The organism is uncultured Nostoc sp. (genome assembly GCF_964247315.1).
Classification (GTDB): domain Bacteria; phylum Cyanobacteriota; class Cyanobacteriia; order Cyanobacteriales; family Nostocaceae; genus Nostoc.
This window is the reverse complement of record NZ_CAXTTT010000026.1, coordinates 1-57,671: the sequence shown is the minus strand read 5'-3', so window position 1 is coordinate 57,671 and position 57,671 is coordinate 1. Positions and strand designations below refer to the sequence as shown.

Here is a 57,671-nt window from a genome sequence, read left to right as displayed (position 1 = left end):
ATAAGAGAGAATATTAGCAAATTGGCGTTACTGAATTAAGTCCATAAAATATGTCACTGCTACCAATTAAAAATCAATAAGGTTAGCCCGGATTTCATCACTCTTACGAAAGAATAATCTATAATCCTTACAGCATAAGACTTTTATCCAAAACATTGATTTCACCAATTCTGTGAGACAATCAAAGTTCAAACTCCTGCTCTATATACAGTTGAAAAATTAGGTTTTATTTTTATTTGCCTAGAGTTAAAAAAGAGCGTTAAATAGAGAATTTTTTGTACTAAATTCAAATCCATCAGCGAATCTCATACTATTGGTAGATGTGGCAAAAAAAGAATCGATTAAAAATCAGATGGGTTAAGAAATCAGCAATTACCTTCATCAGTTGAAACCCCCAATTTAAAATTCAGGAGAGAAAAATGTCTAATATCAATAAGCATGGAGTAGATATGAAGAATGATGTACTTTTTCAAGAACTCAGCTGTGAAAAGGCTGCTACCATTCAAGGTGGTTCGGCATTAGAACTTTATCAGGATATCGATTTTCAGGGCCCAATCATTCTTACAGATAGTAGTTCTCCTTATGTAGGCTACCCTGAATAATGACCAAATATCCTCAATCGTTGTTAACGAGGGAATTTGGACGTTCTATGCAGATGCCAACTTTCAGGACACGACAATTACTCTCGGTCGTGGAACATATTCTGATGCTAGAACCCTTAATATTGGTAACGACACAATTTCATCTTTCTCACGTATAGCGTAAAGTGAGATTGACTGCAACTTTTATAGGCATTTTGTCTAGATAGCAAAACTGCCTCAAAGTATGATTTTTTGAAGCAGTCATGGCAGTATTCATTCTGGAAATTGCTTGCTTGTCACTGCTACTAATTAAAAATCACCAGACAAAGCTAAAAAAACTCTGATTTTAACAGTGCATAAACTTATTTTGAAGCACGTCGCAGTGGGGAAGTCGTTAGCCGTATTGCTGATGTTCATACCATCAATAATCTAGTTTCCCAAATTGTCCTTGGTTTACCCAGTCAATTTTTTGTGGCTCTGGTTTCTTTCGGTTTCATGCTCTTTTATAGTTGGGAACTAACTTTAGCTTCCCTCGCCGCCTTTGTCATCGTCACAGGAGTCAACCTGCTTTTTCTTCCCGCTTTGCGTCGGAAAACCCGCAGCCTCATCGTTAAAGGTACAGAAAATCAAGGCTTTTTAGTCGAAACCTTTCGCGGTGTTCAAGTCCTGAAAACCACCCAAGCGACTCCTCAAGCTTGGCAAGAGTATCAGACAAATTTTGGTCGCATTGCAAATTTAGGCTGGACTACGATGAAGTTGGGCCTTTACAGCAGCACAGTCACTAGTATTCTTTCCAAATTGACGAGTATTGGCATACTCTGGTTCGGTTCTAATTTGGTGATTGATCAGACATTATCCATTGGTCAACTGCTGGCGTACAGCGGTATGAGTGGCAGCTTTCTTGGCTTTTTATCGTCAGTAGTCGGGCTAATTGATCAATTTATCACTGCTCAAATTGTCGTTCAACGCTTGACAGAAGTGATAGATGCTACCCCAGAAGATGAAAACGACTTTAAAAAACCTTGGGCAGAAATTTCTAGCAATGCAGATATTACTTGTTCTCAAGTTAACTTTCACCATGCTGGTAGAACTGACCTATTAGAAAATTTTTCTTTAACTATTTCTGGTGGTCAAGTAATAGCCTTAATCGGTCAATCTGGCTGTGGGAAAAGCTCCCTTGGGAAATTGATTACTGGTTTATATGAAGTCCAATCTGGTAATATTCGTTATGGTTTATATAACCAAAAAGACTTATCTTTAGAATGTTTGCGACAGCAAGTCGTATTAGTTCCCCAAGAGCCTCATTTTTGGAGCCGTTCGATTGTTGAGAATTTTCGCTTCAGTTATCCAGACGTTAGTTTTGAGGAGATAGTAAAAGCTTGTAAAATTGCTGGTGCAGATGAATTTATTAGCAAATTACCCGATAAATACCAAACTGTTTTAGGTGAATTTGGTGCAAATATTTCTGGCGGACAAAGGCAGAGATTAGCTATAGCTAGAGCAATTGTTACTGACCCACCTATATTAATTTTAGATGAATCCACAGGTGCTCTTGACCCAGTAAGTGAAACTAAAGTTTTGGATAGATTATTTGCTCACCGTAAAGGCAAAACTACAATTATGATTAGCCACCGTCCTCAAGTTATCAAACGGGCTGATTGGATTGTGTTGCTTGAAGATGGACGCTTGAAAATTCAAGGGACTCCAGAAGAATTACGTCATATTCCTGGAGAGCATTTAAGCTTTCTTGATGAGATTTATCCGGATAAAAATGGTTTCAAATCTTCTTTAGTTATTCGGAATTAGTTAATAGTTATTAGATGTTTTATATTTACTCATTGTATAGTCTTTTTACAGGAAGCAATCCTTAGTAAAAAAACTATATTAAATTGTGAACTGAGTGAACTAAAGTGACGCAATTGTAATGAATTAGAGTTATTAAAGTTTTGTAATAAGTAAATTTTATTTGTGATTATATAGTAATATGAAAACATAACTTATGACAAGTAGACCGAAAAATTTTGTAAGTTCATGAAATAATGCGAGTTTTAACCGATGTTTCTGGGGCTGACCAGAGCGATCGCTAATAGCAGAAAAACCCATCCACAACCCTATTGCTCAAAAAGCAGATTCTGGGAGGATTTCAACAGATGGTGTTTTTTAGCTCAAATAATCGGCTGGTAAGTCTTTTAAAAAACTTTTCAGTCTACTGCTCAGGGCGGCCGCATCATGTCAACAAAAGGATTGTATTTTCAATAAGCTCCCAAATAGTCGCATTAATTGTTGCTTATTGACACAGGTTGAAGCGATCACTTTGAGCTTGGGAAACTAAACCAAACGATAAATGCTGATTTTTTCGTTGGTTCTTAACCTTGGTTGTGATCAAGAGTAATTTAGATGCGTTTGCCCTGGTCTACTGCTGGAGTTATGCAATGCCAAAAAAAGAAGTATTCACACTTAATTAGGAGAAAAAAATGAAAGAGAACTGCTTTGAAGCAATTTCTAGCATTAAGGAACTTAATGATGAAGATGCTGCTACCTGTAGTGGTGGTGTGGCCTATACTGGGAGCACCAACCCAGATGTAATTTTGTATAGAGATGTAGACTTCAACAACACTAATCTGCCGGTTAATGCATCAGTAGGTGATGGTATTGCCTACGTTGGTGATGATTTCAACGATGTAACCTCATCTATTGCCATTATTCGGGGTACATGGGCGTTCTATAGAGACGCCGACTTTACGACATATCAGACCACTCTCGGACCAGGACTATACTCTATTCCCCCAAGCGGTATTGCAAACGACAGTCTAAGTTCCCTCTTGCGTATATCATAGATTTAATATGATCTCCGGGTAATTAACCATAATACCCGGAACCCCTCCCCGCAAGCGGGGAGGTGTTGGGGAAGGAACTCCAGAAGAATTGCGTCATATTCCTAGAGAGCATTTAAGCTTTATTGATGATATTTATCCTAAGAAGAATGGTTTTAAATCTTCTTTGGCTATTCAGAATTAGTTAATGGTTATTGAGAATTTTCTATCTACTCAACACTGATGATTAGTAACTCTCAAAAAAATTTTTTACCTTTAGTTCAAGACGACGAGTTTCTCCCACCAATTAGCCGGTGGACTACATTTGGCGGACTATTTATCGTGTTTGCCTTGTCGTTAGCTGTTCCTGTGGCTGCGGTTGTTAAATATAAAGTTACGGTCAAAGGGCAAGCGGTTGTCCGTCCTGCGGGTGAATTGCCAATTGTGCAGGCGGCGACCGAAGGACAGGTAATGCAGATCTACGTCAAAGAAAATCAAATGCTGCAAAAAGGAGATAAAATTGCTACTATTGATGACTCTCGATTGCAAACCAAAAAAAACCAGCTGCAAACCAATATTCAACAAGCTAGGTTACAACTAATTCAAACCGTTCCGCAAATTGATGCAATCGACAGTCAAATTCGAGCTGAAAACGATCGCACTAATCGGACTATCGCCTCTGCGAAAGCTGAATTGCAGGGACGTGATCGCGATCATCAAGACAAAAAAATTACCAGTATCACTGAACTTCAAGAAGCAGAAGCCAATGTCAAAATGGCTCAAGAGGAATTATACGCAGGGCAAGCACAGTTACAATCAGCATTAGCTAATCTCCACGCAACTGAGGCGGCTTTAGGAGCAGCGACATCAAAGCAGAGCCGATATGACAGTGCCGCCAAACAAGGGGCATTATCCCGCGACCAATTGGAAGAAGTACAGTTGGCTGTGAAACAGCAACAACAAGCTGTACAGGCGCAAAAAGCAACTTATAAGGCCCAAGAAAAAACAAATGAACGGCTAAAACAAGCTGTTAATGGGGCTATTGCTAAACGCGATCGCACTCAAGTAGCCCTCAACCCAAGCAATGCAGAGGTAGCAATGGCGACTGAACGTATTGCTCAAGAAAAAGCTTCTGGGGAAGTAAATAAAGCATCCTTAGAAAGAGAACTTCAAGCACTTCTCAAACAGAAAATTGAAACGGAAAAACAATTAGAGCGTGATACTAGCGAATTCAAGCAAGCTGAAATTGACCTGAAGCAAACTACTATTACCGCTACAGCAGACGGGATTATTTCCAAGCTCAATTTGAGAAACCCTGGTCAAACTTTGCACGCTGGGGAGGAAGTTGTGCAAATTGTTCCTAGTCATGCACCTTTAGTTATCAAAGCAGCTGTCGGTTCTGAGGAAAAAGGTAAGATAAAAGTCGGTCAAAAGGTGCAAATGCGAGTTAGTGCTTGTCCTTATCCTGATTACGGTACTCTCAATGGCGTTGTCAAAGTGATTTCCCCTGATGCTGTTAGTTCGCAAAAAAACGATGCAGATACTGATACGAACTCTATCCCAAAAGCAACTGCTGTAGGTGCTTTTTACGAAGTCACAATTAAACCAGAGAAACTTACTTTAGGTCGTAGTATAAAGAAATGTCAAATTCAATTGGGTATGGATGGCAGAGTTGATATTATTACCCGCGAAGAAACTGTACTGCAATTTGTGCTCCGCAAAGCAAGATTAATGACGGATTTTTGAGATCGTCAATCGCCAAATTGACGTTATTTTTCAGTTATAAAGAAAAATTTTATTCAACTAAGGGTTGTGAAATTGTGAAAAATTCCTGACGGCGTTGAATCAACACTACAACAGCACCGCTTGCAACCACGGCAAAGGCAGAAGGAATAAATGGCAACCATAGCCCTTGTTTTAAAAGAGCGATCGCACAAACTCCATATAATATGACAACTGTCACAAAGATGGCGTATCTTTTATTTAACAGTGATCGCACCCACCAAATAATCAGACTCCCAACTACAGACCAACCGCATATCCAGAGAATATCGCTCCAGTAAGGCAAAACCCAAAGAATTGGACGTTGGTCTAAAACTGTACTCAAAACTTGGCTAACCATTTGTGCTTGTATAAATACCCCTGATATCTCTTGGTAATCTTGTTGTGCAGTACTGTAGGGAGTTGACCAAGTATCGCTGACTGTATTAGCTGTCACTCCAACGATAACTACCTTATCTTTAAATGATTTACGATCAAATTTATTGCTCAATACATCATCAAGGGAAACTCTCTGATAATCTGTATTACGGTAATTGACAAGTATTTGATTTCCGCCTAAATCAACTCCTTGTTGATAGGCACCACTGCGACTAGGTTTTAAGCGTTTAAATACTTTAGAGCCAAACTGTACATAATCTTCATTAAATTTAGGTTTAATATTTTCATAAGATAAGTAACGAGTAACTAATTGCAACGAGAACGAATAAGGCGTTGTACAAGTCGAAGAAGGCTCTTGTGCCATCATCAAAATTTGGCGACGGACGATACCATCTGGGTCTTGAATTGTATCAGTAAAACCCTGACGTACTACAGGTACGTCTTTCGGAGGTTTAACACCTTGGGGATCGTATTTACTATCGGTGCTTTTGCAGACAACAATAACGTTCTCTTTATTAAGTTCAGTCGGAAGTTGTATTAGATTTGATTTATTTGGGGGGTCAGCGAAGTCTCTATAAATATCCAGTCCAATAACTCGCGGTTGATACTTTTGTAATTTGTCGAGCAATTTAGCTAACGTACTATCCGAAATGGATTTCAGTCCTTTGGTCATGTCTTGTCGTGATTGAATATCTTTTTCAGTAATTTCTACAATTATCAACCTTGGATCTGGATCTTCCTTGGGTCCCAGCCGTAGCATTTGATCAAAAGTTTGTAGTTCGATTTTTTCAAAGACTCCCAAGTATCTCAAACCTAGCGTTGAAACAGCCACAAGAAAAGTACTAAGTAGTACATTCCAAAATTTAGATTTTGATATCGCAATTTTACCTTTTGTCGAAACTTTACCCACAAATTTAGTATTACCAAATTTGCCACGCAGTTCTTGCCACGTAGTAGGAACAGTTGTAGGATTTTGACAGATGACTGGCAACCAACTGGCACAAGGAAATTCATTTTCCAGTCCTTGAAGTCTTTCTCGTGCTTCTCGCACAGCCAAGTAAAATGGTTTGCTATCTGCAAAGGCAGTAAGAAAGTTTTTTAAAAATTCCTGTGCTATTAAATCTGGCACTCCTTCCCGCATTACAATCATTTGGGGAATGTTTAAATCCGCTAAATTTCGTCCTAAACCAATTCCGTCACAAGAGTTGAAAATTGCCAGTTTTAAACCGCGTCTAATTGCTGCCTTAAGTGCATGTTTTAATTGCGAAATTGCTAAACTTTCTGTTTGATTGATGCAAATTTCCCCTATCTCCCCGTCCGCAAGACTAGTACTATGCCCGGCAAAAAATAGAATATCCCAATCCTGATTCCATAGATATTCGTCAAGTATTTGCCGTGTTGGTTCTATAAGAAAGGTGGTTTTTGCATCTGTTAAACCTTGTAGCAAAGAGGCGTCTTTATCAATATCAATACCAACTCTATTGCCTAGAATTGCCAAAATTTTGACTTTACCTGTAGGAGATTTTTGTAATAGCTGAGGAGATTCATACTCATGATTGCTTAAAGCTAATTCTGCTTTCGGGTAATCTTCAAAAAAATTCCATAGATGCCAAGGTAAACGATGCAATAGAACTATATTTGTTTCAATAATGACTCTAATTTCATCATTACGACTGAGTAGAGTTCGTAACTGCCGTTCAATATTCTGAAATGACTCAAATTTCAACCAAGTATTGATATTTGCTTGTAGCTCTTGACACACTTCATCGAAGTCATTGACAGAAATATTGGTTATGTCTTGTGAATGTACTTTTATCCGTTGATTGCTACTACCCAGGCGTTGATGAACTGCTGCGTAGAGTAACTGCCATCTGCGGTAGAGTTCGCTTAGTTCTGGTGCTGGCGGTAGACTTCCTGTTAATTTCACGGGTACAAATTGGTTATGAGACCAAAGTTGAGCCATGACAACAGGAAATCCTTGATTTAAATCTCCTCCCAAGAAGCTGAAGACAACTAGCTTACTCATAAGTTAAGTGGACTTTGCCATTCGTGATTAACTAATGATTAATCAACAGGGAGCATTTTACTTATTATGCAAAAATACCAAAGGAAAGTGTAGTATAAGGACTACGCAAGACAAATTTGGGCTAAACCTATGACCCTCGAAGAAAAACAACGTTTACAAGCCGCCGCAAAAGAGATCGCATCAATCTTGTATAAAGCTAAGGAAATTTATCTTTTAAGGCAGGGGGAGTAGGGGAGGCACTAGTACCGCAAGGCGGAAGTCAAAAGTCAAAAGTCACGCATAATTGTATTTCGGGCTTTTACACCATTTGAAATGGTGAGGCAGTCCGGTCTTGGGGGTTCCCCCCATAAGGAACTGCCGAACCCAAAGGGGTATGTTTATTTACGCCGTGCTGTACTAGCGATCGCTCCTTTCTCATCCTATAGAGCAGTAAGAATCGAAACTTAGTGCTAAGTCAAGAAGCTACGCTGAATGCGATTATTTCGCAATTTATTGATAATAAGTTGCTCTTATTGATAAGATACATTCGCCTTGCAGTGGCATCTATTCAATATTCACTCCATACTACAATTACGTTGTGCCTATCTTAATGGTCAACTCGCTATTTGATATTTTTGTATAAGTAGGATGCTCCCAATCAACACCAATTTGACACTGCTGGCTCCTAATAACTAAATTATGAAATTTTCTGTTATTTGATAATTATTCAGATCGATCTGAACGCTGAAACATTCTCCTACTTCCCCATCAAATAGTTTCAATTGCACGTAGATATCTTGAACTCTTGCTTGTACTTGTTGAAGTATTTCCCCTCGATCTGAAAGTAAAACTAGCTTGATAGTAGCAGGTAGGTAAGGTTGATTACAAGCTGGATGTAGCTGTACGCGAATCCTAACTTGTTGGTTAGCCTCTGGTATTAAGGCAATTAATAAAACAACTTTTTGAGCCTCTATTTCCATTCCCAAGTCAATCAGCTTGGCGCGTTTGATAGCGGTAGTATTTAACCTAGAAGAAGTGCGGAAATTAAAAGCTATGCTACTAGAGTTTGACTCAAAAAAAGTCTCTATAGCTTGCCAAGAATCATCGTAAATCTGCTCCAGCCAACGACTAAGATTCACTTGTACTTGTGAAAATTGCGTCGGCGCAGCTCGTTGTAGATATCGCAGCCTTTCTTGGTACAAACGCTGCCGCCACTGCTGATTCTCTAGTAGCACTCCCCAGGTTGTAAATGGCACTGCAAGTCTAGGAAATGTTACAGAGGAATTACCTAACCGTTGTACAAAATTTTCTGCTTGAATATTCGATAATTCTGGTAGTGGAGCGATCGCAGCTTTCATCTCCTCTGTTCCACAAAATTGGTAGGTCATCCAAAAAGCATTAAGGTCTTTAATTAAGTGCCGTGCGTCTATACAATAAGTCCTATCTACTTGGTCATAGTCTGCTAGTGATTTAAGTGCACTATGGGTTATATAGCTCCAAATTCTTACCCACTCCCCATCTGGTGTGACTTGCACTGCTAAATAATAGTCTGCTGCCCAACTGGGAATGTCTACCCATTCTTGAGGAATTTCTAACTCGCTATCATCAATTGCCTCGCTAGGAATTAAAACGACTCGCTTTTCCTTTAACAAAATTGCTGTGCCATTGACAAATTCCCAAAAAGCAGGAATACCAGGGGAACTATGCCAGATACTTGCTTCTGGAATATATTCAGCTTTTACCCAATTTAAAAACCCATGAAGGCAAATTAGATTTATGTAAGCACGCCAGCGACTGCTAGGTGTGGCGTACATTTGGCTTTCTTGCCAAGAACTTGTCTGTAATGATGGTGATATTTCTAACAATAGTTCTTGCGGTTCCGTAAAACCAGAAGTCATTTTTACTACCTCATTTTTCATAACGTCAGCGAGATTCCCCATACTTAACTTTCAACCATTCTTCCAAATCACTACTCATATCATTAACTAGGTTGGAAGTCACAGAAATATTAAGCGTGTCTTGACTCCATTGGATCAATGCTTTCAGCATTGATTCTCTACATTTGATCAGCCGACGAGAAACAGTAGGCTGACTCATTTGTAAGCGTTCTACAATCTGTGGCTGAGTTAACCCCTGTTGGTAGTAAAGTTGAAGTATTTCCTGGGTTTTTGCCTCAAAAGTTTGTAATGTTTTTAACAAAACAGCTTCAATCTGAGATTGTTGATTTTGTTGGTTTTGGGCATCCTCTTGGGCTATCATCTGAGCGATTAATGATTCAGAGGATGGATCTGGCAAATCAAAAGTTTTTGTGTAGTCATCTTCTGGTATCACTAAATTTAGAGAACTAACAGGTGGATACAGATAACCACGCACGTACACAGCTGTCTGGGTTAACCACTGTTCAATTTTCTCTCTCGTGGATTCTGGAGTAGATTGAGTTAACTGATTTTGGCGTTCGCGGTTGTAGAGGTTGACAATAGCTTCCCAAAGTTGGGGTTCTGGTTCTGGTAGTGACTTTGTGCCACCTGGTTGGTTTTGAACATACAGTTCTTTGAAACAAGTCCAGGCTAGTCGATATTGGGCAATTAGAATCGGTGATAATCCAGCTTGAGCAAAAGCTTCTAATAACTGCTTTTTGCTTACTTTGCGTAACAATGCCCAATTTGTGCAGATATCAGCTTCTTTGCGTTGGCGTAAAATATCTTTTAGCCGACTGGGAACTGCCATAGTAGCATAGGCTTTTAAGCTAGAGCATTTTTCTGGGTTAAATTGTTTAAGAATTGTTTCAATTTCAGCATTCGCCATTTGAAAATAATCTGCTAGGCTATATTGACTATTTGTAAATTTGGCAATTGTTTTTTTAGCAGCCCAATAATTTGATTCCTGTAAATAAGCAGATAAATGTATTCTAACAAGGCTATTAGATTCCTCTCGCCAGCACTTGTGCCAATGTAACGCCCAAAAATTTTCTGAGTTAGGGACGAATGGTGAAGACTCCAAGTAATTTTGAATATTTCGATGTAGTTTGATATCAATCAACCATTTGCTGAATTTGTCTTCTTCCAACTCAATGAAGGTTGAGAACATCTCGATAATTTTTTGACGAGGACGCATAAGCAGTTAAAAATTTCAATTGATCCGAACTTAAGCAACTATCAAAGCCGCAGAAGCTTCTGTAGACAATTGCAGGATACTGGTTTTATAATTTGCAATTCAATAGCGCACATATTTTATTTTTTGATATTTTTTGAAGATAACTATACTCATATTCGATTGAATCTAGATAATTTAGTTATTTTAAAGTTAAAGTGGCGTAAAAAGCGATTTTAGCCGTTGCATACGTTTTTCAACACCGTCAATACCCACTATTGCAGCTTCACCACCAAAAACTATCCGCTACTTTGATCGCACTTTGCCCCAAAGCATTGCTCACATCGTACTGATTCCAGTTAATAGCAAATTTTTGGTCACTCCTGCACTATTACAGAAGGTAGCCACTGTACAGGAATTTGCCCAAAAGCATCAAGCCGTGGCTATTTTGAATGCAGGCTTTTTTGACCCAGCGAACCAAAAAACTACATCTTATGTTGTCATACAAGGAGAGTTGGTAGCTAACCCCAAGGAAAACGAGCGGCTGGTGAATAATCCCAACTTAAAATCTTATTTGGGTCAAATATTCAATCGCACAGAATTCCGTCGCTACTTATGTGGGCAAACTATCCGTTATTCCATTGCCCTACACAGCCAGTCACCACCAGCAGGTTGTCAGTTAGTCGATGCTATAGGTGCTGGCCCACGCCTATTACCAGAACTCACCTTAGAAAAAGAGGGCTTTGTAGACAATGCCAATAAACGAGATGCGCTTGGCAGCAACCAACCCAATGCCAGAACTGCCGTAGGTATCACCCGTGATGGCAGCGTCATTTTAGTTATGGTGGCTCAAAAACCCTTGGCTCCCGCGAACTCTGGAATATCTTTGCCAGCATTAGCTGATTTGATGAAAACTCTTGGTGCCGATCAAGCAATGAATCTGGATAGGGGAAGTTCGTCTTCGCTTTATTACAATGGGAAAACCTTTTACGGGAAGGTTGATTTGGAGGGAAATTTTATCAAGCGTCCTGTGAAGTCGGTTTTGCTGGTTCAGAAAAATTAGGGGCTATGGGAATTATACCTACCCACTGGTAGATTTTTGCAATATCACCAATCCCGGAATCCGAATTGAGTCACAATTATAATAGGCAATCATTGAAGGTACTGTTATGCTTCGTCTAACTCAATTTATTCGGAACTTGTTCCTTCGTTTTGAAGGCTTGTTTGGTGTTTTATTCCAAAGTATTTCTAATTTTTTCGGAAATTTATTTGGTTTTTTTGGCAAGCTTTTCGGATTCAGTGAGTCTGGTTATTTCTTGGAATCCGATCGGGTGCAAAACATAAAGCAAGCTTCAGCTAAACAGCCAATTGAAACGAATCGGGATAACACTGCTAAAATTCCTGCCACTAACCGCCGTCGTTCTAATGCCAAACTTGACGACTACTACCTCAACATGGCTCGTGATATGAAAAAGAACTGAAAAAAGCCATCAAGTGGAGGGTAAGTTTAGCAATAAGCTGTTCCACCTTTAACTTGCATAATTAAGGCGGGCAAAACTTTGGCATGAGGGCTACTTCAAAAACGCTCAGTACAGGTCAGCCGAATGCTGTCCACACTACAATATTTTAATTAAATTTAAATATGCAAATTATATCTGGAACAGTTTATCAATAACTAAATGGCGCTTTGCATTTTCACAAAAATCATCTAGCCACAATTAAGGAATTTGTATGTGCGTAGGCGAGTATTTACCGCAGGCATCGCACCTTTAATAAAAATTTTGTCCAGTTTGAGGCTGGACAATAGCTAGAAATATTTTTGAGATTGAATATTTACTTGGTTTTTAACTTACCAAATCAACTAAGGCGTTGCTTTGGAAGCGGACTATAGATGAAACTGAGCAACCGCGATAATTCTCAGAGGTGAATACTGATAGTGTGATATTAGCTTGACCTGGATCTAAAATGCGTTTTACCTTGCAGGTTTGCATTTTATTGTTGCAGTAAGCAATAATCCGATCGCCAGCCTTGACTTCCAACGCTTGAATTTTCAATTAATACCAACCTTGCCAAGAATTTGCTTTGTTAAAGGAAAAATATATTGCTATATCTCACTCGCTTAACAATAGCAATATTTTTTTAGTGTAGCACAAAAATCAAGGATATCAATGCTATCAATTTAATCTTGGTAATGTCAAGTTTATTCATACTGTAAATACTAGTGCAGGAGGTAAAAGGCAGAATTTTATTTGTTGCTCTCAACCCTATTTAATTCCAAGCCACCAAATCGTTCGCGCAGTTTACAGGTCGGGGTATTTATTGAAATCCAGATGAAGAGAAACCTCTGCTCCAAAGAAGTTGGAGCTAAATTTTTTTGATGGAAGATTTTTCTCTCAATGTTTTTGTTACAATCATTGAAATTTTTACCTAAAAATACCACTATGGCTTTATACGCTGAATTACATAGACATCTAGGCGGCTCGGTCGTACCACGAGTTTTATGGCGATATTTCGAGCGACATTCTACGGAGTTAATTTCCCGCTTTGCTGACTATTCAGATTTTGAAGATTTTTATACCCGCCCACGTAACACCCTAGATGAGTATCTAGAATTACACACTCTGGTAGAAAGCGTGCAAACTGTGGAGACTTTGCCTTACTTTATCTATCGCTTGGTGCGGGGTGCTTACATATTTGAAAATTTGGCTTATCTGGAACTGCGCTATACTCCTTATTTGCGGACACCTGAGCATCTGAGTCAATCCGAAAGAATTGACAAGATGGCAGAAATTGTGCGAGTAGTAGGACTTGCCAGCCACCAGCCAGAATATCCGATTGTTACTAGCCAAATTCTCTGTATGCACACGCGCCTACCATATCAGGTGAACAAGGCGATTGTTGATTTGGCGGCGCAAAATAAACAGTATGTCTGTGCAGTAGATGTAGCGGGAGGTGGTAGTAGTTACGCCGATCGCTTAGAAGAATGGATTAGCTTATATGATTATGCGCGATCGCTGGGCGTTAACACCACGGGACATCTATATGAAACCACCGCTAGTTGTTACCCAGAACTGTTACCATATTTGATGCGAATTGGTCACGGCATTCAAATTCCCCTACTATATCCAGAACTACTTAATGATGTGGCTAGACGCGGACAATGTTTGGAGGTTTGTCCGACAACTTATCTCAAAACTGGAACTTTGCAAGATATACGTCAACTCAAATTAGTTTTTGACCGTTGTCTTGATGCTGGGGTTGATATCGCTATCTGTACTGATAATGCCGGATTGCACAATGTGCGTCTACCTTTTGAGTATGAGAATCTCTTGACTTACAACATTATTAGTTTTGAACAACTACAAGCTTGTCAAGATGCAGCTTTCCGTCATGCTTTTGCTTGGCCTTACAGTCAACCTCCTGCATCACTGTTGAACGGTTTGCTCAAACCTGAACCAGCTAAAATTTTGTCCATGAGAGATACTAATTAACGATCGCCTAAAGATATTCATAAAGTTAGGTGATTGAATGTTAATTAATGTTGCAATTACTAATTTATTCTGATGCCATAGAAAAAGTTGTAATGCATAATAGATATCTTGCAAAATTAATGTTTTAGAAATAAAACCACAGATGCACACAGATAATTTATCGGTGTATATTTGTGGTTCCTTCTTTACTGAAAAAGGATTCTTGCTATAATATCAAGTTCGGATAATTATATAACAATATTACCAATAGAAATACTGAAACAATTTCACTTACCTCTCCCCCAACCGCTAGATGCGCCCGTTTAACAACTTAGCTATGACTTGGACATGAGAAGGAAAGTTCATTGTTATATGATTACCAGGAACTTCGTGGATTTCTAGCCCTTCCATCGCCAAATCATGCCAACCGAGTTCTGGATTTTGCGGGTTGAAGGAGTCGCGATCGCTTGCTCACAAGAAGATGACTTTACCTGGATAAGCTTTCGGGACGTAGTTTTGCATCGCTTTAATTATGGCAGGCTTTACAGTCAAATACATTTAACGACGCAAGGACAGTTAAGACAACATCAAATAAGCTTCATATAACAACTTAATTGCTTTGTACTAAATTATAAAGGTGGAATCATGACAAGTTATATCAGCAGGGGTAAAGAGGTAGATTGTGTTCAGCAAATTTTGGGCACTCACATGAGGTATTCAGAAATAAGCTTTTGGATTGCCCAGCAAAATGCACCGAACACCACAAATCTAGAGTCACAAATTGCAAACTTAGAATCACAAGTTACAAGTTTAGAGTCACAAGTCACAAGTTTAAAGTATCAAGTCTCTAACCTAGAACACGATGTTAGGCAAGCTGGAGCCATTGCAATATTTTGTGTTGGAGCGTTTTGTGCATTGTGGGCCCAGAATACCGGTCGTAATGCATGGTTATGGTTTTTCCTTGGAATCTTCTTCGCTCCAATTACTCTCATAGTGCTACTTGCCAAAAATTCAGATGACAGAAGGTCGCAGAGATAATTGACCAAAAAAGACTCATGATACAAGCCCCTAAATTTATTTATGGGGATTATTAATTTTGACTTTTGACTTTTGACTTCCCCGAAAGGGCTGACCTCCTCGTTTGATAAGCCGATATAGCCATAACGTCAAAATCACCAACGTCTACGCAATCTACAAAAACAGAGATTGAACAGTCAGATCCTTCTGGGTGATGGTGAAGTTACGCTGTTCTGCTGTCGCAATGAATGAAATGATCGCTTCACACGCTACAGCCACTGTTAACATTACTAGGTTTCGTGCCAACGGATAATCACAGACATCATCATTCACCTCAGAAGGAACGCGATAAACTTCATTCCAAATCACTTCTGCATAATCTGCTGATAGTCCAGCATGAAGACAAGGAATATTTAATTCTTCAGCATAATCTTTCACTGCTTGACGTGCCACGCTATTGTCAAAGACATCGGCAATTAACTGGCTGTCTTTGAGTAATTGAGTTGTATTTGCTGGTGTTAACTCTTTTGTCTTAGCATCAACTTTAGTACCAATTGCTCGATATAAATTATTCGCTAAAATCTTCGCCTTGAACGCTCCCACATCAGAACGGTAGTAAGGCTGAGTCGAAAGGTTACGCTCCTCAATGCGATCGCGATCTATCACTGTAAGTTTATCAAAACCAGACCGAGCTAAGTTTTCAGCTATGTTAGCTCCTAATGCTCCAGCCCCACAAATAGTTACAGGATAGTTTTTTAACTTTGTCATCACAGCATTGGTGCGGTAAAGCTGTTCGTGAAAAAAGATGTTCATTGTTCTCACTACTCTTGTTGTTCCATGACACCAACTAAGGATTGCAAGTCAAAATCGCGATCGCGTCCACTCAGACAAATACCAGAACTAACAACAGTCAAATCAGTTTTAGCGATCGCACTACTATGGCGAACACCATCAGCAGTTATCCAATCGACTGTCCAGTAATCGCTGCGATCGTGGAATTGATTTAATTCACCACCGCCCATTTGCAATGCCTTTCTCAATCGCTTTTCATCCTGTTGGGGTTGAGTAAATCCCTCAATGCGCCGAGTTGCTAATTCATACACTGTGCGGATTTCTGGAGTAATGCCCTTAAACTCTAATTCCTCAGCAGGAGTGAGTTGTTTGAGGGCAGATTGCAGAGTTTCAGAAATTGCCGGATCGGTACGGCGATCTACTTCCTCGAACCAGCAAGACTGCCCATTCCATCGGGCAATGATTTGTTCAAAGGCGATACCCTCAGTAACTAAGTGGACTGCGATCGGCTTAACCACCTTCAACCGTTGACGTATATCTGCTTCATTCACAGGGTATGCTAACCAGGTTTGTTTCCGTAGTTGGTGTGCTAACCGCAGCCGTATTTGGGGAAAGTGTTGCAGGTATTCTGCAACTTGGGGTAAGTCTGCTTCTTCTACAACCGTTGCTATTTTCTCATCCACAGGCTGAAAGATGCCCCAACCTTCAAATTTACTAGGCTTTGGACTGAAAGTGTAGATCATCCCGGCTACCCGTGTGCAAACTCGTCCACCTTTGACGCAGGGGGCAAGAAATTGGGTAGCAGACAACTGTGCTTCTGCGATCGCAATTTGGTTGATTAGCTTACGGATGTCAGTCATCATTATCTCTGTTTACGCATAATTACCCAAGATTATTGCCAGCAATTGAGTATATAAAAAACATAATTGTCGGTCAGTAAACCCAAAAAATAGAAAAATAATGACTACCCAAATACAACAAATATCAGAATCCCGAAAAAAGTTAGCATCTGCTTACCGTGCAGTTTACGCAATTGGAGTTTTGAGTATTTTTCTAAGCATAATATTCTTTGTTGCTGGTAGTCGATTGCCTGATTATCTAATATTGGGAATTGGTTTTTTATTTTTTGGTTTACTCTATCTAGTTCTAGGTTTCTTTGTCCAACGTAAATCAAAAATTGCACTAGGTATTGCAGTAGGATTGATGTCGCTAAATGCTTTAACTGCTATTTACAATTTGATTCAAACAGGTAAACCGTTTGGCTTGGCTATTCCCATGATATTTTTAGGCCAGACTATAGAAGGATTTAAAGCTATAGAAGTATTAAAGTCAAAGACTTGAAGTTAATTTTCATTTTGTTAATCGATAGCCTTCTACTTAGAAAGTAGTACAATTCCTGCGTGCAAGTTGGTGGAGCATTGCGTGTTCTCAGTTACTAGAGGGACTCCGCTAGTGAGTTGTTACACACTCTTTCAAGGAATGGCTACTTTTAAGCCTACCTCCCAGGTTCTTCGCACTCCCCGTTCACACACGCCCACTGTATTTGACAGTGTTACTTTTCCTCTCGTACTAGTATGTAGGCTCCAAGAGTTGGGGCACGCAAGATACTACTATAATATGTTACGTCTTCAGATTCTTGATGAAACTTTCTCTAGCAAGCCTCCCTCGCCTTCTGGTAATCATAGTTCATGGGATGAAATCCTAGCTACTGTTAGTTAACTTTACAAAATACGCAATGCTTACTATTTGTAATGGTAAACATTGCCATACTTCAGAACTTACTTATCATCTCGCACAGGCAACGGCATATCCAAAATCTCCATCAGCAAATCCAGACGAGAGGGGCGCGTCAGGAGTGGAACGATGTTCGGCAAACTGTAGTAGTCACCCGCGAAAGTGAACGTATCAACAGGTGCTTGCTGCTGCTTCAGTTGACTTTCCACCCAGTTGTAATGAGTACCCACACGGACAATCACCACATTGGGCATTATCGCCAATTCCCGGCAGTAGTTCTTGTAGACTTCACCGAAGTAAGGAGCAGCATTTTCGCCCTCATCCGTCACTAGAATAATCTGGTCAACTACCTGCTTCTTCTTCCGCATTGCTTCCAATGCACAACCGATGCTAGTACCACCGCCTGCCTTGATGTGCTGGAAGGCACGCTCCCAGTCGCTCAACTCCTTGCCTTTTGCTGTAACAGCGTAAGGAATGGTGTCAAAGGCGTAGACAAACAGTTCTGTCTTAGTGATACCAGAGATTAGGGCAGCGAGTTGCAAACCCGTCGCGATCGCATTTTCCATTGAACCAGACTTGTCTACCAATAAAGCAGTTGGACGAGCGATCGCACCACGCCGTTTCACCTGTTCGTTTGTCACCTTTTCCAGTTGGGCAACGGTGTCTGCGTCAAAATCTCCTGCGTCTGTGGCAATCTGTGCTTTAAATGCTGAGACACGCGTACTCTTAGACGCTGCTTCCAGCTTAGAATCAATCAGCTTCTTGACTTCTGGGTGATCCATTGCACCTCTAGTCTGGAGAGACTTGAGATTGTTGATCGCTTCTTGAGGAGTCATGCTGTTGATTAATGCCACCAATACAACTGGTGTAAGTTGGTTGATTGTACCAATTGCGATCGTATATGGAATTTTGAACTCGACAATCAGCCGTGCCTGTTCTGCGGCATTTTCTGCCTTAGCAAGCTGCTTCAGCACATTTGCTAAAGAACCCTCTGGAGGAGTATCGCCAAATAGAATCGCATTTGCCCGCTCATTTGGCTTGATGTGCAGCGAAGCGTATAAGTGCTTCATTGCTTTACGACCTCTCAGAGCAGCGCGATCAAACAGAGCCGGATTACTCTCCCGTACCTTTAGATAACGCCGTACCGCAGTGCGGGCGGAACGAGGCAGTTTATTCTGCTGCTGCTTCATGAAGTCCACCACACGAGCCACTTGATAGGGAGGAAATTCTTGCAGCATCATAAATCCAGCATCTCGGTGTTCAGTCAAATTGCTGGTTAACAAATGAGCAACAAACACCTCTTTATGGTCGCGGACATCACCATGACGCTGATACCAAACTGCCAGGTGTCCGTAGAAGATGGGATCGAGTTCAACAATCAACTGATGAATTTCTGCGACTTGCTCAAGCTTGCGGTGAGGAGTTGTGAGCAAACTGTTGAGCATTTCCAAACGCAGGTCACGTTCTGCGGTGTTCATTATGAACCTCCTCTAGTTGTGATGGATGAGGAGGCAGATGTTGCACGCGGGGCGATCAAGTCACCGCGCAAGTTGTAGAAGCATTGTGTATAAATTTTTCAGACTTATGTAAGCTTCTGCGATCGGGGCGCGGCAACAACTGCCAATTAGAAATTTGATGTAAAGTATCAAAATCGTTGGTACTACTCCCTAAAAGTAGTAGCTGCGTAGGCTGCCATCATATCTGCCGCTATTGCGACAGCACTTTTTGAAAGCAGCGACCAGAACCACAAAGACAAAGGTCATTGTTACCAAGCTTTTCTTGTAGTTCCTTGTTGCCATGAACAAAGCGATGCCTACGGCGGGCTACGCCTACGCCACGTTTAACAGCTTTTTCAGATGGGTAGCCACGACGACGTTTGCTTGATGGTTCAAAAACAGAAATCGTCGAAATCTTCAGGCTCGATGTTGAAATTATCAATCTTCTTCATCGTTTTCACCTCCATATTGAAATGAAATAAGATCACCTCGTGCAAGTCGAAAAAGCTGTTGATTCACACACGGGATTTGAACCCATAGTTGCTTGATCTCAAGTCAAGTGCCTTACCATTCGGCTAGTATGTAAGCTTTTTCAGTTAGGGCACGAAGTGAAAATTTTAGTTTTTAGAAAGTTGATTTAAAATAAATCGAATTTCTTTCTTGTTACACTGCTGTTTCCTAACAGCGTAAATCATTCGACCTCTATACATTGCCGCAGAACGATGAATTATCCCTTTGACAACATCGGTCACATAATGAGTTGGTGGGGGTGGAAAATCTTCAAAGGTAATTAAATACCAAATCTCGTTTAGCTTTTGGTATTGATGATAATTATCAATGATGACAATATCAGTTTGCTTCTGCTTTGACTTCTGCTTTCGAGGTACTTTCTCGGCTGCACAAAGAATTCTAGTTTCAGGATGGATATAGAAGCGATCGCGATGGCTTACATCTAGCTGAATTCGATACCCTCGATAAGGCTTGCTATAAAAACCACCATCAATTATTTCTACATACCGTTCAACGTAGTCCCACACATGATCGATGACATGCTGTCCTGCCATTGTACTGGGATCTAGTCGTTGACACAGTTGACTGTAAACGTCATTCCAAGGCTGTCCGACTTGTGAGCGCAAAAACCGACGCAGAGGGCCGAGATGATCTGAAAGATACTTAGATTTATTTATTGGTTTAATCAGGTAGGGATTCAACAATCCATCTTGAATAGCATCCTGGGTGATTTTGTATAATTGCTTCTTAAAGCCAGTCACCTTTTTGAGGCTAATTCTCCTCCCACCGCGAGGACGCTCAATCACAATCTCGCTCAAACGATGTTCGCTCATATCTCACGTTGTTTAAATGCAGTTGTACTAATTGAGTTGTTATTAAACATGAGTTAGCTAACATCATTGAACTCACCTCTGTGTTGAGTAAAGGTTATAGATAAATCCGATTTAAATACAGGACTAACGCACTCAAAACCTGAAACTTCGATCCCCCCTAACCCCCCTTAAAAAGGGGGGATCTCAAAAGCCCCCTTTTTAAGGGGGTTGGGGGATCTCTTATGCGTAAGTCCTAAAATAATTAGAATTCCGCACAAGTTAGCAAAGCAGTTTTCACAATTGCCTATACCAATTTGGCTACGCTCCCATCAAAGGGAGCGACAGGAGTTGAACCTGCATTCCGTTGCCGGAGTGTGTGTAGGCTTTACAAGTTAGGGCGCAAAATTAAGTCTTAAATCATTCTGTGCAAGTTTAAGAAGCTTTTTACAGCTACGATCCCTCTTACCAAATATTGGCAGTGGGCACGCACGCTAAATCTGCGAGAGACTTAGAAATCATGCTTCGCTGATTCGATCGCTCGAACTTTACTACCTTAGGGCCGTTATGAATGTGTATGTATGCTTCTTTTGTTAGGGCACAGATGACTAGGAAATTTAACCATAGACAGCTTCCGGGCGAACAATCAGATCGCCACTAGGACGGCGATCGATTACGTAAGCAGAGAGGCGATCGCTATTCACATCTAAATACCGAGCAACGCGCTCCTTCACTGCCACATCATTCATCCCTGCTGCAATTCCCAATTGTGTTTTTGGCACATCAACAGAACGTCCTTCAAATCGAATATGAACCATTACAATCACCTCTTGTTTTAATTACGAATTGATATTAGTGGATCTGATCGGGATTGAACCGATACCCTCCCTGTGAGAGTTACACTCACACCTCATGCGAGTCGAAAAAGCTGTGGTAACACCGCAGGAATCGCACCTGCAACTTATCGTTTTAGAGACGATCGCTCTACTATTGAGCTAGTATGTAAGCTTTTTCTGTTAGGGCACAAGTGACATCTGGGAACTCTACCGTTAGAGCTACAGACCCAAGGAAAGCATAATTGCGATGTTCTAATTGAGGTTATTGCAACCTTCAATAGAAATCAAAGCAAATGGAGCCGTCGGGAATTGAACCCGAATCCTGCAACCGTCCGTTTGTTGGCTTCGGAGCTGTCGAACGCCAATCGCGGCCCCAAACAGTAGCATCTATGCAATTGTCAAGGTTCCAAGGGGTTTTAGTTTTGCCTTTTGAGGAGGCTTTTATTTTTATACTACAAATATACTACAAAATTTACATCATGTCAAGTGTCGAGATGGATCGGGCAATTGTCCTTGATAAGGAACTGTTGGGCTTACCAAGAGCCAAAGGCATGGCGTGATGACTACCTGGAACTACCAATCTAAAGTCACGGGGTAAAGGTGGTGGAATGCCGCTGTCTCTAAGTGGTGGTACGATGTGCGTAATCGACTGGTTGCTGATGTGTTTTATGATAATGGATAAGAATTCATCCAATTTACCAACGGCAAAGAAAGACTGGTAGAGACAGCTTGACGCTGGGAGTGGGAAGGAATATTGGAATACGCTGCTATCCTAACTCCTGCCTTTTTGTAATGCAAATCCAAGGGTCTATTTTTCTTATTTCAGTAAATTCACTGCAACAGTATTTCTCTAGAAAGGTACATAAAAGTATAAGTTCACTTTCAGGAAAATTACGATGAATTTTACAGAATCTCTCAAAAATGAACTAATTTATTCAGGTATAATTGACCAAAGTTTAAAGGTAGGAGATATTATTCCTAATTTCATTCTACCTAATGCTTTCAATCAACTAGTAGAATTACAAAAACTACTATTTAATGGGCCTGTAGTTATTTCGTTTTTTCGAGGTTATTGGTGTCCTTTCTGTAACTTGGAACTAGCAGGACTCCAGCAAGCATTACCTGCGATTAAAACATTAGGAGCATCAATAATTGCTATTTCACCTCAAAATAATCGTCATACCATATCAACTGTAGAAAAACACGAGCTAACTTATGAAGTATTGAGCGATCGCAGCAACATGATTGCTCGTCAATTTGGAATTGTGTTTCAAATCCCAGAGTATCTAAGACATATATTAGAAGAAAAGGGTCATGTATTACCTAGATACAATGGAGATGAGTCTTTTGAACTACCTATTCCAGCTACATTTGTAGTCGATCGAGACGGAAAAATAGTTTATGCTTTTGTTGATGCAGATTATACTAAACGGTTAGACCCAATTGAAATAGTGAGTATTCTCAGAAATATTCCTATAGTTAGCAAAAGCTAGTATATTAATTTTAGATTTGCACCATCTTTTTCAAGTCTTAGATAATACTCAGCTTTCTATCATACTCATATCAGAATAATCTGTCACTCTAATAATTAAAATAAATCAGATAGATACTTGAAAATATTTCCTTTTCAAGTATCTATCTGATTTGATGAGTTTCATTTAAAATGATCGTAAAAGAGTTGTCAAAGATATGCAAAACACCAATATACAAAAAGCGACATTTGGAGCAGGCTGTTTCTGGGGAGTTGAAGCAGCATTTCGTCAAGTAAAGGGAGTAACTTCTACAGCAGTTGGTTATAGTGGCGGACACTTTGAGAATCCAACCTACGAAGATGTCTGTAGAGGCAAAACTGGACACGCTGAGGCAGTGGAAGTGGAATACGATCCGGCAATAGTATCTTATGATGAACTGCTAAATGTGTTTTGGAATAAGCACAATCCCACAACATCAAACCACCAAGAGCCAGATGTTGGTTATCAGTATCGGTCAGTGATATTTTTCCACACTCCAGAGCAGGAATTATTAGCAAGAGCCTCCAAGGAGCAGCTTGAGCATAGTTCTCGCTATCACAAAAATCCAATTGTGACGGAAATTGTACCTGCATCGCAATTCTACAGAGCGGAAGAGTATCATCAGCAATATCTGGAAAAGCAAGGACGAGCATCTTATAGGATAGGCTAATCTTTCACTGGTTCAGGGGGATGTTAAAAGCCGAATGCTGTAAATCCCCTTACTTGCTATACATATCAGGGAACTTTGCTTGAAGTTTAGCCAGTTTCGGCAAGTCATTCACTACCACATAGCGATCGCTCGGATGATGTGCTATGTAATTCTGATGGTATGCCGCAGCCTGATAAAAACCTTTCAAAGGAGCTAATTCTGTCACAATCTGCTTGTCGAAGATTCGCGATTTGTTGAGTTGAGCGATATATTCGTGTGCGACTCGCTTCTGCTCATCGTTAGCAAAAAAGATGACCGAACGATATTGCTTACCTGAGTCGGGGCCTTGTCGATTCAGCTGTGTTGGGTCATGCGCTACCAAAAAGTAGACCTTCAGAAGCTGGTTATATGATATTTGTGATGGATCGTAAGTGATTTTCACTGATTCAGCATGATTAGTTAATCCAGCACTAACAATCGCGTAGTCTGCGGTTTTTGCATCATCCCCAGAAAAGCCAGAAACGACATCAGAAACACCTTTGAGATGCTCAAAAACTGCTTCCATTCCCCAATAGCACCCACCAGCGAAAACCGCTACTTGCTTTCCCTTCGGTGCAGCATTCGAGATATCAGTGGCGGGAGCAGGAAGTATCACACGAGATGCACCGTATAGGAGTACAAAAGTCAGCGAAATAATGGACAAGTTGCGTAATAACTGCCTAGAGAGAGTAAAGTTATAAATTGACATGACGTTGTGAACTCCTTTATTTAATAGACGAAGCTAGAGTTTATTCAGCTATTTTGTCATTAGATAGCACTCATAATTTTCAAACCCAAATCGACAATAAAAACTTTCGGCAGAAGTATTTTTCCGCTTATAGATATTCATGAGCTGTAACCTGACGTTGGCATAATAGTAAGCTGAACCAACCTTGGACATTTGACCAGATTTGTAATGGCTGGAGTGCATGATTTTCTAAAACAGAAATTAAAGTTGGTAAATGAAACTTGCGGGATATTTCGGTACGAATTGTTTCCCCAGACTTGAGAGAAACTTGATAATCCAAAGCTTCTAGTACTGCGGTTTGATTTGTGAGACTTCGTAGATGCATTTCAATTTGGTGAGCTACTAGGTTGTAGAAAGCCCAATGTTCAAATTGGTTAACTTCAAAATTACCTTGAAAGCGTCGATTGAGATGGTGCAAAATATTTAAATTAAAAGCTGCTGTTACAGATTGAGAATCATTATAAGCTGCCTCAATAATTTCTATTGGCTTTTGCAAATCCACGCCAAATAAAAAGAATTCTCCAGGTTTCAATGCTCGTTCAATTTGAGTGATACCAATTCTCTATGAAGTTGCACTTAATAAAGCGGAGGTGATGTAATCCCATCCACAAATCGAGGCGATCGCTTCGTTCGAGAAGGAATCAAGAACCTGTTTTAACTGCTGTCTTAACTGATCTAAAGTTGTGCAATGTTCCCAAGACAATTTGTACTTGATGTGTTCCCATAAGCGTTCTATAGGATTCAACTCAGGACTATTTGGTGGCTGGAAAATGGGAATAACATTATCAGGCCATCTTAAATCCAAGGACTTGTGAAAGCTACCATTGTCCATCTGAACCAAATTCAACACTTCAGAATAAGTTTTTGAAAAAAGGTTTAAAAAATCTTGAAAACACGTACTATCCAAGTGAGAGAACTCCCAGAAAAAACTATCTCCTGTTGCTGGCTCAACAAGACCATACAGATAAAAGTTTTTTCACATGCGACAACAATACCTTTAGGTTTAACCCCTTTAAGGGTGATTGTGCGACCTGTAATTGTTTTCAGCCCTAAACGACTTTCATCTTGGCACCAGTACCGTACTTGTTTACCTGTCCCCAAATAGCGTAGCAACACTTGAATTATTTCTGGCAGTTTTTTTTAAAGGCTTCTTGGACTTCCGGTTTTGCTTTGGCACTGCGCGGACGAGGTACTTTCAATTTGGCCTAAACGCTTGTAGCGTACAATTTTGTGTACAGTTTTGTACGCAGCCACAATCTGGCATTCCTGCGTAAGCCACTCCTGGATTTCGCTATAACTGTTGAATCCTTCTGGCTTGCAAAGACGTTCTGTAAGTTGATTCATTACTTTCACTGGTATTAAACCTGACTTTCCAGGAGGAGTTTTGACTTCTAGCAAGGCATCGATACCACCTTGCTTGTACCGTTGCAACCACCGATATACAGTTGATTCGTCTCGTCCTAGTCGCTGTGAAACTTCCTGTCTGGTTGCGATCGCGCCTACCTTAATCCAGTAGAGCATCTGTAGCCTTTCTTTAGTTGTTGCTGTTACTGTATGGCGCAATCGGTGTTGCAGTTCTTCGCTGCTCTCATACACTTCTACTCGAAACTGATTTCCCATATCTATGCACCCCTGCTTCTACCTCTATTAATTTAGTGCATCTTCATAGAGAATTGGTATGAGAAAGTCGCTACATTCTTGCTCATTCAAATTCCCTAGCGTACTTCCCAAAAAAATTAACATCCGATTCTCGAATTCAGCAGGTGGAAGCTGTGCTAGCGCTTGTTCATAAGTTCCTGCTAAACCACAAAGTTTTAATTTTGGGTACTGATGAAGCAAATCCAAAGCAGTAGTTTGAAGAATTCCGGCACTAACATCAATGGGGAAATATTGCAGTTCTTGTTGAAATTGACTGTACGCATCTAACAATAGGCGAGTTTTGCAAGAATTACCACTACCCAGTTCTATCAAGGTACACAAACCTGTTATTTGGGCGATTTTTAGGGCAGATGTTTCTAAAATTGCTTGCTCTGTGCGAGTTGGATAGTATTCTGGCAGTTCACAAATTTGCTCAAATATTTCTGAGCCTTGGTCATCGTATAAGTAACGGCATGGTAAGGTTTTAGGTTGATTGTTTAGTCCTTGAATAATATCTGTGTCTTCCTGAATTAATAGCTGAGATGAATCTAAATTAATCCAGCGAAAGCGAGAATCTTCTTTTTGTTGAATCCTCAATTTATTGCTCTCCTTCAGTTATTTTTGAATTGAGGTATAGAAAAGCTTGAAATGCAGACTTATAGGCCGCTCTCCTGTTATGAAAGCAGTGATTTGGGCGGATTTATGCTATGGCGATCGCTTAAATAAGGCCCCCATCTGCGCCAATGGGCTATGTGATTTTGGGCTTCTGCTAATCTGATTTCTTTTTGGGTTGGAGTTGTCATTATCTTACCGTCTGCATATCTGCACTTTAGTTGAGTTAATTTGCTATGTTGAGTATCACGTTTTTATCAAAGATGGGGCTGATATTTTGATTAAAATTTGCTAGGTGAATTGATAAATAAAAATTTAGGATAAACTCAGGAAAAATTTATATTAAGTTTTAGTTTTATTAGTAATCTCAAGTGTTTTGCTTTGATAAGAGTGTACTTGTAATGAATATTATCTATGAGATACTGTATACATAGATAAGTATCCCTTATCATAGTTACATATATCAAAGCCTCTAATTATTTTGTCCTGAGTAAAGTATGGTAAACTTTTCATCACACATCGATCAAGAAAAACAGAAATACGTAGAAATAACTGCTTCGTTTGCTGTTGATCCAGAAATTTCTGATCGGTTTGATTTAATGCTTGGCTTTCATCCCTATGAGAAACGTATTCTTGATGAGGATGAAGATAATATTCCCATAGAAGTACTACGTTGTCTGCGAAGAAGTGATTTACTGAACTTACAAAAACCCTGGAAACGTGCAAAAATGGCACTTTTGTGGCTTAAGCTTTTTCCAGAGATTGATTCTATGATTAAGCTTAAATATGATGATATGTTGCATAATCTATGGCAGAGATGTTTAGAAAATACTCAAATTTTGCAACTAGCTTATGCATTTTATCATTCTGACTTATACTCAGAAAATGGAACAGAAAATTGTCGAATAAATCGTTTGACTCGTGACACAGCAGCAAATATACAGCAAGAGATAACGGAATCATCCAATGCTGATTCAAGAACACTGGGAAAGCTCCTTTGGACTTTGCCTTTTAGTGCTGACTGCCCACTAGGGAAATTGGTTGAAGGAAAAGCTGGTTTATCAAAACAACTGAAAAAAAGAGTTGGTATCACGAAGCTTTCCCCTGGTTTATTATGCAATTATTTTTTACGTAGAAACATATTAATGGAAAACTTACTTGATCCCCATCAATTTGAAGACTTTACATCTGCAATTTTTGTTGAAGAAGGTTGGACTGTTGAGAGGATGAAAAAAACTCGTGATGGAGGTAAAGATATTATTGCAAAGCAAGAAATAGACGGTGTTCCCACAGTTGCTTATGTTCAAGTTAAAAGACAGCTTAATCCAGTTGGAGAGCCAAAGGTTAAGGAGTTTGTTGCAACTTTAGCAGGAGACAAAATTGATAAAGGCTTTTTCGTAACTACATCATATTTTACAGAACCAGCTAAGAGATGGTTGAAGGATAAAGGTGCTTCACTTGCTACAATAGAAACCATTGATAGACAAAGTTTAGAAACTAAAATGCAACGCATAGCCAATCGAGAGATTGCCGCGTATTTAATGCAGAGTTAAATGCAGTAGCGAAGTAGTATAACCGAACTAACTGTTAAACTAAATCTTTAAGTTACGAGTTATTCCCTATATCAACTCTCCGTCCCCAGCCAAGCACACAAAACCTCTGCCACTGTCCACGCTTAGGCAATACATCCTCGTGGGGTCATCGGGGCATCACCATCAAAAAGCTCACTGAGATTACTAAAACCGTCTGCTGTAAGATGATTAGCCATTAATGAAATTCATCTTTTAAGCTTTTCAATTTGCTGCTGAAAGTAGTCTCGCCAACCTGTAGGTAAAGCCTCAACTTGTACTACTCGGTGTAACAGTTCTAAGTCGTGTGTTTCCCGTGCATAAAGTCGGGTAATGTCAGCAACAGTGACATTATTTGAGTCTCGATTGATTAACGACAAAGTATCACCATTTCCTAGTTGACCCTCTTGCAGCACCGAAAAGTAGAACCCCGTTAGGCGGCTATCTAAAAACTGTTTAACTATATCAGTACGTCCAAACTTGATTCCCAGTTTATAACAAGGCATTCGAGGTTGAGTCACCATTACCTCTGCGCTACCAATCCGAAAGCGATCGCCAATATTAACCTCATCCTCTAACAGCCCGACTGTGGTAAAGTTTTCACCAAACATTCCCCAAGGAAAATCCATGTCAGGTAACTTGCGCCGCCAATAGTCGTAATGCTCGAATGGATAAACATAAACTGCTTTGTCTTTCCCTCCGTGGACGCTCAAATCAGCTTGTCTATCTCCGTCTAAGTTGAGCGATCGCATCATCACCCGTCCCTCAACTGGTTCTTTAAAAATTCCAGTTGTAACTGTTTTGCCCTTCCAAAATACTTCACAAGGAAGTCCTACATTGACTGAGATAACTTGCACAATTTAATATCTCCTCTAATAAAATTTTGTACCGATATTCAGTCTGATAGATAACAGGCTTGATATTAATTGATTATCAGAGGAATTTATTAAATATCCAACACCAATTTTGCCGTTCCAGGTTGAGAAATACAGATTAACACCGAACCCTTATCAGTTGTTGCAGTTGGTTCTTCTTGGTAAGCAACTGCACCTTCGCTGATTTTACACATACAAGTACCGCAAACACCTACACGACAACTAAAAGGTGGATTAATATCATTGGCTTCGGCAAATTCTAGGATAGTGCCATCATTAGGTTGCCATGTCAAAGTTTTGCCAGATTTGGCAAAGACAATTTCTGCAAATTTTTCATCTCCAGTTACGCTAGGAGTTTGTTTTTCAGACTGACTTTTCATCGGTTTACCAAAAAACTCAAAGAATACTCTACTGTCAGGTACTCCCGATTCCTTTAATCCTTGCATTATGGATTGCATAAAAGATGGAGAACCACACAGAAAATACTCAGCTTCTTGTCGTACTAACTCTTGAATAAAAGCAGCATCAACATAACCAACACTGTGGTATTTACCTCTATCTTCAGGTGTAGGACGACTATAGCGAAAATGCACATTCATATTAGGATTTTGTCGATTAATTTCCCTCACTTCATCCCGAAAAGCATGAAAATTTCCGTCTCTAGCACCATGTACAAACCAAATAGGACGAGTAGGATTGAGACGGATGCAAGCTTTCGCCATACTAATCATCGGCGTAATTCCCACACCATTGCTAATCAGTACTGCGGGGATCGACTTCTGCACATCTAAAACAAATTTACCGTTTGGTGGTTTTGCTAAAATTACTGAACCTTCTTGAATGCGATCGTGCATAAAATTAGATGCTATACCAGCCATGACATCTAATCCGTTCGGTGCAGGTTCCCGCTTAATTGAGAGACGATAGTATTCACAGTTTTCAGGATAATCTGAAAGTGAGTAAGTACGAATTACAGGCTTGTCCTGTCCAGGAATATCAAGTTTGATGGTTAAAAATTGACCTGGTTGAAAGTTAGGAATTTCCCCTTTATCTTCAGGTTGTAAATAGAAAGAGGTAATTTCTTCGCTCTCTTTCACCTTACGAACAACGATAAAGTTTCGCCAATCTTTCCAAACATGACTATCTGATGCTTTGAGGTCTGGAGTAGATTTGTTTCCACTTGCTTTGCTTGTATAAACTAAACCAAAGATTGCACCACTAGCTGTTCCAAACAGTGAGGAATAGACACCAAATTGGTAGGCAGATTTATCTTTGGCATTGGTCACTCCAATTACAACAGCAGCAGATAAGGTGATTACTGAACCAACTGTAGCTGCTGCGGCTATACTTCTGACTAATGGATTCTTAATTCTTCCCAGACTTTCTAGCATCATTGTTTCCTATCTAATACTTTTAGTGATGTTGGGCTATACCTGCGAAGATTCAGCAGGTGGAAGAATAATTTCAAGACCATAGGAGCCGCAGCCAAAACTTTTTCGATGTCTGCGGGACTAACATTAGGTGATGAAATCCTCTCTGAAACTGGCACACCTACTTCTATGAAAAACTAAAAATCGGATGTCTCAGTCTCGTTTTTTATTACTGAATCGGTGTTCTAGAAGAAAACAAAATTGGAACTTAAGTAACTGGGGTAGCTTTCACTTCACCAGTCTGGGCATTATGACTTACGGTTATTTGATACTTCGCGGACGCAGCCAACCATGACAAGAGAAGACAAGCCCAGTATTAATAAATGTCTTAATTTCATAATTTCAATTCCTCAATGCATCAATCAGCGATATAGGTCTTGACTTGAACTTTAAACTGATTGTTACTTAAATAATTAATCTAAAAATTATAGATATATAAGGATTGATATCTAAAAAACTAATATTTTCCTTAGAAACTTCTTACAGATTTCTCAGCAAAATTTAAATTTTGAGGTTAGAAATGATTTAATGTAAAAAAAGATACGGTAACTTCCCCTTAACTACCCTGATTTTTGCTTGCTATTTGTTGTGAAAATTTACATTTATTTAAGTAAATTTTCACACTTATTCTGCATAAATAGCACATTTATCTAGTAAAATTTCCCCATCAAAATTATTAGGATATCCAGAGTTAATACCTGGAAAATCCAATATTTAATATTTGATTTTTTTAATTTATTTTGCTAAACCATGCAACAAGTATCCATGAGCAAAGCCAATGATGAAGAAATGTTGTTGCAACAACCTTGGCAGCGCGAGCGGCAGATAATAGCACGTTTGTCCTCTTTGAATTATCGCACTGGTGAAATAGGTAGCTATTTACACAACATTGCCTGTGGAGTCAGCGAACTGATTAGAGTTGATTGGACGGTTGTTACCTTTTGCCAAGAAGGGTTTGAAACTATTCTAGCGAGTAGTCTGGAAATGTCCGAAGATACACCTCGTGTTTATGCACTGCATGGTAGATTGATTGCTACAGTTTTGCAAATTGGGCGCACATTAGCTGTTGAGGATGCTGTGGCTAATCCAGAATATGGTAAACCTGCGCCAGGTTATCGAGCATATTTAGGGATACCCTTGCAAACTACTGAAGGTCAAGTCTTCGGTACTGTTTGCTCTTTTCATCGGCAAGCAAGGGAATTTACAAAAGAAGAAATCCAAATTGTGGAATTGTTCGCCGAGCGTGCTGCTACTGCGATTGACCATTACCATCTTTACCAGCAACAGTGCCAATTTAATCATATCCTCGAGGCTAAGGTAGAAAAACGCACCGCAGAATTACGAGCAGCGCAAGCCAAGCTTTTAGAACAAGAACGGCTGGCAGCTATTGGTGAATTTGCGGCGATGATTGTGCATGAAATTCGCAATCCATTAACAACAATGATTATGGGATTGAAGTATTTTAAGAAAACCATTTTGACTGAAGCTGCTCAAGAGCGATTATTGCTGGCACTTAGTGAGGCTAGTCGGCTAGAAAATCTGCTGAGTGAAATTTTGCTTTATGCCAAACCCCAGGTGTTGCAACTGTGTGAATTGGATGTGAATGAATTTATTTGTGAATTACTCATGCCAATGTGCGAGATGCCAGAAGCACTCTCACGGCAAATCGAATTTATCCCGGCGCTACCTACAGTAAAAATCTTAGGAGATAAAGATAAGCTAAAACAAGTGTTTATTAATATTGTTCGCAATGCTTGTGAGGCAGTCTCAGCAGGTGATACAATTAAATGGGAAGTGGATAGTTCGTCTTTAGATAAAATCTGCATTAATATCTGCAATGGTGGTGAGCCAATTCCTTCAGAGGTTTTGTCAAAGCTAACGCAGCCGTTCTTTTCCACAAAACCAAGCGGTACCGGGTTGGGACTTGCCATTACCAAACGTATCGTCAATGCTCATGGTGGAGAATTATCCATTGAGTCTGACATCGTGACAGGTACTAAAGTGAGCGTTCAATTACCTGTGGTTGTTCTTGGGAGCCTTTAAACGGGTAGCATTTTTGACGGTTGGAGCAAATGAAGACAGAACCTAAAGAATTTACAATCTTGTTAAGTTGCGATCGCTTACTATGCAGTATAGACTTATTTCTTCCCATCTGCTCTCTCATGGGTTATTTGTAAAAAAGGTGACAGTTATTTCTTTAACTTACCTGCACGGACAAACTCAGCGTAGGCATCAGCTTCAATTGCCAAATCAACCGGACATGATATAAGTCATATATAACGTGCCCCCAGAAGCTATAAACTATTATTTATGGCATCTACTATTCAAGCTCTACCAACAGAAGTCGTATATCTCATTACAGCTGGAGAGGTAATTGACTCTTTAGCTTCTGTGGTGCGGGAATTGGTAGAAAATTCCCTAGACGCAGGTGCAACACGAATTGTGGTTTCTCTATGGCCGCAGCAATGGCGAATTCGTGTGGCAGATAATGGTTATGGAATGAACTTAGATGATTTGCAACAAGCGGCGACAGCCCACAGCACCAGTAAAATTCGCTCTACTACCGATTTGTGGAAAATTAACAGTTTGGGGTTTCGTGGTGAGGCGTTGCACAGTTTAACCACTCTGGCAGATTTAGAAATTTTGAGTCGTCCTCTGGACGGAAAATTAGGATGGCGGATAATTTATGGCGATTGCGGGAAAGTTATACAAGTTGAAGTAACTGCGATCGCACCTGGTACAGTAGTTACAGTTTCCCATCTTTTCGGTAATTGCTCATCTCGTCGTCAGGGATTACCCACAACAGCACAGCAAATGAAAGCTGTGCAAGCTACAATTTACCAAATCGCCCTCTGTCATCCCCACGTCACCTGGCAGATTTGGCAAAATGACCGTCAATGGTTCACCATTTGTCCTGCTGCCACAACTGGACAATTACTACCGCAAATTTTACCGCAAGTGCGACAAGGTGACTTGCAAGAAGTGAAACTCGAAATACCCAACCCACTAAACTCAGAAGACAGAACTCCTAACTCCTCACTCCTCACTCCCCACTCAGCACTCCCCACTCAGCACTCAGCACTCACTTTAGTGGTAGGATTACCCGATCGCTGTCATCGTCATCGTCCAGATTGGGTACGTGTAGCCATTAACGGCAGGATGGTGAAGACACCGGAACTAGAGCAAACGATATTATCAGCATTTCATAGAACATTACCACGCGATCGCTATCCAATTTGTTTCTTACATCTTGCTATTTCCCCCGAACAAATTAACTGGAATCGCAATCCAGCAAAAACAGAAATTTACCTCAACGAAATCATTTATTGGCAAGAGCAAATTTCCCAAGCAATTAACCAAGCACTCAGCATCTCTTCTAACAATCTCAAAGAAGCTGTTCACACAACACGAGTTAGTAAATTACTCAAAGCCGCAGAAGCCAAAGGCGGTTACAATTTCAATCCTCAAAATCACAACCCTTGTACAGACGCGATTAATCGCGTCTCTCCTAACTCCTTAAAAGCTGTCGCTCAAGTTAGCAACACTTATATTGTGGCGGAACATTCAGGTGGGATGTGGTTAGTAGAACAGCACATTGCCCACGAGCGAGTTTTATATGAGCAATTATGCGATGATTGGCAACTTTTACCCGTCGAACCGCCAATAATTCTTTATCAATTATCATCAGCGCAAGTAGCACAACTGCAACGCATCGGTTTAGAAATAGAACCCTTTGGCGAACAACTTTGGGCAGTTCGTAATATCCCCGCACCTTTGCAGCAGCGAGACGACTGTGCAGAAGCAATTTTAGAACTTAGTTGGGGAGGCGATTTACAAACAGCCCAAGTAGCCGTCGCCTGTCGCAGTGCCATTCGTAATGGTACACCGATGAATCAACAAGAAATGCAGACACTTTTAGATAATTGGCAACGCACTCGCAACCCCCGCACCTGTCCCCACGGACGCCCAATTTATCTATCTTTAGAAGAATCAGCTTTAGCTCGGTTTTTCCGGCGTAATTGGGTAATTGGTAAAAGTCATGGAATTTGAAAAATCCATGAATTATCCCGACATCAAACATGAATTTTTGGGATATGTACGGTATAATTCCGAATTAGATTGGTATGAATGCCAAGTTGTATTCTATGAAACACAACTTACTATTAGTATTTCAACAGATGATAATAATAAGGTCGAATCAGCATTGTACAGAGCTAATAGTGTTGTACGAGACTTGAAACATCATGCTAAAAGTGCAAAAGAATATGCTGTTGAACAATTGCTAAAGCTTAAGAATGAGACATGGCTTGATCAAGGTGAGACATTAACATCTGAGGAGTTCAAAAACCGAATGACGCTTGAAGGATTGGTCTTTTTTCCAGATGGTGAAGCAGAGTTATACTATAACGATGGAAACCTATTTTTTGGACACTGTATCCTTATTAAAATGGATAAACATGATTGCTTTGTAGATGCTAGTATCCCTGGTTAATTGAATAGGCAAGTTTTAGAGGATGTTTGAAAAGTCATGATTGATGTATCAAATATTTTTTACCCCACCCTAACCCTCCCCGATATATTGGGGAGGGAACCGGATTTTCTTATTTCCCCCCAATATATCGAGGGGATTAAGGGGGGTAATAATTCGATTAAAATCACAACATACCACTTTTCAAACAACCTCTTAGTAACTAATACTTTCAGATTTTATGCCATAAAAAACCCCACTAACTTATAGAAAGTGGAGTAATTAAAGTTACAAATTTAGGAGTCAATCATCAATAAAATTTCTATTTGCACTAGACAAGCGAAATCATTCTAAAGCTTTCTTGAGTTCGTCTTTAATATTTTCTACGGTGTGATCAACTTGAGCTTCAGCTTGCTTTGCTTGTCCTTCAGCTTTATCTTGTGGATTACCTGTAACTTCACCCACAACCTCTTGAATTTTTCCTTCAATATTTTTTGCAGTTGCTTCTATTCTCTTTTCGGCACTCATGGTTTTTATCTCCAGCTTGTAGTTGATTCAGGGAACTCCAAAAATAAGTTACTACTACTTGCAAAGTGGGTCGAAAAGCCCGACCATTTCACAGGACGGGTAAGACGCTCATCCTACAAGTAATAAAATATTTCAGTTATTTTATTACTTGGAAATCCCTAAGCTATTAATTAATCTAACAGTTGTGTATTGTTTTTTACTTCCATCAACCGAGAGAATATTTTGGTAAATTATATTAACTTAAGATAGATGTCGGTTGAAATTGTAGCATATAATGCCAAACATGACAATCTGATAAATAAAATTTATATATATTAAAAAATAAATTTTTCCCAAATAAATGAACTATAAGTGAAAGCAAAATTTAAATAAAAGGAAAATAAAGTAGTGCCAACAAAAAGTCAAAAAAATGTCTGGAAGAATGAGATTAATGACATCATTCGAGGTGCTTGTGGAGGTTTTTTGTTTGGTATACCCTTGCTGTACACAATGGAGGTTTGGTGGATTGGATCGCTGGCAAAACCACAACTAATCATGATGGCGATCGCATTAATGTTTATTGTGGTTTATTTGCTCAATTACACAGAAGGCTTTCGGAAACGCAGATATACAGGTCTTCCTCATCAAGCTGTAATGGATACCGTCAAAGCGATCGCGATCGGACTAACTTGTTCTACCTTTGTGCTATTACTATTGCGAGAATTGACACTAGAAACCTCCTTAAGAGAGTCTTTAGGTAAAATCATCTTTGAAAGTGTGCCCTTCGCTCTCGGTGTAGCATTAGCGAATCAGTTGTTGGGAGATACTGAAAACAGTAATGGAAAAGGACAAGGAAGCGATCGGGAAAATAGCACAACCAAGAACAAAGGGGATGAGTTACACGCCACCTTTGCTGATGTGGGTGGAACCCTGATTGGTGCAACCATAATTGCATTTAATATCGCTCCTACAGATGAAATTCCGATGCTTGCAGCCGCAACCTCTCCACCTTGGGAGTTGGCAATGATCGCCGCATCTTTGCTGATTTCTTATGGCATTGTATTTCAGGCAGGTTTTTCTAACCAGCAAAAACGTAAAGACCAAAAGGGAATTTTTCAACGACCATCGAGCGAAACTATTATATCCTACCTAATATCATTGCTAGCAGGCGCTTTTATGCTATGGTTCTTTCAAAAATTAACTTTTAGCGACCCCTGGACAATGTGGTTAGATCACACATTGATACTGGGTTTACCTGCAACTATTGGTGGTGCAGCCGGAAGGTTAGCAATATGACTAAAACAGAACAACAACCAAAGCGCTCAATAGCTGAGTGGATAACATTCAGCATTGCCTCATTCATCCTAGCAATCATTGTGAGTCTAGTAGGCTACACTTGGCTGAACGAAAAAAATCAACCTCCGATCCTTTCTGTTACTAAAAAACAAACAATTCGAGAAATTAATGGTCAGTTTTATGTTCCTTTTGAAGTTGTCAATAGTGGAGGAGACACAGCCGAGTCAGTTCAGATTATGGCTGAGTTAATGATTAACGGCAAAGTTACAGAAACAGGAGAGCAACAGATCGACTTTTTATCTAGTGGGGAAAGTGAAGAAGGTGCATTTATATTTAGCCATAACCCGTGCCAAGGTCAGTTAACTCTGCGTATTGGTAGCTATAAATTGCCATAAGCGACTGACAAATAAAAAAATACCCCACAATATTGGATAATCTATTTGTTGGAAGTATACCTTCCTTCACCCTCATGCCACTTGCTTTCATAGCGAGAACCCTAAGAGCGAACAAGTCGGGCATTGCCTGCTTAATACAGTGCGCTAAGAGTTGAGTTCGGGTGCGTGCGATCGCGCTGGTAGGGTATTCTGTACTTGACGTTGACGCAGCCTCTGTCTTTGAGACGCTGTTCGCGTTCGTAGAGAAGTTGAAATCTGCTGTATCAGTCCGATATTTTATTGCTTCCCCATATTTCCAACACAATAGCCCTCGCCTTTTTGAAAGCCTTGAATAAATTAAATAATTTTAGTAAATAAATTATTGTATTTTTCTCTCGCCAGAGATATAAAAGAGGATTAACTGTTTTGAGGCATATTTCATCAGAAATTTATAATTTTGATATTTGTAATATGTAAGTATTACAAATATCAAAATTATTTGATGTACAAAACTATCAAAGAATATTTTCTATTTATTATTAGTATTACTAATGATGATTTATTGGTGTGTACTAGTTATGACTATTAGACTTTTGCTTATGAATGCAATGACAATATCTCTGCTACTGGAGATAACCTAATTGATACTGGAAAGAATAATAACAAGTTGGCTAGTAATGGAGGCGATGACAAATTTCAGAGCGGTCAGCGTGATGACAGCAGTTGCTTTAACTCTCTTGATCGGAACAACGCATCGCCTCATCCTAAGTATTTAATTGTTGCATTTTGATGATATTAGTTTAAAAAATCAAGGAGTAAACATTGTGGAAGTTAAGAGCAATCAATTGTTTAAGTTATCTGTAAAATATTTTTCAGCAATCACAGCCATAATAACGGTTCTCCCATTACCAGTTAAAGCAGCTACATCTTTAGTAACTGAGCGCGCTGCTTTAGGAGGCAACGATGAAGTTAATTGGGATAGTTTAGGTAATGTATTTAATCCCTCATCTCCTGCATTTTCTGCTTTTTTACCTAACTCTTTTCTAGCAACATCGCAACGTGGTTTAGGGTTAGATATAAATATAACTCCAACTAAGAATCCTCACATTACTCCACCGTTTGTCTTTCAAACTTTACCTTCACCTGGCATTCAGAGTAACTTCGGTCTAGGTGATTTTATACTCTTTGGAGGTATAGACCCAACAGGTTTTATCCCTCTTCCTCCTGGTACTCCCGATCCTGGAACTCAGGGGAACGGCGGGCCTTTTTCGATTAGTTTTGCCCAGCCAGTTTTTGGCGCTGGAACTCAGATAGCTGTAGACACTAGTAAATTGAAAATTGAAAATTCGATCGCCGCTTTTGATAACGCCAATAACCTATTGGGTACTTTCTCAGTTCCCAATATTTCTTCTTTAGCATTAGATAATTCGGCAGTATTCTTGGGGATTCGTAGTGACACCCCAAACATCTCACGACTTGTTTTTAGCAGTTCTGCTCCACAATACGGCTTGGCTATTAATCAGGTAAGCATTCTTACTGTTCCCGAATCAACTTATACCTTAGCGATATTAGCTTTTGGTGTTTCAGGTGCTGTTTTGAAACGATGTAAACATACTTAACACTCCCACAGCATTGAAATAGTTTTTATTTAATAAGTTAGAGATTTCGGACATACTCAAACTTATCTAAGTATGTAACATAAGTTCCAGATAATTCTTGTTTTTAACCAAATTCAACTCAATGTTATACAAAGAATTAGAAAACATCATAGACGCTAAGATACAAAAAGCCATACGGAAGCACGAAATCATAGTTGCTTTCATTAGTAGTATTACTGGCTTGATTTTTATCATGGGTTTGTTCCATGCTATTTTGCTCAACCATACTGAAATTCAAACATTTTGCTTGTACTGATTCCTGTTTGTAATCAATAGCTTTTTACAATCAAGCATTTCCTGATGTTCTCTAGTTCTTGCTCTGCATTGGCACGCATCGCTGGGCCAACGTGGGCAAGGAGTTAGTTTTATGAAATTTGGGAGTTTTGCTCCTTTTGTGAGTGGAACTTTAGTAATGGTAGTAGCTTTGATTCTTATTTTGCGAGTAACTAAAAGTACATCTGAATCAAAAACAGAACGTGTCGCCTGAAAATCTAGGTCTGAATTAAGAATTACAAATTAATATGACAGGTCGCCGAGTATTATTTTTAGGCATCTTTGTAAGCATCCTCCTCACCTACGCAATTTGGATTGGTGGGAGCATTCCTGCAAACATCATCAAACTTCCTGACCAAGGATTAAACTGGTACTACTGGAAACTTCCCCAACCAACCTTTTGGAGTCGAGCAACGGCTTGGGGTATGTACCTTGGGCATCAGTTTAGCATCTGGGCGTGTATCTTGTGGGCGCAGCGATCGCAGTTGAAATACAAATCAGCGTTGCACCCGATAAATTACCTTATGCTTGCCATTAATGGTATATTCATCGCTTTACACTTCCTCCAGACTTATATTTGGTACGATGCTCTAGCTCAGGATACTTCAATTTGGGCTTCTCAAGGTGCGGTTGTATTCCTACTAGTCTTCGTACTGATTTTAGAAACACCTAGACGCGGTTTGTTTTTTGGCAATTCTGTTCCATTCCATCAACAGTTTTTGCAAATTATCAAACTGTACCACGGCTATTTTTTCTCCTTCGCCGCTATCTACACCTTTTGGTATCACCCAATGGAAGCGACTTTGGGGCACTTAATTGGTTTTCTCTATATGTTCTTGCTGCTGCTCCAATCATCGTTGATATTTAACCGCACTCATGTAAACCGTTGGTGGACATTTACTTTAGAAATTACGGTGCTTTTACATAGTGTGGTTGTGTCGTTGATGCTAGGACAAAGCAAGTGGCCCACATTTCTCTTTGGTTTTCTGGGTATTCTCGTGCTTACTCAACTTCATGGTTTACCTGTGGGTATCTTGACTAAACGTACTATCTACGGTGCTTTTTTAGTGAGTGTCCTGGCGGTTTATGCACTGACTGAACGCGGCTTGGGCAGAATTTACGAAGTAACCTATATTCCTCTGATTGAGTTTGGATTAGTTGGTGCAATTTACTTAATCTTCCTGCTCATCTTATGGACAATTTCTCATTTATCTGTCAAGACCTAATGTCATGTTAGCGTTATAACTCGTTGAACTCCAGCAGGCTTAATTGAAACATTAGGATAAAGTATTAAGCCTTGCTAATTCTAGGTTTTAAAGATTTTGGTGCTTATATAAATTGCCGCTTCAAATAGTCGGTGAATATCTGGTGTTTAAGAACTGTTAGTTGCGAACGCGATCAGATCAATGCCAATCTCACTCTTTGAACCGATCTTTCACAACTTTTTTGATAGCCTTGAACGTTGGGTCATCAAATGCAGCATCTTCTCTAGCGTCACCCCCATCGACATTATATTTGCCATACATTACGCCAGTTGGGAAATACAATCCTTCACCCGTAGCGATCCCTTTACGAAGGAACAATACGTATTTTTTGCCAGGTTCTAATGGGGTATATTCATCAAACACTCGAATGTAGGATTTCCAGTTTTCTGGAACTACAGCCGCTTGCTGTCCAAGACTAATTTCTTTGAGGGTTAAATCTCCCTTAAAAACTTTGCTCACCTTAAAAGGGACTTCTGAAACAGCCGTAGCAATAAATCCTTCCCGATCCCTGCCAATGATCGACCGTGCTTCAGCAACAGACTTGTCTGTTTTCCCAATAACAATGAGGTCTGATTTGGCGATTAAATCATCAAGTCCATCAATAGGAATGATTGAACCAGGAAGACGCTTAACTGGCAAACCTTTGATTGTTTCCACTTTTTGGGAAGAAACTTGATGAACTTGAGGTTTTGTCCCTGCAATTAGCTTAGGACGGGCTTGCAATGAAGCAGCGTTCGCTAACCCCGATAAGACAGAAATGAGGATAAGAGCAATTAAGGAATGTTTCTTCATGGTTGATTTAGAGACCCCATTTACCTTGCAAATTCGCTATGTCATAGCTTTGTGTCCCAAGAGCTTGCTGACCTTGGCGCATTACTGCGTTAACACCTGATGCTGTGACGTGTGCCATTGATAACGAGTGCCCTAAAACTGCCTATTTAGCATCATCGTGCATGATTTGGGGCGATCGCCCCTTACAGTATTTACAAGGCAAGGAACAATCACCCTTGATGCTTGAAATGCTGGGTTCGTTCCTTAACCCAGACTACCGAGAATCTGCGATCGCATTGCTGCTCACCTGGACATCACAACCCAAAGATGACCTCTCGCTACATCCCTATCGACAGATTGACGGCTAACGAGACACAAGATCGGCTACCGCACATGGCTGCAAGGTGGACGAACACACTGTACCAAAGCCACGCATCGGAGCATCGCCTGGTTAGAAGCTTTGGGGCAGCAGTATGGAGACTTTCTTGAGAACCGAGTGGTTTGCGTTTACAACTGAATGAATTCCAGGAGATCGGCATTGATCTGGTCTGCATTTGTCGTCGGCATACCGTGCGGGAAACCCTTGTAGGTTTTCAATACCGCGCCCTTGACCAACTTAGCGCTCAGTAGGGCGGAGTCGGCATAAGGAACTATCTGGTCATCATCGCCGTGCATTACCAAAGTTGGCACAGAGAGCTTCTTAAGATCCTCGGTAAAGTCGGTCTGGGAGAAAGCCACGATGCCATCATAATGCGCCTTGATACCGCCCATCATGCCCTGGCGCCACCAATTCTCAATCACGCCTTGCGACGCTTTCGCGCCCGGTCGGTTGTAACCGTAAAAGGGCCCACTCGGCACATCCCAATAAAATTGCGCCCGATTGGTGGCAACCTGCACCTGAAAGTCGTCAAATACCTCTTTAGGTAAACCGCCGGGATTCTCTGGGGTCTTCACCATCAGTGGTGGCACGGCGCTAATGAGAACGGCCTTCGCAACGCGGCTTTCGCCGTGGCGCGCAATGTAGCGTGTCACCTCACCGCCGCCAGTCGAGTGTCCAACGTGGATGGCATTCTTTAAGTCGAGATGCGCGGTAAGCGCAGCGAGGTCATCGGCGTAATGATCCATATCGTGTCCGTCTCCGCCTTGGCTCGAGCGTCCATGCCCTCGTCGGTCATGCGCGATGACGCGATAGCCGTGATTTAAGAAGAACATCATTTGGTTGTCCCAGTCGTCGGCCGATAGAGGCCAACCATGCGAGAAAACGATGGGCTGACCGCTGCCCCAATCCTTGTAGTAAATCTCTATGCCGTCTTTCACTGCGATCGTGTTCATGTGTTTTTCTCCAGTAGGCTGACTCACATTCTGCAAGTAAGTGAAAAGATTGATGATATTTTTGATAAATGACATCATCAGCATCAAAAATAAGAGTACAAGATATTGACTACTGCGGGATAGTGGCAGCAATAATTCACCAAATGTGTTTGGTAGAAGAAATCAACCAAATACTATAGCAGTCCTAAATCATTTGTGAAAATTCTATATCTCTTTCTTCTTTCTTCCCTTTGCGTCCAACTCTTAGAGACGCTGCGCGTTAGCGGAGCCTCTCCAAGAGTTGGCGTTCTTGGCGGTTCGTTTCTGATTTATATTTTTCAGGACTCCTGCAAGGATTGCTATAGGTGTAACGAACTGCAAACATAAACACTTCAAACCGCAAACAAGGCAATTTTGAAACCACATTATTTGTAAATAAGAGGGATCTCAAAACCACAAGAATTGCAAATTAAACCGCAAACAAGAGTTTTCAAACCACATTAACTGCAAGTAAAGCTTAACCCTTACAGTGACTGGATTAAGAGATTTATAGTGACAAAATGGAAACGTTTATTAAAAAACTAACAATTTTACTCACCACTACTAATATTTTTTTGCTGTTGATAACGCTGTTTAAACTGCTGTTGCTGTATTTTATGATCCACAATTGGGTCAGGATAACCAACAGCATGACGTTCTAAAGGTGGAATTTTACCACTAACTAAATATTCTGTATCTACAGACCGCAATTCTGACACCCATTGCCGAATATATTCTCCCTCTGGATCGAATTTTTGTGTTTGGCTAGCTGGGTTGAAAATCCGCACAGGTTTGGGGTCCATGCCGCTAGAAGCACTCCATTGCCAACCGCCATTATTAGCGGATAAATCACCATCAATCAGGTGTTGCATAAAATATTTTTCTCCCAATTGGGGATTAATTAGCAAATCTTTAGTGAGGAAACTGGCGACAATCATTCGACAACGGTTATGCATCCAGCCACTTTCGTTTAACTGACGCATTGCTGCATCTACAATGGGATAGCCAGTTCTCCCTTCACACCAAGTTTGGAAGTGTTCTTCGTTAGTTTGCCAAGGAAAATTCTTAAAGGCGTCGCGGAAAGCACCATCAGCTAATTCCGGGAAGTTGTACATTGCGTGTTGATAAAACTCCCGCCAAGCTAATTCCTGTTGCCATGTGCGGATATTTACTGCTGTTTCGTCACTGCGGCTATTTTCTAATGCTTCTATAGTGGCTTGCCAAACGGTGCGAATGCCAATTACGCCAAATTTTAAAGCTGCACTCAGTTGTGATGTTCCGTCAACTGCGGGAAAATTGCGCTGTTCTTGATATTCAGTAATGGCTTTATTAGTAAATTCTTCTAATCGTTCTTGTGCCGCCGCCTCTCCTGGTGAAATAATCAATTCTCCATCCCAAATAAATCCTAAATCTTTTGCTGAAGGTAGTGCGATCGCTCCTGCAAGTTTGGCAATTTCTTGTTCAGCTTCCGTTAATCCCTCAACATTTTGCAATGTTTCTACTGGTTGACTCTTTGGTTTGGTAATCCAGTTTTTCCAGAAGGGAGTGTAAACCGTGTAAGGACTGTTACTACCCGTGCGTAACTCCTCTGGGGAGTTGAGGATTTGATCCCAGTTTTGGTTAAGAAACTCAATACCTTTTTCTTTGAGGGCATTTATAATGGTGCGATCGCGTTCTTGTGAATAAGGCTCTACATCCCAATTCCAAAAAACAGCTTTGGCATTTATTGCTTCGGCTAAGGCTGGTATTGCTTGTACAGGATCGGCATGTAGTATTAATAACTGGCTACCAACTTGAGCATATCGCTCTTGAAGTTTCTGCAAACAGCCAATCATATAAGTTACTCTCACAGGAGCAACATCATCCCGTTCTAGAATATGCGGATCGAGGCAAAACACGCCCACTACCTTCGGACTCTGCTCTTTTGCCGCAGCCAGTCCCGTATTGTCAGAAATGCGTAAATCGCGCCGATGCCAAAACAGAATTAAGTCAGACATTCCATGCTGGATATAGTTCACCCGTACTAGCTTAGATGCTAGTGGTACCAATAAGCATCATTCTGACGATAAATTTATTCTTTTAATGGGTATTTAAGAGTTTAACTATAGCAGTTTGCAATTGCATGGTGTAGGGGCGCACAGCTGCGATCCTTACGAATTCAAATGAAAATTGCGATCGCAGAATGTCAATAGTCAAATAAACCCCGGTTTGTCAATCGGGAATAGTGGTTTTTTAGATCGAAATTGAGTATACTCTTCTTAACAGTTAATTAGTCTTTTTGTCATGGCTAACCTACTACTTGACGACAGTACGATTGAGAGCGATTTAGACGAAATAGCTCGTGAACTTGCGCCTCTTGGCATTAAACTCAAACACTACGACCCAGGAACATCGCTACTCTTCCCTAATCTGCTACACCAGGACGTTTTAACTGAGGCCGAGAAACGTTATTGCGTAGAACTCCATAACAGCGTCTTTGAATTTCTTCAGCAAGAAAATGGCGCTCTCTGGTGTGACTTACTAAATGTGCACCCAGGTTCGTTCAATCTTCACCACCTGATCGCAACCTACGGCCGTTACCATACTCATCCTGCGGCTGAACCCCTCTATGTGTTAGCAGGAGAAATGATTTATGGTTTCGTGCGACTTGATGGCAGTCAGGTACAGCTTTTAGTTCAGGCACAAGACTATCTCTACATCCCCGCTGGCGTTGAGCATTGGTGCAGCCCAACTGCATCGTTGAATTTCAAAGGAGTACGCTATTTTGCGATGCCTGCGGCGGGCTGCGCCAACGCAGAAGGTTGGGTTCCTAATTATACAGGGACTAAAGTGAGTGATTCGATCTAAAAGCCGCGTTAAAGCTCATTTATGCACGTCCTTTAGCCGACCTCACGAAATCGCGTTGCTCCCCCCTAAGCCTTGTGAAATGCGCTGTCTTTGAGTATATCCTGTAGTCTTTAAAGCAACAGTCTCAATTCGACTGTAAAGGGACTGGGGCAAAAGCCGAAGGAAATAGGCAGCTGCTAGGGTCAAAACTGTACGGCGTGGTTCTTTAGAGAGAATATGCCAGTTGGTTGCTAATGCTCGATTCACCAACTTCACAGCCATTGCACCATCTTGCAAGCTGACTGCTCTACGGGCTAAGTACCGCAACTGGTAAGCTCTAGCCAGTGTTTCCCATTGATTAACTATTTCTGGGGCGTATAAACGTGCCCTAGAGATTGCCAATTCCCAAGAATCTAACTGCTTGAGCAAGTTTGCTGATAGTCCCCCTGAATTTACCCTATATAAGGTCAAAGCTTCAGGAATACCCTCTATTTGCAGATCGCTCTTAACAGACATCCGAAACCAACATTCAACATCTGTTGAGTCACCATTAGTATGACGCGATCGCTCATCAAAATAAAAACTTTCAACTGTACCGTAAAGATTGTCTTGGAATTCAATAGCTTCAAAAACTTCTCTTTTAATTACTGCTACCGAACCATTGCTAATTGGATTGCGGCAAAGGATAATCGCTGGAGTTATTCCCTGCATTTGAGGCATTTGATAAATACCTAAAGGGTTCCCATTATCATCAATAAAAGCAGAACGGCTAAAGCTTACCCCGACATTAGGCGAATTATCTAAATGCTTAACGTGTTTTTCTAATTTTTCTGGCAACCATAAGTCATCAGCATCTAAAAGAGTTAAATATTCTCCCTGTGCATGGCGAATACCAGTGTTTCTTGCCCCAGGTAGACCCCGATTACTTTGACGAATAATTTTAATTCTAGAGTCTGTAAATTGCTGACAAATTTCTATACTCTTATCAGGAGTACCATCATCAATAATTAAAATCTCGAAGTTTTCGTAAGTTTGTTCAAGAGCCGATTGCAGCGTAGCAGCTATATATTTTTCTGCTTTGTAAACCGGAATAATAATAGAAACTTTCTTCATTGTTGACTATTCCTATTGATTTTATTTAATTAATATCTAATTAAATTTGCTATGCACTAGGCAATAAATATAATTATGCTTTAGACATAGAAAGTTCTTAATTATTTCTAGATATCTTCTTGAAGAATACGACGTTTTTGGTTAGCCCCTACTATATTATTTGAAACCAGAGCTTCAAATTTATTGTAAACATTTTGAGGTAAAAGTAAAAGTAAATAAGCTGCTACCAGCGTCAAAATTGTACTTTTTGAATTTTCAATAAGAATATGCCAGTCAGCTATTAACGCTCGATTAATTAATTTTACAGCCATTGAACCTTCTCGTAGTCGTACAGCATTACGAGCTAAATACTGCAACTGGTAGGCTCTAGCTAGTGTTTCTCCTTGAGTAAATATCTCTGGAGCGTAGGAGCGTGTCTTTTCAATTAGCTTTTCCCAAAAATCTAACTGCTTGAGCATATTTGCTGAAAGCCCTTTTGAATTAACCCGATACAAGGTCAAGGGTTCTGGAATGCCCTCTATTTGCCAATTGCTTTTAATGGAAATACGAATCCAAAATTCGTTATCTTCTGATTGGAGTAAATGTTCATCAAAATAACAATCTTCATTAGTACCATAAAGATTATCTTGGAATTTAATCGCTTCAATAACTTCTCTGCGAATTACCGCAGCCGAGCCATTACCAATCGGATTGCAACTAAGTAAATAAGATGGCGTGATTTCTTTAAGCTTGGGCATCTGATACGTACCTAAAGCTTCTCCAGCTTCATCAATAAAAGCAGAACGACTGAAGCTAACACCGACTGCTGGTGAATTTTCTAAGTGAGCAATCTGTTTTTCTAATTTTTCTGGCAACCAAAGGTCATCTCCATCTAAAAAAGCTAAATATTCTCCTTGAGCATAGCGAATACCAGTATTCCTAGCTCCAGATACCCCTCGATTTGCCTGGTGAATAATTTTAATTCTGGGGTCAGTGAATTGCTGACAAATATTTATACTCCTGTCCAAAGAAGCATCATCGATAATTAGAAGCTCGAAATTTGTATAGGATTGCTCAAGAACAGATTGTACAGTAGCAGCTATATATTTCTCAACTCCATAAACCGGAATAATTACAGAAACTTTTTTCATTTTCTAGACTGACTTTAGTTTCAGTTTTGATTTCAGGTTTTACTAATATTACAGTAATCTTTGATATAGCAATAGGAATACTACCTGATGGATACGATCGCACCTTCTAGTGATAGCATCTAAAAAAGTGAGATATTTATCCACCTGGCTATCCGTCTAGTCAGAGGACGAACCCCACCTCCTAACTTTTCACCGGATAATGTAAAATTTCGTCTGGTATTAGTTACTTAAGGCAAAATACTGTATTAAAAAATACATTTTTCTGCGTGTGGATAGTCTGATTGAAATTTTTAGCAACTGATCTATCCACCATTATCCACAAGAAGACTGAGTAACTATCCCATTGAGTTACAAGTGGTAAGTACTACAACTTACCTCAACTGATTCTTTGTTCATGAATATTTAATTTTTGAACGTGAATAACGCGAATTTTGCTAATAATCTGGAACAAGCATCCAGAAATATTATCTACAAGTATTTTTTTCAACAACAATTTAATTAATAGCTTTTGAGTCTCCTTTTGCAAAATAATTTTTGGATATAGCTGAATTGCCTTACCCAATTTTTTACTTGCTTTTTCAACTCCTTCATCACCTGTAATTCTTGTGAGGCAGAGGCGACAAGAATATCGATAAACATAAGCTAAACTATGATTTTTCAACATTTGAATTTCTGGCGATCCCGATTGAAAAACTCGCTCCAATACTTGTAACTGACAGTCTTCCATAAATTCAATTTTAGATGACATTGAATTGGAAGATTGACGATAGAAAATCTGCGGTTTAGTAACTACGACAAACGACCATTTTGCAGCTAAACGCAGCCAATAATCCCAATCTGCTGCTCCTGATACTAAAGGTTCAAACTCCCCTACAGATTCAATCGCTTGCTTACGGATTAAGGGATTTGAACCACTAGCAATAAAGTTCCAGGTTAATAAATTAGCCAAAACATTACCTTGGAAAAAGATAGACCGTTCGATATGGCAATTTCCAGTTTGTTCATCCATAAAATAAGTCCAGCTATAAGCAACACCTGCCTCTGGATTTTTCTGCAAAGCTTCTAACTGAAGTTCTAGCTTATCAGCTGTCCATAAATCGTCAGCATCAAGAAAGGCTATAAAATCTCCTTTGGCATGAGAGATACCACGGTTACGAGCTACTGATAAACCTCCATTCTCATAGGAAAAGACTTTTATACGACTATCTTTTAACTCATCCAGTAGCTTAAGAGTTCCGTCTGTTGAACCATCATTGATAACAATTATCTCAAAATCAGAAAAAGTTTGTTGTTGTACTGAGACAATTGTATCGACAATTGTGCGCTCAGAATTATAAGCGGGAATAATGACAGATATAGTTGGCATGTGATTTTAATAAGTTGCTCAATTTTACTAGCGAATTAGTATCAAAAAAGGTTGTTTTATACAGCCTCTATTGCAGCCTTGGAACCGCAACAGACCTAGCCAAAGAAAAAGGTCGAGTCAAGTACTTAGCAATTCGAGGAGAAAAAACTTGCATTACCAGCCATTTCATTAAATAACGCTGAGTTAGTCTTTCTAGCAAAATCTGGGGATATAAAGAAACCGTTTTCCACAATTTACGACCAGCTTGGTTGACCTGTTCTCTATTAGTCACATGAGCCAGCTCCATGCCAGTTAAATATTGATAGATATTTGCTAGGCTTCTATTTTTAAGATTTTGTAACTCTGGTGGTGCTGCTTGAAAGCCTCTCTCCAAGACAATAAGCAAATATTTCTCCATCTTCTCAACTTTAGTTGACATAGATTTTGAAGAGTGACGATAGAGAATTTGAGGTTTAGGAACTACTGCAAAATTCCAGTGCTGTGCTACACGAAACCAATAATCCCAATCCTCTACAGAAGAAAGTGTTGGATCGAATTCTCCAGCAGATTCAATTGCTTGTTTACGAATTAAAGGATTGGAACCATTGGAAATAAAGTTACTGAGTAATAATTTGTCATACACATTACCTTCATAGACTACATTATGACCGGGGTGAAAAATCTCTGCTGTTTCACTCATGTTCAGAGTCCAGCTATAAGCAAGTCCTGCCTCTGGATGTTTTTGCAATGCTGCTAGTTGTAGCTCTAATTTATCAGGTATCCATAAGTCATCGGCATCAAGAAATGCCATAAACTCTCCAGTGGCATGAAAAATACCACGATTACGAGCGACTGATAGACCAGCATTACTGTATGAAAAAATCTTGATCCGAGAGTCTTCAACAGTCTTCACTAGTTCTAAAGTCCCATCGGTTGAGCCATCATTAATAACAATTAGCTCAAAATCAAAAAAGGTTTGTTGAAGAACAGATTTTATCGTTTCTAATATAGTGCGTTCAGCATTGTAAGCGGGAATAATAACGGATATAGTTGTCATAGAGCTTATGGAAAGTAGAAGGATTTTTGTAAGTCCTAGTGTAGGCAGAGCAGAAACCAGTTAGTTTGGGAATAGTTCCAAGAGTTCTTGAGCCGCTACCTGAATTTGTGAAGGTTCTTTTACAAATCTGCAAAAGGGAATTGAGTAAGTCCAAGCTTGATAAAATGCTTCATTTTTATGGTAAGCATTAGGTATAAAGATATGAGGAATACCCATAAGAATGCAGAGAATATGTCCATGCAAGCGGTTTGTAATAATTAGACGATGCTGCTTGAATTGATACATCCCATGATGCATATAACTTAAAGATTTAAGATGCATTGAGGAGTTATATAAGCTATTGAATCCAAAGGAATAATGATGGAAGTATTTCCAGAGATATCGGTATATCCACTCCCCAGGAATCACTGTACCTTTTTGCAAGCCTTCCCGAATTCGCTCCATACGTTCAGTTGTGTCATATTTGAAAGAAGTCCAATCTTCTACAACTAAATTAGGGAGATCAATAGAAGTCTGAGAATTACTTGGATTCAACTCTTTGTCATTTCTATAGTGATACAAAATAGAGTTGCTGCGGTTAGACTTCGATAATAGATCAGGTAAGTTAACCATTTGAAAAGCCATATCAGGTGCTTTAATTACCTGACAGTTGTAGAAATATTTTAGAGCAAGTTCATAGCTGTAGTCGTCACGGACAAACAAAGTTAAATTAGGATGTGAATTGAATACATTTGCTGCCTCTATTAAATTGGTTGGTTCAACAAAATAAATACTTTGTGGTAGGATAATTATTGGTTGATCCCGGTATTTGGAAATAATCTGTTCGCGAAATTTTTGATGAGCAGTCCAAAGATCGCCTAAATTCCCTCCTCCTTGCAGGAAAATAGGAGATTTTCCAATTCTTTCTTCCATTACTGTGCTAGAAAAGTTATTAGGACTTGCAGTGTATTTAATTTTTGTTTTTTGCACATTGATTAAATAAAGTATAGTACCTAACCCGATAAGGTGATCGCCAATATTAGGATAGTCAGGATAGTCTAGTAATGCACACTCTTGAAATGTCTCTAATTTCCCTAGTGATTTATGCAGAAGTTCTTTCAGTTGTTCCGGTTGGGTGGTAGCCATTAATTTTAGTTCCTCGTTGTTATTCGTTATTTCTCAATGAATGAGTGTAGTTATAAAAAGGTATTTTTATAAAAAGCTAAATTTTTACTTAGCTTTAATTTTTATTTTGCAATTGATAAAGATTGAGTTCTAGATAAAACATATTTACTAGCCCAAATGCTGTAAAGAGGTAATGCTAATATATGAGTCATAAACACCGCAACAGCTACCCAAAAAATCCCCCATTTCACAGCTACTAGTAATGAAATTGTAAAAATTACAGTAAAAATTAGGTTCCAGTAAAGATTAATATGACTTTTATCTACAGAGTTAAGTAACATAGAAGCGCCATCAGCAAATGGGCGTGGTAGGGCTGACAAGCAGATAACTATCAATACTGGAATTGCTGTTATCCACTTTTGCCCAAAAATAATTGGTACATAAAATGGAGCTAGGCTTGACTGGAGCAAAACCAATGGAAATACAATTAAGGCAAATGTTTTGAGGCTACTAAAATAACGTTCTTGAAACTGTTTAACGTTTCCCCGAGCAGCACAAAGATGGGGATATAAAGACCAAGTCATTGTATTTATGACATTCATGCTGATTCCTAAACCAGCATTGAAAGCGAAATAGTAAATTCCTAGCGCCTGGACTCCTAAAAAACGTCCAATGATTAGGTAATCAAGATTAGCTCTTAGCTTATTTAGTAACTCAACGCCAAGAATATTTCTAGCATAACTAACAACTTCCTGCCACTTGTTAAAACTAAAAGACATGGTAGGCCGCCAAGGATGATTCATCAGATTGATAACAATCCATACTGGAGTTGTAATCACAATAGGTACAACAACAGCCCACATTCCCATCCCTAATAGAGCTAAACCTATAGTGAGAACATTGATTAGGAACGATTGAGTGGCATTGCATAATGCTGTAATTTTTAGGCGATTTTCTCGCTGGATTAAGGCAGACTGAACTGCAAAGATTGGCAGCATTAAGTAGACTAATGCCATAATGCAGATAGGTAAGATAACTTGGTTATTACTATAAAACCAAGCAACTGGTAAAGCTGCAATACACTGAAGAAGAAACATTACTCCACATAGTATCCAATTAAGGCAGTAAGATGTCTGACAAATAATTTTCAGATCCTTTTCTGATGCCTGAACAATCTTAGATCCAATTCCAGCTCTTAAGGTAAAAACAGTTGCAAATTCATTGGTAGTCAAAACGATTGCGATCAATCCATAATCGTAGGGATTTAACAGGTGAGATAAAGTGACTGTTGTTCCCAATCGGAACACACGATTCATTAACTCTGCTCCCCCCATCCAACCAACATTACGCACATATTGGCTAGAGAATTTTTGCCTTAGCTTTTTGATTAACATGAGGCCATCCTTAAGAAACAATTATATATTTTTTATCAATTTAAAACTTAAATATAAGCAGCTTCAGACTTCTTATGAAGAAAAGAGTTAGGAGGCTGAACTTCTTCTTTAAATGCAATTCCCATGATGATTAAACCGGGATAGTATAGGTAAGCTAAAGCCTCTTGGCTATCATTAAATGTAAAAAGTAATAGAGTGATAAGAAAATACAATGCTACTCTGGCAATTGTACTTTTCTGTGCTTTAATAAGCAAAACTATAAAACTCAATAAAATTGGTACTAAAAAAGCGATGAAGCCAACTATCCCTTTCACAAACAAGAGACCAAACCAAGTATGGTGAGAGCCGATAGGCATTTCTGCTAATGCTTTAGGCCCTGGTGCTTCTCGAAAACCATGACCCCATATAGGAGCTTCTTTCCATTTCTCCAAGGCAATCATACCTAAGGCTTCATGCACTCGTGAAGAGTCCGGTCTAGCATTATAAAATGCTTCTGTAGCATCTTTAACAGTACCAAGAAGTACCGTGCTAAAAATACCTGCTAAAAAGCTAACAAACCCGATCGCAATTTGCGTCGTAGGTTTAGTAATTTTTGTAAGCAACAAAACTAATATGAAAACTATTGGTAAAGCGATAAAAGATAAGCGAGAAACAGATACTATACTCATCGCTAAAGAGCCGACTATACCAATCCAGCGCCACTTGTTGTTACGTTCTTCAAGAGCAAGGAAGAAGTAGATGTTTCCAATAAGACCTAGCGCAGGTGCCCAAGGTGCAAATAGAAATAGACGGATATCATTCGTACCGTAATCACTACCATATAGATTTACATTGTAAAAAAGCTCGCCATTCTGTATTAATCTTTCAATTGGAGAAGAATATAGGTGTGCAGGCAAATGTAATATCCAAGCTAGATAAAAGAAGGGAATTAAAATCAAACTTTGAAGGCATAAGATACAGACGGCTCTATAGATTAGTTGTGGTCGAATATTGAGACAGCCGCTTAATGGAAATAGTGCTAGTAAAGCCCAATCTGTAAACCAATTAATTAATGACCGAAGAGTTTGATTTGTCCCGACGTCATAACTTATGCAGCCTACAATTGTAGCGATCGCTATAACCAGAATAGAAACAATCCAAACCCAATGTATCCAATAAATTTTAATTATTTTGTCAATACTAGTGTACGCTGTTTGGTTCCAAAGCCGCTTACATAGGTAAAAAAACAGTATCCAGGCTAATACAAAATTTATCGGATATAAAATACCAATAAAATAAAATCCATAGGTACTAATTATCCAATACCAAACAAGACTTTCTTCCAAGTTTTGAGGTTTCATTGTTCCATTCTCTTCCTCTCTGTAATCAGAGTCTTATCAGATATTAAATTTTTACGTTCGCGCCACCAAAGTAACACCAGTCCAAGGGATACGAAAAGGGAGCCGAAAGTTGAACCTAGTAAAACCAATTTCTCTTTTGGTGAAGTCGGGTTCTCAGGTAATGTAGGCTGTATAACAAGTTGAATCAGTGGATAAGAGCCAAAGATATTCGACTTGCCAATATCCAGTCTGGTCAAATTGGAGGAAAAGACCGCTCCAGCAATTTGCGTATTTCGCTTGAGTGAATCTAAGGTGCTTTCCAACTGTGTTAAATTTTTGAGCCTACTCTCAAGCTGGTTAATCTGTTGTTCTATTGCTTGAGCTTGAGCGGTGAATCCCTTTTGGTCTGCCTGAACTATCACTAGTTCTTGAGAAAGAGCATCTCGAGGAATGCTGTTACCAGAGTTATAGCTACTAAGGCTTAACTGCTTTAGATCTGCCAAAGTAACTTTTCGCCCTAAAATAGACTCACCTCGAGTTAGCAGGGCCTGTTCAGCAGCGTCTCTTTTCGCTTTCTCTGTAATTAATGTCGGATGGCTAGGCATAAATTTGGATTCTAAAACAACTAAAGAAGCGCTAGCATCACTATAATTTTTTAAGTTCTGTTGAAATATCTGGTCTGTTTGAAGGGTAAAAGCATTTGTAGCTTGTCCGGCAGATAGTTTTAAATTATTCGATAATTGTGCCAGTCGACTACTAGCCTGTTGCTGTTGACCAATTATTTCGGCTCGTTGTCTACGTAGCTGTTCAATGTTGGTTGTCAGATCCTTAATTTGATCTTCAGAGTTCAAACCCGAACGTGCTTTGTAATCGGCAAGGCGCTGATGAGCATCTGCTAATTTTTTTTGCGAAGAAATCAGGGAAGTTTGATAACCTATATCTCTTTGAACAGCTTCTTGATTTCGTAGTAAGTTGAGTCTTGCTTGCAAGACTTTGTAAAAAGCTAAAGATTTATTTTGAGCTTCCTGGGGACTCGCGCCTTCAAAGTCAACGCTCATCATGGAAGTATTAATTATTAGCTTGAGCCGAGGTTTGCCAAACTCTTCCAAAGACATATTAAGTTGAGCTGCTGCCGCTGTTAATATAGGGTCGCTTTCAGCAATAAATTTATAAATTTCTCTTGGATCTTGAGAAGAAAGAGCAGCGTATGGAGACACATTTTCATAATTAGCATAGCCAATGTCCGGTAAATTAATATTGGCATTTGACCATGCTCCTGGCAGATTAACAGCTGAAGAACTAGTGTAGGTCGGTGGTGTAAGCTTTAGATAAAGGAAAGTTGCAGCCCAAAATGCTATGTTGGTCGCTAGACCTAGAAGTAAGTAACGCTGCCAACATCGTTTTCTCACTACTAATTTTCTCAAACTGCTAGGGTAGCCCGCAGAGATTTCTGTATGATTGGCCATTAAAAATCCTCTAAAGTCGGGAACTTGGCTGCGGAATTACAAAGTCTAGGTGGGTTTTTGCGATTCGCCTAAGTACATTTTCAGGATTTTACTACATCGTTGCTTAAAATTTTATTTATAATTCTTAATAAAGTTTCCTTCTTAAACAGCAATAACAAAACTGCCTGATGGTCAATATTGCATCAATGCAGACAGCATCCTCTAGGGTTCAAAAAAATTATCCACCCAGATATCCACCTAGCTGTACCTAATTTACTTTAAAATAATTTACTTCCTGTAAAGTATTTTAAAGTAAATATTTGCAAAGATCATGAAAATAGCAATGAGCGATCGCCGTTTCTGGAGGCTGCTAGGGAAAACAATTTGTATTGCTATAGTTACGCTAGCTATTGTCGTCAAATTTACACCCATCAAGTCTAGTTGGAGTACTACCTCAAGCTATCACTGGACTAATGTTTCTATCGGAGGAGGTGGTTATGTTACAGGCATTTATTTGCATCCACGAGAGCGAAATCTAGCCTACATCAGAACTGATATGGGTGGCTTTTATCGTTGGAATTCAAAAGACTACAAATGGATTCCGCTAACAGATATATTTAGCTTACAACACAGCAATTACTATGGGGGAGAAGCCTTAGCACTTGACCCAAATAACCCAGATATTGTATACATAGCAGCAGGTAAATACACTACTAGTCGGGGTGGATTAGGAACAATTTTTAAATCGAGCGATCGCGGTCGAACCTGGAATAAGCTGAAAATAGACTTGCCAATGGGCGGGAATGAAAATAAACGTTGGCTAGGAGAGAGGCTAGCCGTTAATCCCTTTAATTCCAATGTGATTTTATTTGGCTCGCGGTTGAATGGACTATGGAAGTCTTCAGATGGTGGCACAACATGGGGCAAGGTTAGCTCCTTTCCCGAAAAGTCGGAAGCAAATATTGGAATTGCAGGTATTATATTTAACAAAAATGTGTCTGGACTAGTCTATGCCAATGCCTATGGAAATGGCATATATAAATCCACTGATGCGGGTGTTACCTGGAGCAAAATACCAGGAAGCCCATCAAAAGTGAATCGAATGGCTCTCGCAAATGACAAAGTTCTGTATGTAACGCATACGTCAGGTGTCAGCAAATATGCAAACAGTATTTGGAGCAATATCACACCAAGTAACGCGAAAACTAAATTTAATGCCATTGCTGTAGATCCAGAAAATCCCAATCACCTTTTAATTGTTTATGACCAGTATGTTTCCACAACAAACGATCGTGTAATATTTCAATCTACTGATGGTGGAGCTACATGGCAACAGAAAAAGCATACTTTGAAACCTCAAGTGCCTTGGTGGCCTAAGTGGTATTTTGCCTCTGCAACTTCAGCTATTGAGTTTGACCCAAAAACTGCTGGACGGTTATGGTTAACAGACTGGTATGGAACATGGCGGACAGATAACATCAACGCAGAGTCATCTGTTTGGTCGAACTATGAAAAAGGACACGAGCAGCTAGTTAGCTTTGCACTAGTCTCGCCTCGAAGTGGCTCTAAATTGTTGAGCGGTGTTGCTGATACGGATGGGTTTGACCACAACAATGGGTTAGATGTCTACCCATCTACGCAGTTTGGCGGCAAAAATAGTCCTCGGTTCCAGGATACCTATGGCCTTGCTTATAGCGAAAGAAATCCTTCACAAATGGTACGTGTCGGTGGTAATCGATGGAACAATACTTATACGGGAGCAACTTCAAGAGATGGGGGAGTGACATGGAAAAAATTTTCCTCGTTTCCGAAGAACACAATCCCGTTGCGTGTAGCCATGTCAGCAACAAATTCAAATCTATTTGTCGCAATTATTAATCAAGGACAGCCTATTCGCACAACCAATGGCGGATGTTCTTGGAGCAAAGTATCAGGATTACCCAAAGGCCCTAAAGGCCCGTGGTACTGGGGTCAACCATTAGTAGCTGACAAATTAGATGGCAACACTTTTTACTACTACAGTGGTGGCAAGTTATACCGCAGTAGGAACGGAGGCGCATCCTTTAGGATTGTAAACTCATTATTGCCTTCAGAAAGTTGGTCTATGCTCAAAACAGTTCCGGGGGTTAATGGCGAAGTCTGGCTCAGTCTTAACTCTCACGGACTTTATCGCTCAAAAAATGGCGGTGCGAAATTTGCCCAGATTCCGAAAGTGAAAAAAGCTTATTTATTCGCCTTTGGTAAGGGACGGAAGGGAAGCAAAATGCCTGCACTGTATTTGTATGGGGAAATTGCTGGTATGGGCAAAGGAGTTTTTCGCTCTCTCGATAAAGGAAAAACATGGATAAATATCGCCTTTTTACACCAACCTATCGGCAATGAGCCTAATGTGATGGAGGCTAGCTGGCAGAAATTCGGACTAGTCTTTATTGGCACTAACGGTAGAGGAATATACTATGGTAAATTGTAAAAAAAATTACTTTTGTTTACTTTTTTCATGCAACTGACATCAGTTGCAAGAAAACCACAAAGCTAAAAGACTATAGCGGTTCCTGATTGAGTGCAATACAGTATGGGATAATGGAGTATATTA

Annotated in this window: 54 protein-coding genes, 1 tRNA gene and 1 pseudogene; 25 read left to right on the top strand and 31 right to left on the bottom strand. The window is 39.8% G+C overall.

All coding sequences use genetic code 11. The features are described 5' to 3' along the window. Positions 1-419: 419 nt before the first annotated feature. From ACFE93_RS10500 to ACFE93_RS10480, 5 genes and pseudogenes are all read left to right on the top strand, one after another. Positions 420-602 carry a hypothetical protein gene (locus ACFE93_RS10500; RefSeq protein WP_375473235.1) on the top strand — a complete coding sequence of 61 codons (183 nt, stop codon included), beginning with the start codon at positions 420-422 and terminating at the stop codon, positions 600-602. Further along, positions 595-765, top strand: a complete 171-nt coding sequence (locus tag ACFE93_RS10495; RefSeq protein WP_375473244.1) for a beta/gamma crystallin-related protein — start codon at positions 595-597, stop codon at positions 763-765. Before ACFE93_RS10500 ends, ACFE93_RS10495 begins: the two co-directional genes overlap by 8 nt. A 176-nt stretch (positions 766-941) precedes the next feature. Then, positions 942-2,387 (top strand): annotated as a pseudogene (locus ACFE93_RS10490) (peptidase domain-containing ABC transporter); the annotation flags it as partial. Between the two features lie 668 nt (positions 2,388-3,055). Further along, positions 3,056-3,418 carry a beta/gamma crystallin-related protein gene (locus ACFE93_RS10485; protein ID WP_375473234.1) on the top strand — a complete coding sequence of 121 codons (363 nt, stop codon included), beginning with the start codon at positions 3,056-3,058 and terminating at the stop codon, positions 3,416-3,418. A 219-nt stretch (positions 3,419-3,637) separates the two neighbouring features. Next, positions 3,638-5,140: an HlyD family efflux transporter periplasmic adaptor subunit gene (locus tag ACFE93_RS10480; protein WP_375473233.1), complete on the top strand. Its 1,503-nt coding sequence runs from the start codon at positions 3,638-3,640 to the stop codon at positions 5,138-5,140. Between the two features lie 49 nt (positions 5,141-5,189). On the opposite strand, the gene ACFE93_RS10475 is transcribed toward ACFE93_RS10480, so the two are convergent. The 3 genes from ACFE93_RS10475 to ACFE93_RS10465 form a co-directional block, all read right to left on the bottom strand. Further along, entirely contained in the window at positions 5,190-7,580 is a 2,391-nt protein-coding gene (locus ACFE93_RS10475) for a CHASE2 domain-containing protein (RefSeq protein WP_375473232.1), read from the bottom strand. A gap of 671 nt (positions 7,581-8,251) precedes the next feature. Continuing rightward, a complete protein-coding gene (locus ACFE93_RS10470) occupies positions 8,252-9,457 on the bottom strand; it encodes a DUF1822 family protein (protein WP_375473231.1) in 1,206 nt (401 codons plus the stop codon). 25 nt (positions 9,458-9,482) lie between these two features. Next, positions 9,483-10,673: a sigma-70 family RNA polymerase sigma factor gene (locus ACFE93_RS10465; protein WP_375473230.1), complete on the bottom strand. Its 1,191-nt coding sequence runs from the start codon at positions 10,671-10,673 to the stop codon at positions 9,483-9,485. A gap of 349 nt (positions 10,674-11,022) precedes the next feature. Here ACFE93_RS10465 and ACFE93_RS10460 point away from each other — a divergent pair, with 349 nt between their 5' ends. After that, positions 11,023-11,712, top strand: coding sequence for a phosphodiester glycosidase family protein (locus ACFE93_RS10460; protein ID WP_375473229.1), 690 nt, complete (start codon positions 11,023-11,025; stop codon positions 11,710-11,712). A 106-nt stretch (positions 11,713-11,818) separates the two neighbouring features. Beyond that, a complete protein-coding gene (locus ACFE93_RS10455; protein WP_375473228.1) occupies positions 11,819-12,130 on the top strand; it encodes a threonine dehydratase in 312 nt (103 codons plus the stop codon). A gap of 363 nt (positions 12,131-12,493) precedes the next feature. Here the strand turns inward: ACFE93_RS10455 and ACFE93_RS10450 are convergent, their stop codons facing one another. Beyond that, positions 12,494-12,703, bottom strand: a complete 210-nt coding sequence (locus ACFE93_RS10450; protein ID WP_094352741.1) for a hypothetical protein — start codon at positions 12,701-12,703, stop codon at positions 12,494-12,496. Between the two features lie 387 nt (positions 12,704-13,090). Between ACFE93_RS10450 and ACFE93_RS10445 the strand changes: the two genes are divergently transcribed. From ACFE93_RS10445 to ACFE93_RS10435, 3 genes are all read left to right on the top strand, one after another. Further along, complete coding sequence (locus ACFE93_RS10445) at positions 13,091-14,140, top strand: adenosine deaminase (protein ID WP_375473227.1); 1,050 nt, start codon at positions 13,091-13,093, stop codon at positions 14,138-14,140. Positions 14,141-14,539: 399 nt separating this feature from the next. Beyond that, positions 14,540-14,725, top strand: a complete 186-nt coding sequence (locus ACFE93_RS10440; RefSeq protein ID WP_375473226.1) for a hypothetical protein — start codon at positions 14,540-14,542, stop codon at positions 14,723-14,725. Positions 14,726-14,764: 39 nt separating this feature from the next. Next, positions 14,765-15,157, top strand: coding sequence for a hypothetical protein (locus ACFE93_RS10435; RefSeq protein ID WP_375473225.1), 393 nt, complete (start codon positions 14,765-14,767; stop codon positions 15,155-15,157). Positions 15,158-15,310: 153 nt separating this feature from the next. Here ACFE93_RS10435 and ACFE93_RS10430 read toward each other — a convergent pair whose 3' ends face one another. Next, positions 15,311-15,949 carry a ThiF family adenylyltransferase gene (locus ACFE93_RS10430; protein ID WP_375473224.1) on the bottom strand — a complete coding sequence of 213 codons (639 nt, stop codon included), beginning with the start codon at positions 15,947-15,949 and terminating at the stop codon, positions 15,311-15,313. Between the two features lie 8 nt (positions 15,950-15,957). Continuing rightward, complete coding sequence (locus ACFE93_RS10425) at positions 15,958-16,788, bottom strand: hypothetical protein (protein WP_375473243.1); 831 nt, start codon at positions 16,786-16,788, stop codon at positions 15,958-15,960. Positions 16,789-16,888: 100 nt separating this feature from the next. Between ACFE93_RS10425 and ACFE93_RS10420 the strand changes: the two genes are divergently transcribed. Further along, positions 16,889-17,269, top strand: coding sequence for a hypothetical protein (locus tag ACFE93_RS10420; protein WP_375473223.1), 381 nt, complete (start codon positions 16,889-16,891; stop codon positions 17,267-17,269). Positions 17,270-17,706: 437 nt separating this feature from the next. On the opposite strand, the gene ACFE93_RS10415 is transcribed toward ACFE93_RS10420, so the two are convergent. The 5 genes from ACFE93_RS10415 to ACFE93_RS10395 form a co-directional block, all read right to left on the bottom strand. Next, positions 17,707-19,140, bottom strand: a complete 1,434-nt coding sequence (locus ACFE93_RS10415) for a VWA domain-containing protein (RefSeq protein WP_375473222.1) — start codon at positions 19,138-19,140, stop codon at positions 17,707-17,709. 229 nt (positions 19,141-19,369) lie between these two features. After that, positions 19,370-19,600 carry a hypothetical protein gene (locus ACFE93_RS10410; RefSeq protein WP_375473221.1) on the bottom strand — a complete coding sequence of 77 codons (231 nt, stop codon included), beginning with the start codon at positions 19,598-19,600 and terminating at the stop codon, positions 19,370-19,372. A gap of 74 nt (positions 19,601-19,674) precedes the next feature. Continuing rightward, a tRNA-Ser gene (locus ACFE93_RS10405) sits at positions 19,675-19,743 on the bottom strand. A 32-nt stretch (positions 19,744-19,775) separates the two neighbouring features. Then, complete coding sequence (locus ACFE93_RS10400; protein WP_375473220.1) at positions 19,776-20,501, bottom strand: hypothetical protein; 726 nt, start codon at positions 20,499-20,501, stop codon at positions 19,776-19,778. 593 nt (positions 20,502-21,094) lie between these two features. After that, a complete protein-coding gene (locus ACFE93_RS10395; RefSeq protein ID WP_375473219.1) occupies positions 21,095-21,295 on the bottom strand; it encodes a hypothetical protein in 201 nt (66 codons plus the stop codon). Between the two features lie 311 nt (positions 21,296-21,606). Here ACFE93_RS10395 and ACFE93_RS10390 point away from each other — a divergent pair, with 311 nt between their 5' ends. The 3 genes from ACFE93_RS10390 (at position 21,607) to msrA (ACFE93_RS10380) (ending at position 23,494) form a co-directional block, all read left to right on the top strand. Beyond that, positions 21,607-21,873 (top strand): hypothetical protein, encoded by a 267-nt coding sequence (locus ACFE93_RS10390; protein WP_375473218.1) that lies wholly within the window; start codon positions 21,607-21,609, stop codon positions 21,871-21,873. A 336-nt stretch (positions 21,874-22,209) separates the two neighbouring features. Then, positions 22,210-22,806, top strand: a complete 597-nt coding sequence (locus tag ACFE93_RS10385; protein ID WP_375473217.1) for a peroxiredoxin-like family protein — start codon at positions 22,210-22,212, stop codon at positions 22,804-22,806. Between the two features lie 196 nt (positions 22,807-23,002). Beyond that, positions 23,003-23,494 (top strand): peptide-methionine (S)-S-oxide reductase MsrA, encoded by a 492-nt coding sequence (gene msrA / locus ACFE93_RS10380; protein WP_375473216.1) that lies wholly within the window; start codon positions 23,003-23,005, stop codon positions 23,492-23,494. A gap of 49 nt (positions 23,495-23,543) precedes the next feature. Here the strand turns inward: msrA (ACFE93_RS10380) and msrA (ACFE93_RS10375) are convergent, their stop codons facing one another. From msrA (ACFE93_RS10375) to ACFE93_RS10350, 6 genes are all read right to left on the bottom strand, one after another. Further along, entirely contained in the window at positions 23,544-24,221 is a 678-nt protein-coding gene (gene msrA / locus ACFE93_RS10375) for a peptide-methionine (S)-S-oxide reductase MsrA (protein WP_375473215.1), read from the bottom strand. Positions 24,222-24,348: 127 nt separating this feature from the next. Continuing rightward, positions 24,349-24,792 carry an L-histidine N(alpha)-methyltransferase gene (locus ACFE93_RS10370; protein WP_375473214.1) on the bottom strand — a complete coding sequence of 148 codons (444 nt, stop codon included), beginning with the start codon at positions 24,790-24,792 and terminating at the stop codon, positions 24,349-24,351. A gap of 30 nt (positions 24,793-24,822) precedes the next feature. Further along, positions 24,823-25,224, bottom strand: a complete 402-nt coding sequence (locus ACFE93_RS10365; RefSeq protein ID WP_375473242.1) for a transposase — start codon at positions 25,222-25,224, stop codon at positions 24,823-24,825. 176 nt (positions 25,225-25,400) lie between these two features. Then, positions 25,401-25,880: a transposase gene (locus tag ACFE93_RS10360; RefSeq protein WP_375473213.1), complete on the bottom strand. Its 480-nt coding sequence runs from the start codon at positions 25,878-25,880 to the stop codon at positions 25,401-25,403. Positions 25,881-25,907: 27 nt separating this feature from the next. After that, a complete protein-coding gene (locus ACFE93_RS10355; RefSeq protein ID WP_375473212.1) occupies positions 25,908-26,495 on the bottom strand; it encodes an L-histidine N(alpha)-methyltransferase in 588 nt (195 codons plus the stop codon). Between the two features lie 77 nt (positions 26,496-26,572). Then, complete coding sequence (locus ACFE93_RS10350) at positions 26,573-26,701, bottom strand: hypothetical protein (protein WP_375473211.1); 129 nt, start codon at positions 26,699-26,701, stop codon at positions 26,573-26,575. A 306-nt stretch (positions 26,702-27,007) separates the two neighbouring features. Here ACFE93_RS10350 and ACFE93_RS10345 point away from each other — a divergent pair, with 306 nt between their 5' ends. Further along, a complete protein-coding gene (locus ACFE93_RS10345; RefSeq protein ID WP_375473210.1) occupies positions 27,008-28,063 on the top strand; it encodes a restriction endonuclease in 1,056 nt (351 codons plus the stop codon). A 224-nt stretch (positions 28,064-28,287) separates the two neighbouring features. On the opposite strand, the gene ACFE93_RS10340 is transcribed toward ACFE93_RS10345, so the two are convergent. Continuing rightward, positions 28,288-28,935: an MOSC domain-containing protein gene (locus ACFE93_RS10340; protein WP_375473209.1), complete on the bottom strand. Its 648-nt coding sequence runs from the start codon at positions 28,933-28,935 to the stop codon at positions 28,288-28,290. A gap of 89 nt (positions 28,936-29,024) precedes the next feature. Then, the gene (locus ACFE93_RS10335; protein WP_375473208.1) at positions 29,025-30,347 is read right to left on the bottom strand and encodes a 2Fe-2S iron-sulfur cluster-binding protein; all 1,323 of its coding nucleotides are present in this window, start codon (positions 30,345-30,347) and stop codon (positions 29,025-29,027) included. 801 nt (positions 30,348-31,148) lie between these two features. Between ACFE93_RS10335 and ACFE93_RS10330 the strand changes: the two genes are divergently transcribed. The 3 genes from ACFE93_RS10330 (at position 31,149) to ACFE93_RS10320 (ending at position 34,875) form a co-directional block, all read left to right on the top strand. Then, positions 31,149-32,426 (top strand): ATP-binding protein, encoded by a 1,278-nt coding sequence (locus tag ACFE93_RS10330; RefSeq protein WP_375473241.1) that lies wholly within the window; start codon positions 31,149-31,151, stop codon positions 32,424-32,426. A 267-nt stretch (positions 32,427-32,693) separates the two neighbouring features. Further along, on the top strand, positions 32,694-34,433 hold the full coding sequence (gene mutL / locus ACFE93_RS10325; RefSeq protein WP_375473207.1) for a DNA mismatch repair endonuclease MutL: 1,740 nt from the start codon (positions 32,694-32,696) through the stop codon (positions 34,431-34,433). Continuing rightward, a complete protein-coding gene (locus ACFE93_RS10320) occupies positions 34,423-34,875 on the top strand; it encodes a DUF2262 domain-containing protein (RefSeq protein ID WP_375473206.1) in 453 nt (150 codons plus the stop codon). Before mutL ends, ACFE93_RS10320 begins: the two co-directional genes overlap by 11 nt. Before the next feature lie 321 nt (positions 34,876-35,196). On the opposite strand, the gene ACFE93_RS10315 is transcribed toward ACFE93_RS10320, so the two are convergent. After that, positions 35,197-35,379, bottom strand: coding sequence for a CsbD family protein (locus ACFE93_RS10315; RefSeq protein ID WP_334915890.1), 183 nt, complete (start codon positions 35,377-35,379; stop codon positions 35,197-35,199). Between the two features lie 387 nt (positions 35,380-35,766). Here ACFE93_RS10315 and ACFE93_RS10310 point away from each other — a divergent pair, with 387 nt between their 5' ends. From ACFE93_RS10310 to ACFE93_RS10295, 4 genes are all read left to right on the top strand, one after another. Then, entirely contained in the window at positions 35,767-36,654 is an 888-nt protein-coding gene (locus ACFE93_RS10310; RefSeq protein ID WP_375473205.1) for a TIGR02587 family membrane protein, read from the top strand. Then, complete coding sequence (locus ACFE93_RS10305) at positions 36,651-37,049, top strand: TIGR02588 family protein (RefSeq protein WP_375473204.1); 399 nt, start codon at positions 36,651-36,653, stop codon at positions 37,047-37,049. The genes ACFE93_RS10310 and ACFE93_RS10305 overlap by 4 nt, the downstream gene beginning before the upstream one ends. An 803-nt stretch (positions 37,050-37,852) precedes the next feature. Beyond that, positions 37,853-38,647, top strand: a complete 795-nt coding sequence (locus tag ACFE93_RS10300; protein WP_375473203.1) for a hypothetical protein — start codon at positions 37,853-37,855, stop codon at positions 38,645-38,647. 560 nt (positions 38,648-39,207) lie between these two features. Next, the gene (locus ACFE93_RS10295) at positions 39,208-40,185 is read left to right on the top strand and encodes a hypothetical protein (protein ID WP_375473202.1); all 978 of its coding nucleotides are present in this window, start codon (positions 39,208-39,210) and stop codon (positions 40,183-40,185) included. Between the two features lie 189 nt (positions 40,186-40,374). Here ACFE93_RS10295 and ACFE93_RS10290 read toward each other — a convergent pair whose 3' ends face one another. Beyond that, positions 40,375-41,016 (bottom strand): hypothetical protein, encoded by a 642-nt coding sequence (locus ACFE93_RS10290; RefSeq protein ID WP_375473201.1) that lies wholly within the window; start codon positions 41,014-41,016, stop codon positions 40,375-40,377. Positions 41,017-41,120: 104 nt separating this feature from the next. Here ACFE93_RS10290 and ACFE93_RS10285 point away from each other — a divergent pair, with 104 nt between their 5' ends. After that, entirely contained in the window at positions 41,121-41,363 is a 243-nt protein-coding gene (locus ACFE93_RS10285; protein ID WP_375473200.1) for a hypothetical protein, read from the top strand. Positions 41,364-41,502: 139 nt separating this feature from the next. Here the strand turns inward: ACFE93_RS10285 and ACFE93_RS10280 are convergent, their stop codons facing one another. Next, the gene (locus ACFE93_RS10280) at positions 41,503-42,327 is read right to left on the bottom strand and encodes an alpha/beta fold hydrolase (RefSeq protein ID WP_375473199.1); all 825 of its coding nucleotides are present in this window, start codon (positions 42,325-42,327) and stop codon (positions 41,503-41,505) included. Positions 42,328-42,896: 569 nt separating this feature from the next. Then, on the bottom strand, positions 42,897-44,342 hold the full coding sequence (locus tag ACFE93_RS10275) for a deoxyribodipyrimidine photo-lyase, 8-HDF type (RefSeq protein ID WP_375473198.1): 1,446 nt from the start codon (positions 44,340-44,342) through the stop codon (positions 42,897-42,899). A 286-nt stretch (positions 44,343-44,628) separates the two neighbouring features. Here ACFE93_RS10275 and ACFE93_RS10270 point away from each other — a divergent pair, with 286 nt between their 5' ends. Continuing rightward, the gene (locus ACFE93_RS10270) at positions 44,629-45,192 is read left to right on the top strand and encodes an acireductone dioxygenase (protein WP_375473197.1); all 564 of its coding nucleotides are present in this window, start codon (positions 44,629-44,631) and stop codon (positions 45,190-45,192) included. Positions 45,193-45,234: 42 nt separating this feature from the next. Here ACFE93_RS10270 and ACFE93_RS10265 read toward each other — a convergent pair whose 3' ends face one another. From ACFE93_RS10265 to ACFE93_RS10230, 8 genes are all read right to left on the bottom strand, one after another. Further along, positions 45,235-46,284: a glycosyltransferase family 2 protein gene (locus ACFE93_RS10265; RefSeq protein WP_375473196.1), complete on the bottom strand. Its 1,050-nt coding sequence runs from the start codon at positions 46,282-46,284 to the stop codon at positions 45,235-45,237. A gap of 107 nt (positions 46,285-46,391) precedes the next feature. Continuing rightward, on the bottom strand, positions 46,392-47,414 hold the full coding sequence (locus ACFE93_RS10260) for a glycosyltransferase family 2 protein (RefSeq protein ID WP_375473195.1): 1,023 nt from the start codon (positions 47,412-47,414) through the stop codon (positions 46,392-46,394). Between the two features lie 376 nt (positions 47,415-47,790). Then, positions 47,791-48,780 carry a glycosyltransferase family 2 protein gene (locus ACFE93_RS10255; protein WP_375473194.1) on the bottom strand — a complete coding sequence of 330 codons (990 nt, stop codon included), beginning with the start codon at positions 48,778-48,780 and terminating at the stop codon, positions 47,791-47,793. 67 nt (positions 48,781-48,847) lie between these two features. Next, the gene (locus ACFE93_RS10250; RefSeq protein WP_375473193.1) at positions 48,848-49,816 is read right to left on the bottom strand and encodes a glycosyltransferase family 2 protein; all 969 of its coding nucleotides are present in this window, start codon (positions 49,814-49,816) and stop codon (positions 48,848-48,850) included. 60 nt (positions 49,817-49,876) lie between these two features. Further along, positions 49,877-50,941 (bottom strand): polysaccharide pyruvyl transferase family protein, encoded by a 1,065-nt coding sequence (locus ACFE93_RS10245; protein ID WP_375473192.1) that lies wholly within the window; start codon positions 50,939-50,941, stop codon positions 49,877-49,879. A 101-nt stretch (positions 50,942-51,042) separates the two neighbouring features. After that, a complete protein-coding gene (locus ACFE93_RS10240) occupies positions 51,043-52,314 on the bottom strand; it encodes a lipopolysaccharide biosynthesis protein (protein WP_375473191.1) in 1,272 nt (423 codons plus the stop codon). Between the two features lie 47 nt (positions 52,315-52,361). Beyond that, positions 52,362-53,654: an O-antigen ligase family protein gene (locus ACFE93_RS10235; protein WP_375473190.1), complete on the bottom strand. Its 1,293-nt coding sequence runs from the start codon at positions 53,652-53,654 to the stop codon at positions 52,362-52,364. Continuing rightward, positions 53,651-55,099 carry a GumC family protein gene (locus ACFE93_RS10230; protein WP_375473189.1) on the bottom strand — a complete coding sequence of 483 codons (1,449 nt, stop codon included), beginning with the start codon at positions 55,097-55,099 and terminating at the stop codon, positions 53,651-53,653. Before ACFE93_RS10230 ends, ACFE93_RS10235 begins: the two co-directional genes overlap by 4 nt. A 310-nt stretch (positions 55,100-55,409) precedes the next feature. Between ACFE93_RS10230 and ACFE93_RS10225 the strand changes: the two genes are divergently transcribed. Continuing rightward, positions 55,410-57,548 (top strand): WD40/YVTN/BNR-like repeat-containing protein, encoded by a 2,139-nt coding sequence (locus ACFE93_RS10225; RefSeq protein WP_375473188.1) that lies wholly within the window; start codon positions 55,410-55,412, stop codon positions 57,546-57,548. Positions 57,549-57,671 lie beyond the last annotated feature (123 nt).

Excerpts from the sequence above, each read along its gene's own strand:
- msrA (WP_375473216.1), top strand. The coding sequence starts at position 23,003 with ATGCAAAACACCAATATACAAAAAGCGACATTTGGAGCAGGCTGTTTC.
- ACFE93_RS10245 (WP_375473192.1), bottom strand. The coding sequence starts at position 50,941 with ATGGCTACCACCCAACCGGAACAACTGAAAGAACTTCTGCATAAATCA.
- ACFE93_RS10305 (WP_375473204.1), top strand. The coding sequence starts at position 36,651 with ATGACTAAAACAGAACAACAACCAAAGCGCTCAATAGCTGAGTGGATA.
- ACFE93_RS10345 (WP_375473210.1), top strand. The coding sequence starts at position 27,008 with ATGGTAAACTTTTCATCACACATCGATCAAGAAAAACAGAAATACGTA.
- msrA (WP_375473215.1), bottom strand. The coding sequence starts at position 24,221 with ATGTCAATTTATAACTTTACTCTCTCTAGGCAGTTATTACGCAACTTG.
- ACFE93_RS10475 (WP_375473232.1), bottom strand. The coding sequence starts at position 7,580 with ATGAGTAAGCTAGTTGTCTTCAGCTTCTTGGGAGGAGATTTAAATCAA.
- ACFE93_RS10395 (WP_375473219.1), bottom strand. The coding sequence starts at position 21,295 with ATGGTTCATATTCGATTTGAAGGACGTTCTGTTGATGTGCCAAAAACA.
- ACFE93_RS10235 (WP_375473190.1), bottom strand. The coding sequence starts at position 53,654 with ATGAAACCTCAAAACTTGGAAGAAAGTCTTGTTTGGTATTGGATAATT.
- ACFE93_RS10440 (WP_375473226.1), top strand. The coding sequence starts at position 14,540 with ATGCCAACCGAGTTCTGGATTTTGCGGGTTGAAGGAGTCGCGATCGCT.
- ACFE93_RS10280 (WP_375473199.1), bottom strand. The coding sequence starts at position 42,327 with ATGAACACGATCGCAGTGAAAGACGGCATAGAGATTTACTACAAGGAT.
- ACFE93_RS10435 (WP_375473225.1), top strand. The coding sequence starts at position 14,765 with ATGACAAGTTATATCAGCAGGGGTAAAGAGGTAGATTGTGTTCAGCAA.
- ACFE93_RS10265 (WP_375473196.1), bottom strand. The coding sequence starts at position 46,284 with ATGAAGAAAGTTTCTATTATTATTCCGGTTTACAAAGCAGAAAAATAT.
- ACFE93_RS10415 (WP_375473222.1), bottom strand. The coding sequence starts at position 19,140 with ATGAACACCGCAGAACGTGACCTGCGTTTGGAAATGCTCAACAGTTTG.
- ACFE93_RS10445 (WP_375473227.1), top strand. The coding sequence starts at position 13,091 with ATGGCTTTATACGCTGAATTACATAGACATCTAGGCGGCTCGGTCGTA.
- ACFE93_RS10260 (WP_375473195.1), bottom strand. The coding sequence starts at position 47,414 with ATGAAAAAAGTTTCTGTAATTATTCCGGTTTATGGAGTTGAGAAATAT.
- ACFE93_RS10275 (WP_375473198.1), bottom strand. The coding sequence starts at position 44,342 with ATGTCTGACTTAATTCTGTTTTGGCATCGGCGCGATTTACGCATTTCT.
- ACFE93_RS10225 (WP_375473188.1), top strand. The coding sequence starts at position 55,410 with ATGAAAATAGCAATGAGCGATCGCCGTTTCTGGAGGCTGCTAGGGAAA.
- mutL (WP_375473207.1), top strand. The coding sequence starts at position 32,694 with ATGGCATCTACTATTCAAGCTCTACCAACAGAAGTCGTATATCTCATT.
- ACFE93_RS10400 (WP_375473220.1), bottom strand. The coding sequence starts at position 20,501 with ATGAGCGAACATCGTTTGAGCGAGATTGTGATTGAGCGTCCTCGCGGT.
- ACFE93_RS10350 (WP_375473211.1), bottom strand. The coding sequence starts at position 26,701 with ATGACAACTCCAACCCAAAAAGAAATCAGATTAGCAGAAGCCCAAAAT.
- ACFE93_RS10270 (WP_375473197.1), top strand. The coding sequence starts at position 44,629 with ATGGCTAACCTACTACTTGACGACAGTACGATTGAGAGCGATTTAGAC.
- ACFE93_RS10335 (WP_375473208.1), bottom strand. The coding sequence starts at position 30,347 with ATGATGCTAGAAAGTCTGGGAAGAATTAAGAATCCATTAGTCAGAAGT.
- ACFE93_RS10290 (WP_375473201.1), bottom strand. The coding sequence starts at position 41,016 with ATGAAGAAACATTCCTTAATTGCTCTTATCCTCATTTCTGTCTTATCG.
- ACFE93_RS10330 (WP_375473241.1), top strand. The coding sequence starts at position 31,149 with ATGAGCAAAGCCAATGATGAAGAAATGTTGTTGCAACAACCTTGGCAG.
- ACFE93_RS10420 (WP_375473223.1), top strand. The coding sequence starts at position 16,889 with ATGACTACCCAAATACAACAAATATCAGAATCCCGAAAAAAGTTAGCA.
- ACFE93_RS10480 (WP_375473233.1), top strand. The coding sequence starts at position 3,638 with ATGATTAGTAACTCTCAAAAAAATTTTTTACCTTTAGTTCAAGACGAC.
- ACFE93_RS10315 (WP_334915890.1), bottom strand. The coding sequence starts at position 35,379 with ATGAGTGCCGAAAAGAGAATAGAAGCAACTGCAAAAAATATTGAAGGA.
- ACFE93_RS10500 (WP_375473235.1), top strand. The coding sequence starts at position 420 with ATGTCTAATATCAATAAGCATGGAGTAGATATGAAGAATGATGTACTT.
- ACFE93_RS10385 (WP_375473217.1), top strand. The coding sequence starts at position 22,210 with ATGAATTTTACAGAATCTCTCAAAAATGAACTAATTTATTCAGGTATA.
- ACFE93_RS10455 (WP_375473228.1), top strand. The coding sequence starts at position 11,819 with ATGCTTCGTCTAACTCAATTTATTCGGAACTTGTTCCTTCGTTTTGAA.
- ACFE93_RS10485 (WP_375473234.1), top strand. The coding sequence starts at position 3,056 with ATGAAAGAGAACTGCTTTGAAGCAATTTCTAGCATTAAGGAACTTAAT.
- ACFE93_RS10425 (WP_375473243.1), bottom strand. The coding sequence starts at position 16,788 with ATGACTGACATCCGTAAGCTAATCAACCAAATTGCGATCGCAGAAGCA.
- ACFE93_RS10240 (WP_375473191.1), bottom strand. The coding sequence starts at position 52,314 with ATGTTAATCAAAAAGCTAAGGCAAAAATTCTCTAGCCAATATGTGCGT.
- ACFE93_RS10320 (WP_375473206.1), top strand. The coding sequence starts at position 34,423 with ATGGAATTTGAAAAATCCATGAATTATCCCGACATCAAACATGAATTT.
- ACFE93_RS10295 (WP_375473202.1), top strand. The coding sequence starts at position 39,208 with ATGACAGGTCGCCGAGTATTATTTTTAGGCATCTTTGTAAGCATCCTC.
- ACFE93_RS10390 (WP_375473218.1), top strand. The coding sequence starts at position 21,607 with ATGGAGCCGTCGGGAATTGAACCCGAATCCTGCAACCGTCCGTTTGTT.
- ACFE93_RS10430 (WP_375473224.1), bottom strand. The coding sequence starts at position 15,949 with ATGAACATCTTTTTTCACGAACAGCTTTACCGCACCAATGCTGTGATG.
- ACFE93_RS10250 (WP_375473193.1), bottom strand. The coding sequence starts at position 49,816 with ATGACAACTATATCCGTTATTATTCCCGCTTACAATGCTGAACGCACT.
- ACFE93_RS10465 (WP_375473230.1), bottom strand. The coding sequence starts at position 10,673 with ATGCGTCCTCGTCAAAAAATTATCGAGATGTTCTCAACCTTCATTGAG.
- ACFE93_RS10230 (WP_375473189.1), bottom strand. The coding sequence starts at position 55,099 with ATGGCCAATCATACAGAAATCTCTGCGGGCTACCCTAGCAGTTTGAGA.
- ACFE93_RS10255 (WP_375473194.1), bottom strand. The coding sequence starts at position 48,780 with ATGCCAACTATATCTGTCATTATTCCCGCTTATAATTCTGAGCGCACA.
- ACFE93_RS10360 (WP_375473213.1), bottom strand. The coding sequence starts at position 25,880 with ATGGGAAATCAGTTTCGAGTAGAAGTGTATGAGAGCAGCGAAGAACTG.
- ACFE93_RS10470 (WP_375473231.1), bottom strand. The coding sequence starts at position 9,457 with ATGACTTCTGGTTTTACGGAACCGCAAGAACTATTGTTAGAAATATCA.